General features: G+C 37.4%; 47 protein-coding genes (1 of these 47 only partly in view). 12 read left to right on the top strand and 35 right to left on the bottom strand.

What is annotated here, in order from left to right; all coding sequences use genetic code 11:
- The first annotated feature begins 21 nt into the window (after window positions 1-21).
- On the top strand, window positions 22-1,446 hold the full coding sequence (locus FFS26_RS04580; protein WP_137904413.1) for a DUF5689 domain-containing protein: 1,425 nt from the start codon (window positions 22-24) through the stop codon (window positions 1,444-1,446).
- A gap of 95 nt (window positions 1,447-1,541) precedes the next feature.
- Here FFS26_RS04580 and FFS26_RS04575 read toward each other — a convergent pair whose 3' ends face one another.
- From FFS26_RS04575 to FFS26_RS04550, 6 genes are all read right to left on the bottom strand, one after another.
- The gene (locus FFS26_RS04575; protein ID WP_137904412.1) at window positions 1,542-2,093 is read right to left on the bottom strand and encodes an inclusion body family protein; all 552 of its coding nucleotides are present in this window, start codon (window positions 2,091-2,093) and stop codon (window positions 1,542-1,544) included.
- Window positions 2,094-2,369: 276 nt separating this feature from the next.
- On the bottom strand, window positions 2,370-2,840 hold the full coding sequence (locus FFS26_RS04570) for a DUF6702 family protein (protein ID WP_227941116.1): 471 nt from the start codon (window positions 2,838-2,840) through the stop codon (window positions 2,370-2,372).
- Window positions 2,841-2,898: 58 nt separating this feature from the next.
- The gene (locus FFS26_RS04565) at window positions 2,899-3,651 is read right to left on the bottom strand and encodes a TIGR00730 family Rossman fold protein (protein WP_171006241.1); all 753 of its coding nucleotides are present in this window, start codon (window positions 3,649-3,651) and stop codon (window positions 2,899-2,901) included.
- 8 nt (window positions 3,652-3,659) lie between these two features.
- The gene (locus tag FFS26_RS04560; RefSeq protein WP_137904411.1) at window positions 3,660-4,373 is read right to left on the bottom strand and encodes an NDP-sugar synthase; all 714 of its coding nucleotides are present in this window, start codon (window positions 4,371-4,373) and stop codon (window positions 3,660-3,662) included.
- Between the two features lie 70 nt (window positions 4,374-4,443).
- Window positions 4,444-4,860 (bottom strand): RNase adapter RapZ, encoded by a 417-nt coding sequence (locus FFS26_RS04555; RefSeq protein WP_110008402.1) that lies wholly within the window; start codon window positions 4,858-4,860, stop codon window positions 4,444-4,446.
- 107 nt (window positions 4,861-4,967) lie between these two features.
- Window positions 4,968-5,987: an aminoglycoside phosphotransferase family protein gene (locus FFS26_RS04550; protein ID WP_137904410.1), complete on the bottom strand. Its 1,020-nt coding sequence runs from the start codon at window positions 5,985-5,987 to the stop codon at window positions 4,968-4,970.
- Window positions 5,988-6,214: 227 nt separating this feature from the next.
- Here FFS26_RS04550 and xrtF point away from each other — a divergent pair, with 227 nt between their 5' ends.
- Complete coding sequence (gene xrtF / locus FFS26_RS04545; protein WP_110008404.1) at window positions 6,215-6,745, top strand: exosortase family protein XrtF; 531 nt, start codon at window positions 6,215-6,217, stop codon at window positions 6,743-6,745.
- Window positions 6,732-7,178 carry an exosortase F system-associated membrane protein gene (locus FFS26_RS04540; RefSeq protein ID WP_110008405.1) on the top strand — a complete coding sequence of 149 codons (447 nt, stop codon included), beginning with the start codon at window positions 6,732-6,734 and terminating at the stop codon, window positions 7,176-7,178. The genes xrtF and FFS26_RS04540 overlap by 14 nt, the downstream gene beginning before the upstream one ends.
- 8 nt (window positions 7,179-7,186) lie before the next feature.
- Here FFS26_RS04540 and FFS26_RS04535 read toward each other — a convergent pair whose 3' ends face one another.
- The 19 genes from FFS26_RS04535 to FFS26_RS04445 form a co-directional block, all read right to left on the bottom strand.
- The gene (locus tag FFS26_RS04535; RefSeq protein ID WP_137904409.1) at window positions 7,187-8,194 is read right to left on the bottom strand and encodes a cation diffusion facilitator family transporter; all 1,008 of its coding nucleotides are present in this window, start codon (window positions 8,192-8,194) and stop codon (window positions 7,187-7,189) included.
- A 58-nt stretch (window positions 8,195-8,252) separates the two neighbouring features.
- Window positions 8,253-9,245, bottom strand: a complete 993-nt coding sequence (locus FFS26_RS04530) for an aspartate-semialdehyde dehydrogenase (protein ID WP_110008407.1) — start codon at window positions 9,243-9,245, stop codon at window positions 8,253-8,255.
- 67 nt (window positions 9,246-9,312) lie between these two features.
- Window positions 9,313-9,744, bottom strand: a complete 432-nt coding sequence (locus FFS26_RS04525) for a hypothetical protein (RefSeq protein ID WP_137904408.1) — start codon at window positions 9,742-9,744, stop codon at window positions 9,313-9,315.
- Between the two features lie 86 nt (window positions 9,745-9,830).
- Window positions 9,831-12,425, bottom strand: a complete 2,595-nt coding sequence (locus tag FFS26_RS04520; RefSeq protein WP_137904407.1) for a TonB-dependent receptor — start codon at window positions 12,423-12,425, stop codon at window positions 9,831-9,833.
- 208 nt (window positions 12,426-12,633) lie between these two features.
- The gene (gene nadC / locus FFS26_RS04515; RefSeq protein ID WP_110008410.1) at window positions 12,634-13,494 is read right to left on the bottom strand and encodes a carboxylating nicotinate-nucleotide diphosphorylase; all 861 of its coding nucleotides are present in this window, start codon (window positions 13,492-13,494) and stop codon (window positions 12,634-12,636) included.
- 13 nt (window positions 13,495-13,507) lie between these two features.
- The gene (gene nadB, locus FFS26_RS04510; RefSeq protein WP_137904406.1) at window positions 13,508-15,079 is read right to left on the bottom strand and encodes an L-aspartate oxidase; all 1,572 of its coding nucleotides are present in this window, start codon (window positions 15,077-15,079) and stop codon (window positions 13,508-13,510) included.
- Between the two features lie 31 nt (window positions 15,080-15,110).
- On the bottom strand, window positions 15,111-15,737 hold the full coding sequence (locus FFS26_RS04505) for an NAD(P)H-dependent oxidoreductase (RefSeq protein ID WP_110008412.1): 627 nt from the start codon (window positions 15,735-15,737) through the stop codon (window positions 15,111-15,113).
- A 121-nt stretch (window positions 15,738-15,858) separates the two neighbouring features.
- Window positions 15,859-18,117 carry a gliding motility-associated C-terminal domain-containing protein gene (locus tag FFS26_RS04500; protein ID WP_110008413.1) on the bottom strand — a complete coding sequence of 753 codons (2,259 nt, stop codon included), beginning with the start codon at window positions 18,115-18,117 and terminating at the stop codon, window positions 15,859-15,861.
- A gap of 154 nt (window positions 18,118-18,271) precedes the next feature.
- Entirely contained in the window at window positions 18,272-20,530 is a 2,259-nt protein-coding gene (locus FFS26_RS04495; protein ID WP_110008414.1) for a lectin-like domain-containing protein, read from the bottom strand.
- Between the two features lie 167 nt (window positions 20,531-20,697).
- A complete protein-coding gene (rnhA, locus tag FFS26_RS04490; RefSeq protein WP_110008415.1) occupies window positions 20,698-21,174 on the bottom strand; it encodes a ribonuclease HI in 477 nt (158 codons plus the stop codon).
- A 61-nt stretch (window positions 21,175-21,235) separates the two neighbouring features.
- Window positions 21,236-22,822 (bottom strand): replicative DNA helicase, encoded by a 1,587-nt coding sequence (dnaB, locus tag FFS26_RS04485; protein WP_110008416.1) that lies wholly within the window; start codon window positions 22,820-22,822, stop codon window positions 21,236-21,238.
- 155 nt (window positions 22,823-22,977) lie between these two features.
- A complete protein-coding gene (locus FFS26_RS04480) occupies window positions 22,978-25,125 on the bottom strand; it encodes a T9SS type B sorting domain-containing protein (RefSeq protein ID WP_110008417.1) in 2,148 nt (715 codons plus the stop codon).
- A 102-nt stretch (window positions 25,126-25,227) separates the two neighbouring features.
- The gene (locus FFS26_RS04475; RefSeq protein ID WP_137904405.1) at window positions 25,228-27,300 is read right to left on the bottom strand and encodes a T9SS type B sorting domain-containing protein; all 2,073 of its coding nucleotides are present in this window, start codon (window positions 27,298-27,300) and stop codon (window positions 25,228-25,230) included.
- A gap of 139 nt (window positions 27,301-27,439) precedes the next feature.
- Entirely contained in the window at window positions 27,440-28,045 is a 606-nt protein-coding gene (locus FFS26_RS04470; protein WP_137904404.1) for a tetratricopeptide repeat protein, read from the bottom strand.
- Between the two features lie 303 nt (window positions 28,046-28,348).
- Window positions 28,349-29,584 (bottom strand): MFS transporter, encoded by a 1,236-nt coding sequence (locus tag FFS26_RS04465; RefSeq protein ID WP_110008420.1) that lies wholly within the window; start codon window positions 29,582-29,584, stop codon window positions 28,349-28,351.
- A 92-nt stretch (window positions 29,585-29,676) separates the two neighbouring features.
- Window positions 29,677-30,039, bottom strand: a complete 363-nt coding sequence (locus tag FFS26_RS04460; protein WP_137904403.1) for a hypothetical protein — start codon at window positions 30,037-30,039, stop codon at window positions 29,677-29,679.
- Window positions 30,040-30,108: 69 nt separating this feature from the next.
- Window positions 30,109-31,608, bottom strand: coding sequence for a GH3 auxin-responsive promoter family protein (locus FFS26_RS04455; protein ID WP_137904402.1), 1,500 nt, complete (start codon window positions 31,606-31,608; stop codon window positions 30,109-30,111).
- Between the two features lie 134 nt (window positions 31,609-31,742).
- Entirely contained in the window at window positions 31,743-32,033 is a 291-nt protein-coding gene (locus FFS26_RS04450; RefSeq protein ID WP_110008423.1) for a hypothetical protein, read from the bottom strand.
- Window positions 32,034-32,214: 181 nt separating this feature from the next.
- Entirely contained in the window at window positions 32,215-32,610 is a 396-nt protein-coding gene (locus FFS26_RS04445; RefSeq protein ID WP_110008424.1) for a hypothetical protein, read from the bottom strand.
- 252 nt (window positions 32,611-32,862) lie between these two features.
- Here FFS26_RS04445 and mfd point away from each other — a divergent pair, with 252 nt between their 5' ends.
- From mfd to pth, 7 genes are all read left to right on the top strand, one after another.
- Window positions 32,863-36,231, top strand: coding sequence for a transcription-repair coupling factor (gene mfd, locus FFS26_RS04440; protein WP_110008425.1), 3,369 nt, complete (start codon window positions 32,863-32,865; stop codon window positions 36,229-36,231).
- A 373-nt stretch (window positions 36,232-36,604) separates the two neighbouring features.
- Window positions 36,605-37,426 (top strand): hypothetical protein, encoded by an 822-nt coding sequence (locus FFS26_RS04435; protein ID WP_110008426.1) that lies wholly within the window; start codon window positions 36,605-36,607, stop codon window positions 37,424-37,426.
- Window positions 37,426-38,253, top strand: a complete 828-nt coding sequence (locus FFS26_RS04430; protein ID WP_137904401.1) for a hypothetical protein — start codon at window positions 37,426-37,428, stop codon at window positions 38,251-38,253. Before FFS26_RS04435 ends, FFS26_RS04430 begins: the two co-directional genes overlap by 1 nt.
- An 8-nt stretch (window positions 38,254-38,261) precedes the next feature.
- Window positions 38,262-38,999 (top strand): hypothetical protein, encoded by a 738-nt coding sequence (locus FFS26_RS04425; RefSeq protein ID WP_137904400.1) that lies wholly within the window; start codon window positions 38,262-38,264, stop codon window positions 38,997-38,999.
- A 152-nt stretch (window positions 39,000-39,151) separates the two neighbouring features.
- Entirely contained in the window at window positions 39,152-40,027 is an 876-nt protein-coding gene (locus FFS26_RS04420; RefSeq protein WP_137904399.1) for a hypothetical protein, read from the top strand.
- 99 nt (window positions 40,028-40,126) lie between these two features.
- On the top strand, window positions 40,127-41,059 hold the full coding sequence (locus FFS26_RS04415) for a hypothetical protein (RefSeq protein ID WP_137904398.1): 933 nt from the start codon (window positions 40,127-40,129) through the stop codon (window positions 41,057-41,059).
- Between the two features lie 87 nt (window positions 41,060-41,146).
- Window positions 41,147-41,710: an aminoacyl-tRNA hydrolase gene (gene pth, locus FFS26_RS04410; protein ID WP_110008431.1), complete on the top strand. Its 564-nt coding sequence runs from the start codon at window positions 41,147-41,149 to the stop codon at window positions 41,708-41,710.
- Between the two features lie 110 nt (window positions 41,711-41,820).
- Here the strand turns inward: pth and FFS26_RS04405 are convergent, their stop codons facing one another.
- From FFS26_RS04405 to FFS26_RS04365, 9 genes are all read right to left on the bottom strand, one after another.
- A complete protein-coding gene (locus tag FFS26_RS04405) occupies window positions 41,821-42,420 on the bottom strand; it encodes a porin family protein (protein WP_110008432.1) in 600 nt (199 codons plus the stop codon).
- 200 nt (window positions 42,421-42,620) lie between these two features.
- A complete protein-coding gene (locus FFS26_RS04400) occupies window positions 42,621-43,220 on the bottom strand; it encodes a porin family protein (RefSeq protein WP_110008433.1) in 600 nt (199 codons plus the stop codon).
- Between the two features lie 50 nt (window positions 43,221-43,270).
- The gene (locus FFS26_RS04395; RefSeq protein ID WP_110008434.1) at window positions 43,271-43,699 is read right to left on the bottom strand and encodes a hypothetical protein; all 429 of its coding nucleotides are present in this window, start codon (window positions 43,697-43,699) and stop codon (window positions 43,271-43,273) included.
- Complete coding sequence (locus FFS26_RS04390; RefSeq protein ID WP_171006240.1) at window positions 43,700-50,326, bottom strand: RHS repeat-associated core domain-containing protein; 6,627 nt, start codon at window positions 50,324-50,326, stop codon at window positions 43,700-43,702.
- 5 nt (window positions 50,327-50,331) lie between these two features.
- Entirely contained in the window at window positions 50,332-50,787 is a 456-nt protein-coding gene (locus FFS26_RS04385) for a hypothetical protein (RefSeq protein WP_110008436.1), read from the bottom strand.
- Between the two features lie 672 nt (window positions 50,788-51,459).
- A complete protein-coding gene (locus FFS26_RS04380) occupies window positions 51,460-52,095 on the bottom strand; it encodes a carbonic anhydrase (RefSeq protein WP_110008437.1) in 636 nt (211 codons plus the stop codon).
- Between the two features lie 52 nt (window positions 52,096-52,147).
- A complete protein-coding gene (locus FFS26_RS04375; RefSeq protein WP_137904396.1) occupies window positions 52,148-53,740 on the bottom strand; it encodes a SulP family inorganic anion transporter in 1,593 nt (530 codons plus the stop codon).
- 147 nt (window positions 53,741-53,887) lie between these two features.
- Window positions 53,888-54,187 (bottom strand): hypothetical protein, encoded by a 300-nt coding sequence (locus FFS26_RS04370; RefSeq protein WP_076595975.1) that lies wholly within the window; start codon window positions 54,185-54,187, stop codon window positions 53,888-53,890.
- A gap of 21 nt (window positions 54,188-54,208) precedes the next feature.
- Window positions 54,209-54,877 (bottom strand): carbonic anhydrase, encoded by a 669-nt coding sequence (locus FFS26_RS04365; protein ID WP_110008439.1) that lies wholly within the window; start codon window positions 54,875-54,877, stop codon window positions 54,209-54,211.
- A gap of 366 nt (window positions 54,878-55,243) precedes the next feature.
- Here FFS26_RS04365 and FFS26_RS04360 point away from each other — a divergent pair, with 366 nt between their 5' ends.
- On the top strand, window positions 55,244-56,374 hold the full coding sequence (locus FFS26_RS04360; protein ID WP_110008440.1) for an AraC family transcriptional regulator: 1,131 nt from the start codon (window positions 55,244-55,246) through the stop codon (window positions 56,372-56,374).
- Window positions 56,375-56,499: 125 nt separating this feature from the next.
- Window positions 56,500-57,105: a DUF2306 domain-containing protein gene (locus tag FFS26_RS04355; protein WP_171006239.1), complete on the top strand. Its 606-nt coding sequence runs from the start codon at window positions 56,500-56,502 to the stop codon at window positions 57,103-57,105.
- A 192-nt stretch (window positions 57,106-57,297) separates the two neighbouring features.
- Here the strand turns inward: FFS26_RS04355 and FFS26_RS04350 are convergent, their stop codons facing one another.
- Window positions 57,298-57,671: the 3' portion of a serine O-acetyltransferase gene (locus tag FFS26_RS04350; protein WP_110008441.1), read on the bottom strand. Its footprint extends 181 nt past the window's final position; 374 of the gene's 555 nt are visible here — the last part of the coding sequence; the start codon falls outside the window, past its right edge; it ends in the stop codon at window positions 57,298-57,300.

The following is a 57,671-nucleotide window of genomic DNA, read 5'->3' as shown; positions in this document are numbered from 1 at the left end:
TAAAATTAAAAATCGAAAACAATGAAAAATATATATTTTAAAGCGGCGATCTTTAGTGCTATTTCAATGCTGGCATTCTCGTCTTGTGTAAAAACTGATGATTATGAGGTACCGGAAATCAAATGTACCAACAAATTTGCTGCAGCTAATCACCAGTTATCAGAAATTGTAACTATTGCAAAGGCAAAACCAGGTGAAGCCGATATCATTAAGGAAGATTTCATCGTAGAAGCTTATGTCTCTTCAAGTGATGAGTCTTCAAATCTTTACAAAATGATGTTCCTTCAGGATAAACCTGAAAACCCGACACAAGGGATTGAAATTGATATCGATGGGGGAAATCAGTATCTTGATTATCCTATTGGAGCTTTAGTAAGAATCAACCTGAAAGGATTGATCGTTCAGGGAGTTAATGGAAACATTAAAGTAGGTTCTTATGACCCTAACTATCCTATTGGAAGAATCAACCCTAATAAACTATCCAATTACATGGCAAGAGTTTGTGACGGACAAAAGCCTGTAGTAGCTGCAATGAAGCCATTAGAGTTTAACTCTATCTCTGATGCTTTGAAAAACGGTGCTCATATCAATCAGCTTGTAAAAATTAAAAATGTTCAGTTTGAAGAGCCTGAACTGACCAAAAATTTTGCTGACGAATCTGCAACAGGTGATCGTTATATTACGGATAAAAAAGCAGGTAGATTAGATCTTCGTTTCAGCAACTATTCAACGTTTGCGAAATCTCCTATCTCTCCTAAATATGAAAAAAGTGGTGATATCGTTCTTCTTCTGAGCCGTTTTACAAGCTCAAATAACACAACGGTTTTTACAGATCAAGCTTATATAAGAGATCTTAATGATATTAATTTCCCGAATGCCAGATTTACTCCAGGTCAGCCGGAACTTCCATCTGCTAATGCTGTCAATCTTTTCCCGAGCTCTGATTTTGAGAACTGGCCATCTTTCCTGTCAAGTTTAAATAGCTTTGGGCTTATCTCTTATGCCTCTCAGGGTATTGGTTTGGGATATAATGATACAAACTCCCTTCAGATTAAAGGTACACCTGCCAATAATGATTATGTATTTACAGCAAATGCTGCGTCAGGAATACCAGCAGCTCCAAAGAGAATTACAATGTATATTAAAGGGACTGCATCAGGAAAATCACTTTCTTTCAACGTATATAGAGCAACACCATTAGCTCCTAATACCTCTGCTTTCTATACATTCAATTTAGCAACATTTTCTACAGGTGCTACTTTAAGCCCGGAAAGCACGAATTCATATAACGGATCTATCAATACGAACGGACAATGGAGACTGATTGAGCTTACGCTTACAGGTCTTACCGATCTTAATACTACTGCTGGAAAACCAATGTTTGCCCTTAAAACAGGAAAAGACGGTGTGTATGATCTTCAGATTGATAATATCAAAATTGAGTAATACATTAGGATAAAATATATTCTAATACACACTTTATAAAAATCGGGCAGCTTGAAAGCTGCCCGATTTTTATTTATACGAGATTTTACTTGTGTTTATTTAACCGTAATTGTTGGATCCCAGTAAAAGTAACCGTACAGAATCTGTTTGTTACTGTCATTCGGATCTAGAATATAAAGTCCAAACTGTACATAGAAATTCTCTGTTCCTGTAGCTTTTACTTTAGAGTCGATACTCGCAAAAGTAATATCAGCGCTGGCAGCAGGAAGACCGTTTTGAGAGTTCAGATTAGGTACCGCAGCCTGTCTTCTTTCAACAGAATTGTACATAAAGCTGTTAAAAACCTGATCACCGGACCAGTATTTAATATTATAGATGATGACAGCATCATCAGAGTTTTGATAGATTGATGTTCCTCTGAAAGAAACTATATCTCCGGCTCTTGCACTGAAGTTCAGATCAGCTGTGCCCTGTCCGGAAATAGCGTTGGCATTTGAAACGATCATATGCTGGCTGTTATGATCAATTCCTGTAGGATTATTAGGATCCTTACTTGGATTTGGATAAGTAGATCTTACATAATCTGTGTCAATAACGATCAGGACATCAATTTCCTGACTGGATGATTTTAAGTCTGCATCTTCCATGATATTTAGTTTTTGTCTGGTGTTTCTTACTCGTCTGGCTTTTCAGATTCCGCCCCGTTATTTAAGTGAATCCGGCTTCACTTTCCTGGTTGTAATTACAATACAAATGTACATTGCTGAAAATGAAAATAGTAGAGTGGAAATGCTGAAATTTTTGATTAGGTATTTGTACTTAATTAATCTCTTTGTAGTGATTTTTTGTCAGCCCAAAAAAATACCCTGAAAAATTTGACTTTCCAGGGTACCCATTTTATAATGGTTAAATCTAATTTTCGTTTAAAAAGAAACCTCGTTCACTTCTTTTCCTCTCTGAAAATTCATTGTTTTCTGGCTGCCTTTATAGGCAATGTTGACAATGTTGATCTGCTTAGGAAAAGCGCTTAAAAGGATCGTATTTTTAATCTTTAAGGTATTGATATCCGAAACACCTCCGGTTTCAAAATATACCCATACAGTTTCTCCGCTGACCTGACTTCCTGTGAAGGTAATCGTTTTAGGAGAGCCATTGACAAATACATCAAAATTATTGTTCACATATTTTTTTACCTCTGCTTCAAATCCTGCCGTATTAGGGTTGATTTTAATAGCGTCAGAGATATGGCTTGTATTCATTTTTGTGGTAAACTTCAATGTCTTGCTTCCATCAATATAGTCCACTTTGGTCATTGAAGAGAAAAAGTCTACATACATAAAACTCATTAACACAAAAAATGTTAAAATTCCTGATATATATAAAAGTTTTTTCATCTTAATTAATAGATTTACAATCATAGTTGTTCGTTATAAGTCACAAATAATATGCCAATTAAAAATTTACATTCACAGAATACTTGTCATAAAATGCTTTAATATGTGCTACAGCCTCATCAGCAGTATCTACCACACGATAAAGTTCAAGATCATCTTCGGCAATCATTCCTTCTTTTAACAGAGTTGCCTTAAACCAATCCAGTAATCCTCCCCAGAATTCGCTTCCCACTAAAACGATTGGAAATTTTCCAATTTTATTGGTCTGAATCAGTGTCATCGCTTCCGTGAGTTCATCCAGCGTTCCGAATCCTCCAGGCATTACTACGAATCCCTGAGAGTATTTTACAAACATTACTTTTCTCACGAAAAAGTAATCAAAATTCATGGAATAAGATTTATTGATATAAGGGTTGAAATGCTGTTCAAAAGGCAGATCAATATTAAGTCCTATAGATTTTCCTTTGGCATTAAAAGCTCCTTTATTCCCCGCTTCCATGATCCCCGGGCCGCCTCCGGTAATGATTCCGAAACCTAGCTTGGTAATCTTTTCAGCAATATCTACAGCCATTTCATAATATTTGTTCTCCGGCTTTAGTCGGGCAGAACCAAATATAGAAACACACGGACCGATTTTAGCCAGTTTTTCATAGCCGTCTACAAATTCAGCCATGACCTTGAAGACCATCCAGCTGTCTTTGGTGATTGTTTCATCCCAGGTTTTCTGTCTGAAACTGTTGTGCAGTTTTGTTTCGTTAATATCAAGTTCTGGATTTATTAAGCTTTCATCCCTGGTTCCATCAATTTCCATTGCAAAATTTATTTAAAATGTTTTTCGGCCTCTAATACGGATGACGGTCTTCCGACGTCAATAAGAATACTGTCATGTACAAAACCATGTATGTGCTCGGTCTGCATCAGATCCAGATATTCTTCCATAACAGAGAATTTGCCTGTTCTTTTTATTTTTTCAAAGATGACAGGGTTGATACAATGAATTCCGCTGAAAGCAAGGGCTTTAAAACCTTTATTGAATTCAGCCAGTCTTTGTTCTCCGGTTTGCACATTCAGCCAGCCTCTCAAAACCATATCATCATTGAAAAGGAGTTTTCTCGAACTTTCTCTGTCCGAAACCGCTAAAGTAGCAAAATCTTTTATCTTTTTGTGGTATTCTACCAGTGCATTGATATTCAGGTCAGTTAGAATATCAGCGTTCATGATTAAAAAATCTTCTCCGTGATCAAGAAATTTTCTTGCAAATATCAAGCCGCCACCTGTTTCCAGCAGTTCGCTGGTCTCATCAGAGATTTCAATCCTGCACCCGAAATTATTGTTTTTATTCAGGAAATCAACAATTTGTTCTCCGAAATGATGAATGTTGATAACAAAATCCTTTATTCCGAAGCTTTTAAGGTAATTAATATTTCTTTCGAGAAGCGGAACTTCATTCACTTTTGCCAATGCTTTCGGATGGTAATCTGTAAAAGGTTTCAATCTGGTGCCTTTCCCTGCTGCGAAAATTAAAGCTTTCATAATAGTATAAGTAATGAGTGATGAATAATGAGTAGTAGATAATCGTAATAAGAAAATTGCTTATTACTCTTTACTGATTACTAATGTTCAGTTGCGGTTGTTCATCGTGTTGAAGGGTGACCTCAGTACCTTCAGGATATTTTTCTTTGATAAATTCTGCAATTTTTATAGCACAATATACTGATCTGTGCTGTCCGCCTGTACATCCGAAATTAATCTGCAGATGTTCAAAGCCTCTTTCCAAATAATTATCAATATTGATGGAAACGAGAGATTTTACCAGTTCTAAAAACTTTGGCATTTCCGTTTTTGTTTCCAGATATTCCTGAACTCCTATGTCATTTCCGGTCTGGATTTTATATTCTTCAACTCTTCCCGGATTTAAAATTCCACGGCAGTCAAAAGCGAACCCTCCGCCATTGCCTGAATTGTCTTTAGGGATTCCTCCTTTTTTGTATGAAAAACTGTGTATCTCGATGTGTAGCATATTCTTTCTTTTAAATTTTTAAACCATTGAGGCTTATTTAGTTATCTTAAAATTGCTTCGTATTTGCTCAGATATTTAGATCTGTCAGTCTGAGCGGAGCCGAAGACTTACTTATTTATTATTTCTTCAATTTTTTGCTTTGCCTTCTCTGATGTCAGTTGCTGAATTACTTTCTGCAGTTCGGGGTAATTTTTCATTTCTTCCCATGAGTCTGCAAATTGAGTAATATTCTGAATTCCTTGCTCCAGACTGGCCATAAAATGCTGTTTCCTCTGTATCATCCCCCGGAATCCGTAGGCTCCCAAAACTTGCAGAAATCGCATCATTTGTACAGGCATCACTGCATTTCTTAACTGAACCTTTGTTTCGGGATTTTCAAACTGCTCTATATAATAATCCAGCATTTCCAGTTTAAAATCTTCCGGGAAATTAGCCTTAGCCTGAAAAAGAAAAGAAATGACATCATACATTAATGGTCCTTTCATTGCCGATTGGTAATCGATGAAAGAGACCTCATTTCTTTCATTCACCATGATATTTCTTGCCTGAAAATCGCGGATCATAATTCCTTTAGGTTCAAGATTTTCAATAAGTACAGCAATTTTTTTGAACTCTTTAAGGAGAGTCGACTTGTTGTATTCAAGCTCCAGAAAATCGGCGACAAAATTTTTAAAGTAATACAAATCATGAATCACAGGAAGCTCATCATAATTTTCATATTCAAAGGTTCTGGAAAAGTCGATTTTACCTTGCGTCTGCATCTGCAGTTGGTAAAGCTTTTCCAGAGTCTGTTGTACCAAAGCTCGTACGGTGGGAGACAAATGTTCTTTTGCAATCACCTCAGAAAGGGTTTGCTGCCCCAAAAATTCCTGGATATACATCTTTCTGTCCTCTGAAACAGCAAGGATGGAAGGAGTATTAAGGCTCAGATCTGAGAATACCCGGGAATAGTAAAGAAAACTTTCATTTTCCGGAATGTTTTCATTGTACGTGATAATGTATTTCTCGGTACCGGCAGCGGCCAGAAAATTGACCCTCGCGGAGCCGCTTTGAGCTAATGTGACGAATTCGGAAGATTTTTTACCTACATGGTTTTCAAAAAATCGTTTTGCGTTTTCAGAAGTCATAATATGGAACAAATATACTAAATTAACGTGAGTTGGAAATTATAGTGTAAAGAAGTGATTAAGAAGGTGGAAGAGCATGAGAATGGTGGTGTAGAATTTTGATTTTATTCAATGTTTTTAAGAAAAATTTTAAGCCTTATAGGTCAAATCTGTTGTTTTTTACTTTTGGTTTTTAACTTTCTTTATTCAAATTCAGGATATTACAGGCTAATTTTTATCTTTGCAGTATGCTGAAAGACTTTAAACCTGTTTTAGGTATTTTATTGCGTTTTATTGTTATCTACCTGGTGTTGCTTTTTGCCTATCAGTTTTATCTGAATAGTGGGAAAGACTCCGGATTGGATTCTTTTTCAAGAATGATTGCCAATCAGGTAACTTCTCTGCAGAACGCGATAGGTTATCCTACAGAACTTTATGACGATGTAAAGAACGAACAGGTTTGGTTTTATGTTAAACAGAATTATGTGACGAGAATGGTGGAAGGGTGCAATGCCGTTTCTGTTATCATTTTATTTGTATCTTTTGTTTTTGCCTTTTATAAGGGAATGAAAACTTTTGTTTTTGTGGGAGCAGGACTAGTGTTATTATACATGATAAACCTTTTGAGAATAGTAGGGTTAAATATCGTGATGTCCGACCATAAGGAATATGGAAAGATGTTTCACGATTTTATTTTTCCTGCTATTATTTATGGAAGTGTAGTTGTCCTTTGGCTGATCTGGATTAAATTTTTTGCCTTAAAACATGAAAATTCTTAGCTGGTTTCTGGTGATCGCTGGCGTATGCGGATTGATAGGAGTAAGAGCTTTGGAAGGAACTCTTTTTTATGACCCTTTTTTAGACTACTTTCACGAAGCCAATAAACATATTGAATTCCCTGCCTTCGAATGGGGAAGACTGATTGCTGGTCATGTTTTCAGATTTATTTTAAATCTTTTTTTTTCCTGTCTGATTATTTACGGTTTATTCAGAAATAAAGACTGGACAATACAGGGAGCAGTGATGATGATTGTCGTCTTTGTCATTACATTACCGATTTATCTGTATTGCATTCATAGTAAATTTGAAATAGGATATCTTTTTTCCTTTTATATGAGGAGATTCGTGATTCAGCCATTAATTATACTGCTGATTGTTCCGATGTTTTATTACAGAAAGCAGATGATCATTAAAGAAAGCAGGAAAAGCTAATCTGAATTTTATTCTTCCTCAATAATTGTGTGTTTATCTACACTCGTTACATTTTCCGGAGTCCATTCTACACGTTTGACGAAATCTTTTTCGCGGACAGGACAGTTCTTGATCTGGCATACCGGGCATGAAATCGGTTTACAGTCGTCCATATGAAAATTGAATTCAATCGTACGCTTAATGTTTTTGGCAAGGAGAATAATGACTTTTTCCATTTCATCATGAGCATCACGAAGGTCATAATACCACGGCAGGGTAATATGAGCATCAATATGCAGGGAAGACCCGAATTGCTGTATTTTCATATTGTGTATATCAATCCATTCAACATGTCTGTTTTCTTCAAGGATTTTAATGATCTGATTGAGAATTTCAGGATCCTGCTCATCCATAATGCCACTCAGAGATTTTCGAACGATTTTATAGCCTACAAATATGATGTAAAGTCCAAAACTTAATGCTACTACAGAATCCAGCCAATAGATTTTGGTGAAGTAAACAATAATTAAACTGGCAACTACTCCGAGAGTTGTAATGGTATCGGACTGAAGATGCTTTCCGGATGAAATAAGAACCAGAGAATTTTCTCTTTCTCCTTTTTTAATAGAGATATATCCCAGCAGATAATTAATAACTGCTGTGGCAGCAATAATCCAGATCCCAAGATCAATTTTGCTTAGCGTTTTCCCTACAATAAGACTGTGAACACCTTCATAGATGATCATAACACCGGCTATGGCAATCAAAGCTCCTTCAATACCGGAAGTTACGAATTCTACTTTTCCATGGCCATACGGATGGTCATCATCTTTAGGTTTGGCTGCAAGATGGAGAGAATAGAGCCCCATGAATGCACTGATGACATTGACGATACTTTCCATAGCATCAGAAAACACAGCATCAGAATTGGTTAGCTTCCATGCAATAATTTTTCCGACAAAAAGGATGATTCCGAACGTAGCGATGAGCTTCTGAAATCCTATTTTCTCTTTATGGGCATTTTTCTGGGTGTTCATAATTGTGTTTGATAAAAAAAAGAATCTCAATTCTGAGACTCTTTTTTATTTTGTTAGTTTATACTAAGTTGTTTGCTACAAGGTATTCTGCGATTTGTACAGCGTTGGTTGCTGCTCCTTTCCTCAGATTGTCTGCAACGATCCAGAGGTTGAGCGTTTTAGGCTGAGACAGATCCCTTCTGATTCTTCCAACGAAAACTTCGTCTTTTCCTTCTGAATATAACGGCATCGGGTAGTGGTTGTTTTTCACATCATCCATTACAATGACACCAGGAGTTTCAGATAAGATTTTTCTTACTTCATCCAGTTCGAATTCATTTTCGAATTCAATGTTTACACTTTCAGAATGTCCTCCCTGAACCGGAACTCTTACCGCAGTTGCTGTTAAATTAAAGGTATCGTCTCCTAAAATCTTCTTAGGCTCCTTCATCAGTTTGATCTCTTCTTTTGTGTAATCATCATCAGCAAATACATCACAGTGTGGTAATGCATTTTTGAAGATCTGATAAGGATATACTTTTTCAGTAGATTCATCTCCGCTGATTTCACCGTTTAACTGGTCTACAGCAGCTTTACCTGTTCCTGTTACAGACTGGTAAGTAGAAACGATTACTCTTTTTAAATCATATTTTTTGTTCAATGGCCCAAGGACCATTACCAACTGAATGGTAGAACAATTCGGATTTGCAATGATTTTATCTTCTTTTGTTAAAACATCAGCATTGATTTCAGGAACGACTAATTTTTTGTCAGGATCCATTCTCCAGGCAGAAGAATTATCAATTACTGTTGTTCCTGCTTCTGCAAACAGAGGAGCGAATTCAAGCGAAGTAGATCCACCTGCAGAGAAGATTGCAATATCCGGTTTGGCAGCTATAGCGTCCTTCATGCTTACGATGGTAAATTCCTTCTGTTTATACTTCACCTTCTTGCCTACAGATCTTTCGGATGCTACCGGGATTAATTCTGTTACAGGGAAGTTTCTCTCCTCCAAAACTTTAAGCATAACTTGTCCAACCATTCCTGTTGAACCTACTACAGCTACTTTCATTGATTTAATTAAAAATTTAAGATTAAACTATTTATAAATTATAACGCATATAATTTTTTTGTCTTTTTTAAGCCCCGAAAACTCTTGTCCAAGGGAATGCAAATGCAAATAAACCTACTGCAATCAGTCCCATAATTACTACTCCTAAAGAAATAGTATCATTGGATTTTACTTTTTTGTTGACAATCGTCATCAAAACTGCCGCAATAAGCATAGAGAATGGATGTTCAACATACTGGAATCTCAATGCCGAATTTTTCATTACTTCTCCCATATTTAATCCTTTGCTGAACGTGGTGATCAACATAATGATTCCCAATAAAAACTGAACGTGGAAGAAAATCATTGTGAAAAGCGTTGTTTTCTTCAAAAATTTGTTCACTTTTCCACTGAAACCGAACATGGTAGCCAAAAGTGCAATGACAAATAATGTTACCAAAAGAATTTCAAGATACCCGAATCCTTTGTGGGCATTAAGTAAAATGTTGTAAAAATCCATAATCCTATTTTTTTGTACACAAAGATAACAAAAATCCCGGCTCAAAGCCGGGATTGATATTGAGAAAATCTAATATTTTGATATTATTAGAAGTTGAATGATAATGTTGCTGCCCAGGTAGTTCCGAAACCGAAATAAGCACGGTTACCAGTTGCTAGACCTTTGTACATCATACCAAGTTGTTCGTAAGTCTGATTTTGTGAATTAAGTGTTTTTCCATCAGCCAGATATTTTGGTTTATCATCAGCAAATACACTTGTAGCAGAATCAGAAATATATACAGTATCAAATAGGTTGTAAACGTTAGCTCCGATTGTGAAGTACTGAGCTTCGTTTTGTAATCTGATTTTGTAAGAGAAACCTACATCGAATAAGTTGAAGTCAGGTAATTTCAATACTCCTCTATCCTGTGCAGAAACGTTAGTAAATGTTCCTGCATCAATAGTAGAATAAAGTTTACCTACATATCTCCATGTTCCGAAGATATTAAGATCTTTTACCGGTTTTACAGTAAGTCCTAATGATGCAGTCATCTGAGGGATACTGTTATTGCTTGAACCTCCTACTTTTACTTTATCTAGGTATAGCTCGTTACCTGCTGAACCAGCTAAAGTAACAGGATTGTTGTTATCATCGAAAGAAGCTACACTAGCATTTCCTTTATAATAGTAATCTCCCCAAGAGAACATCCCCTGAACTTCCAAGAAACGGTTAGGTCTGTATACTCCATCAAATTCTACTCCTTGGTGAACTTCAGTAATTCCATTGATTTCAGAGTAACCTGTAGTAGTCGAACCGTCTGCTAAAGTGAAGGTCTGACCTGTTTTTCTCAACCATCTGTCTTTCCACTGTGTTCTGTATACGTTAACATTTGCAGTGAATTTTGCAGATCTGAATCCATATCCAACTTCAGCAGAAGAAATTTTCTCGTTAGTCAGATAAGGATTAATAAGTTGTTGGTTACTTGGATAAACTGTGTTAAGGAAAGGTTGCTTGCTGTAATATCCTAGGTTAGCAAAAACGTTATGTTGTTCATTAATGTTATAGTTAGCTCCCCCTTTAATGTTATATCCGAAAAGGTTTTTAAATCCTGTTTTCGTGTTTACAGTCTGACCTTTCACTGTACTTCCATCTACTACAAAGTTATCAATTCTCTGGTAACCTTGATTAGATACGGAACCTTGTAAGAATGCAGATAGATTGTCTTTAGTATATTCTACCTGTGCAAATCCACTATACCAAAGAACTTCTCCGTCATTGCTATATCCAATCTGGTCTTCAGATGGAGCTAGTTTACCTCCAAAAGGATTCCAGCTAAGTTTTTTATAATCATAAGTATTGCTTACGATTCTTGGAGCAAAATTTTGGTTTGCCTTGTCTTTATATCCTGCTGCTCCATAAAGATCACTAATAACCTGATAATGGTAACCATAATAATATCTGTCATCTGTTCCTATCGAGAAATTCCAGTTGTCATTGATTTTATGTTGAAAGTTTGCTAAGATACCATACCAGTTGTGAGAGTTGATACTTGATCTACGAATTAAAGTACTTCCAGCACCCGCAGTATTTAAGTTAACAGCTGCGTTAGCTGCGAAAATAGCATCGTAGTTAAAGTGACCAGCCGTATCGTAGAAATCAGTCATTCCTTTTCCTCCTACTTTACCTAAATCACCTGTTCCACCACCTCTACCGTTAGACATGTATAAAACAGTACTTAATTTAGACTTTTCACTCATTGTCCAGTCCCAGTTTAACATCATTACTGGTTTAGAGTAATAGTTAGATCTGTTTGCTAAAGCAACTTTATTTCCTGAAGCATCAGTGTAGTAACCGAAGTCAGAGTTATATCTTCTGTAAGGACTTTTTCCATCATATTCAGGATTATAGTTGATATAATTTTGAATTGTTGGAGCAAAAGTTCGTTGATCGTGCCACTGAGGAGCAGATGTTATGGTAAACTGTAAGTTATGCTTTTTGTTGATTTCATAACCTAATGCAAAGAAATATGCATAAGATTCATAATCTGTATTTTCAATATAAGTACCTCCGGCTTGTCTGCTCATTAAGAATGATGCTGAAACACCATCTTTAGATTTTCCTGTATTGTAAGAAAATGAAGTTTTTAAATAGTCGTTGTTACCAACACCTAATCTGATTACCCCTCCTTTTTTCATATCAGCAGAACGGGTAAGGAAGTTTACTGTTCCCCCTACAGAAGCAATAGCTAATTTAGAAGACCCTAAACCTCTCTGAACCTGTAATGTACTTGTTACATCAGATAATCCGGTCCAGTTTGAGAAATAAACAGTACCACCCTCCATATCGTTAACTGGCATACCGTTTACCATTACAGCGATGTTTCTTGATTCGAAACCTCTGATTGTAAGACCTCCATCACCAAAACCACCTCCGGATTTTGTAGCGTAAACAGATGGAGTAGTGTTCAAAATCTCAGGTAATTCTTGGTTACCTAATCTTTCTGCAAGTTGTGCCGCTTTAATTGTAGATGCAGCAACAGGTGTTTTTCTATCTTTAGCGATATCCGTAACACCTCTTAAGATTACCTCCTCAATATCTTTGGACTTTTGTACTGTGTCCTGAACTTGTTGAGCGTAATAAACACTAGCTGTAGATAAAGTAATTACTGCAGTTAGTATCGATTTGTTGATTAATTTCATAATCGTTAGTAATAATTAGATTTAATTTTCTGCAAAATTCGCAAAATTAAATTTAACTATTATTAACTCAATGTTAATTTTTACTCAGTCTTAATAATGTTAAAGTGTTAAAAATCAGTATTGTGGCTAAAAATTGAATTTTTGTATGAAAAAAGTCATGTTATTGAATTTTTAACAAACCGGGGGTGTTTTTGTTAAAAATTCAACGCTATTTCACTGCTTTGAGACTCAAATCTATATTCTCAGCAGAGTGGGTTAGGGCTCCTACAGAGATATAGGTAACACCTGTGGATGCAATTTCTTTCAGCATATCGCGGGTAATTCCTCCTGATGCTTCAGATTCACAAGAACCGTTGATCATTTTTACAGCCTCCTTCATCGTTTTTACATCCATATTATCTAACATGATTCTGTCAACTTTAGCATTGATAGCTTCCTGTACCTCTTCAAGATTTCTTGTTTCAACCTCTATTTTTAACTTTTTCTTATTCTTTTTAACGTAATCCTTTGCCATTGCTACTGCATTGGTAATGCTTCCGTTGTAATCAATATGATTGTCCTTCAGCATGATCATGTCATAAAGACCATACCTGTGATTGGTTCCTCCGCCAATAGCCACTGCCCATTTTTCACACATTCTGAAATTGGGAGTCGTTTTTCTTGTATCTAAAAGTTTAGTTTTGGTCCCTACCAATCGAGAATCCCATTCATGGGTAAGGGTAGCGATACCGCTCATTCTCTGCATGCAGTTGAGCACAAATCTTTCAGTAGAAAGGATAGATCTTGCACTTCCCGTAACTATAAGCGCTACATCTCCGAATTTACATGGAGTTCCATCTTTAATGAAAACCTCTACTTTTAAATTCTTATCAAATGTTTTAAAGATGATTTCTGCCAGCTCAACGCCTGCAAGAATACAGTCCTGTTTTACCAAAAGTTTAGCACTTTGTACAAGATCCTGTGGAATAGTAGATAGGGTAGAGTGATCCCCATCCTGAATATCTTCTTCAAGAGCGTTTTTTATAAATGTCTTTAATGCTTTATCTGTTACGTATGCTGGTCTTTTCATTGTGTGATTTCTGTTAGGCTAAGTCTTTATTATAAAATGCTCCTTTATTCTCCGTCATTTCCATGGATTGGGTAATGATGAGATGGGCAACGGTTGTAAGGTTTCGTAATTCCGATAATTGTGGAGAAAGAATAGAGTAGTGGTATATTTCATCAACTGCGGCAGCAATTTCCTGATGCTTTTGCAGTGCCATATTCAGACGTCTGTTGCTTCTGACGATTCCGACCAGATCACTCATCATTTCCTGAAGCTGCTTTCTGAGGTAGCTTACGATGACCATTTCGTCCATGATTTTCATTCCTTCTTCATTCCATTCCGGAACGGCTTTCAGGTCATCAAAGTTGAAACTGTTTTCATTCAGAAGCTCTACTGTTTTCATCGCGGCATTATGCCCGAAAACCAAACCTTCAAGAAGGGAGTTTGAAGCAAGCCTGTTGGCACCGTGTAGTCCTGAGTTGGTACATTCACCCACAGCAAAAAGATTTCTGATGGAGGATTGTCCGTCTCTGTCTACTTCGATACCTCCCATTAAATAGTGGCAGGCAGGTACAACAGGAATCAGCTGAGTGAAAGGATCAATTCCTTCATCTTTACATTTTTTATAAATATTCGGGAAATGTTCCAGGAATTTTTCATGGTTCATTTCCTTGCAATCCAAGCCGACAAATTCGTCTCCGGTAATTTTCATTTCGGCATCAATGGCTCTTGCAACGATATCTCTTGAGGCTAATTCTTCACGTTCATCATATTTATGCATGAATTTTTCGCCCCTTTTGGTTCTTAATTTTGCTCCGTCTCCACGAACGGCTTCTGAAATCAAAAACAACATTCCATCCATTTTGCTGTACAGAGCTGTCGGGTGAAACTGGTAATACTGCATATTGGAAACCTTTCCTTTGGCACGGGCAACAAAAGCAATTCCGTCCCCTGTTGCAATCGTAGGATTGGTGGTGTTTTTGTAAACATGTCCTGCGCCTCCTGTGGCAGCAAGCGTTATTTTAGAAGTAATTTTTTTGATGGTTTTGGATTTCTCATCCAGAATGTAAGCACCGTAGCAGTGGATGTCTCCTTCATTAAGTTCCTTTCCGGGAACATGGTGCTGTGTAATGATATCAATAACGTAATGATGATCCAGGATTTCGATATTCGGGCTGTTATTGGCAGTTTCCAATAAAGCTCTTTCGATTTCAAAACCTGTAATATCTTTATGATGTACGATCCTGTTTTCAGTATGGCCTCCTTCTCTCCCTAAAGCAAATTTACCGTTCTTCATATCGAACTGTGCTCCCCATTCTACAATTTCATTGAATCTCGCAGGAGCTTCTCTTACCACCATTTCTACGACATCACGTTTGTTTTCACCGTCGCCGGCACGCATGGTATCGTCTATATGTTTCTGGAAATTGTCATTCTGAAAATCTGTAACGACGGCGAGACCGCCTTGTGCATACTTGGTATTGCTTTCGTCTTCATCAGACTTGGTTACAATAATGATTTTGGCATCAGGGTGCTGTTCAGAAACTTTAATGGCATAGGAAAGTCCGGAAATGCCGGAACCGATTACTAATACATCCGCTTTTATCATATGCTGGCTTTAGGTACAATCGTTTAAAATATTAAATAAATTTAAACAATTTTTCGTTTGGTTTTCTTACTTTTTTCATGTGCTGGAAGTGATCTTCTTCGGAGCGGTAACCTAAAGCGAGGGTAACGGTTACTTTTTCTGTTTCAGGATTGACCTTCAGAATATCTTCTATAAGATCCTGGCGGAAACCTTCCATAGGACAGGAGTCTATATTTTCAATAGCTGCGGCATACATAAGATTGGCCAATACTATATAAGACTGTTTTTCTGCCCAGTTGAAAATTTCATCATGTGTTTTCTGGTTAATATGCTGATTAATGCTGTTTCTGAAAGGATCAAGTTTTTCCATTGGAGTATCCCTTACTTCAGAAATATGATTAAAATAGCCCCGGATATAGTTCTCTTCTATGATCTTTTTTGAGATAATAACAATAAGATGGGAGCAGGTGGAAATCTGAGATGGATTATAAAAAGCAGGAATTAATTTCTGTTTCATCTCCTCGCTTTCAACAATCACAATTTTATAGGGCTGAAGTCCCAGCGAACTGGCCGACAGCTTTCCTGACTCAAGAATGTTGTGAAGGGTTTCCTGAGGAATAATCTGATGATTGAATTTTTTCACAGAATATCTTCTGCTTAAAGCTTCCAAATAATTCATAGGACAAATTTAAGCATTGAATATGAATAAAGAGTCTTTAAAATGAAATATCTCCTTCTTGTTAATACAAAAAATCACCCCGGCCGGCGGGGTGATTCTTTTGATGTGTCGGAAAGTGTAATTATTCTCTGTTTTTTACAACAATCCAGCCTGAGAATTTTATCGGAGTACTGTTTTTATTATTTTCATTCCATGAAACAGAATACCAATAGTTTCCTGTAGGAACTTTTTTACTTCCATTGGTAGTTCCTGCCCATTTGTAACCGTTAGTTTTATCGGCCTGGAACATTTTGTAACCATACCTGTCGAAGATGGCTATTTCCAGGTTTTGTTTATTGGCCAAAGCTGAATAATCTATAAAATCATTCTTACCGTCATCGTTAGGTGTAATGATATTGATAAGGTTAGGTACTGTAATATTGACTTCAACAGGAACGCAATTATAACCGTCCCTTACATATACTTTAGCTTCTCCTCTGGCAATATTGGTAAACACATTGGAATCCTGCCAGTTGATATTGTCCATAGAATACTGATAAGGAGGAGTTCCGCCATTGGCATATACTGTTACCGTGCTTCCCGAAATGTCAACCGTTGTAATAACCGGATTATCGGAAGGGTATACTGTTACTTTCTGTGTTACAACACAATCTCCGGTTTTAAGTTTTACCCAGTAAGTTCCTACCCCTACATTTTTGATAGATTGAGTAGTAGCTCCTGTGCTCCATTCGTAGCTTTTGAAACCTGCTCCTGCATCTAAAGTAGTTGTATTTTCTATACAAATTGTCTTGTCTAGCAAAGTTCTTGAATAAACAGGAGGGATGACAGTTAATGTAACTTTAGCAATAGAATAACATCCATTTGAACTAAATACTTTAATATAAACTACACCGTTAGGAGCAATGTATGCTGCCGGAGTAGATATTGCATTGGTTCCACTGATAGCATCTGTCAGCGATGGATAGTATTCTTTTGTAAGTCCGCCCTGAGAAACGACAGCTCCTGTAAGATTAAAGGATGCCATAGACGGGTTGGTCTCAATAAAGCAGGATTTTATTTCCACATCATTCACAACCACAACAGGGTAAATATTCAATGTAATTTTAGAAGTACTCACACATCCCTGAGGAGTCGTTACTTTTACATATATTGTTGCTGCTGCAGAAGCATAGGCAGAAGGATTTGTTATCTGGTTCGTACCGTTATTCAGGTCGTATAAAGTAGGATAGAATTCTTTGGTAACTCCGGCAACAGTTGTTACAGCAGCTGTGTTGAGATCAAATGTTGCTGTCCCTGCATTGTTGTTATTACATCCGGTCAGACTGGCATCTGTTGCTGCAAATGGTGTAGGATTAAGCTGGATAACACCGTCGCCATTATCGCAGAGAGTGGAAGTAGGGTCCTTGACTACCACTTTGATCGTCGTATTTCCTGAATATTGAAAACTTGATGGATTGGCGATAGGCGTTGAGCTTCCCAATACATAATATGTGAAAATATAATTTCCGGGATTATTTACAAATTGGGAATTATAAGAAGTAAGGTCTACTGTACCATTTCCTGTAGCGGGATTTGTACAAACGAATGGAGTTATGGTATTGCTTAGGATAGGAACTTTATCTACAAATACCTTAACATTCTTAATAGAATGTCTTGCACTGGCCCCTCCGGTTGCTGCAGAGAAACCAAAATATCCCTGCGACATTCCTACGGCACCTCCGGAAGGAGCAAAAGACTGATCTACAATAAGAACACCGTTTATTCTCACTTTGATAATCCAGTTTGTAGGGTTGGTAAGATCTGTTTCTCCATTTACCTCAACATGTCTGTAAGCGTCTCCTACAAACGGATTGGTGGCAATAAGATCCGGAGAGTGAAAAGTACTTCCCGGAGTCGTGTTGAACTCAATATTGTTACCGGCTGTATTATTGGTGCCATAAAGAATGTGAACTTTACTCATCTGGCCTTCAGTGGTATTGTTGAAGATATCAAAACCAACCATGAGCCCGGAAGCATTGGCCGGAATTCCCAGACCTCCTCCTGATACAAAACCTGTTGGTGGATTAGCAAGATACCAGAAGGTAAAACCGTCTCCTTTTCCAAACTGAGTGGTTCCGTTTCCATCAATTCTGAAATCGAATTCCACTTTCCACTTATCACAATAGCTCAGAGTGATAGGAGTGGATAATTTTACAGCCCCATATCTGCTGGTCTGATCGGTTGTCAGTCTTACAAAGTCTCCGCTTACTACAGCATCAGAGACAAGATCCCAGCCCGTTGTATTTACAGGGTTTCCGGTAAGTTGATAGGTTTGCGAAAGAAATCTTCCCGGCAGGCATAATAAGATAGTCAGTAAAAAAATGAGTATATCTTTTTTCATAGTGGATGGATTATGATGTTATTGTTTTTTGATATAAAATTGTTTTGGTGTTTACATTATTGATGATAAGCATTGTCCGGCCTCAATCTGGTTGGGCAAATCCTGTTTTTTAATACTGAAACTACCCCAAATGAGGTAGTTTCTGATAGTAATTTTATTCTCTGTTTTTAACCAATACCCAGCCTGAGTATTTTGTTTCGGTATTGTCTTTATTGTTTTCGTTCCATGAAATGGTGTACCAGTAAGTTCCTGTAAGAACCTTTTTACCGGAAGCTGTGCCGTCCCAGGTGAAATTTCTCATTTTTCCGGCTTCATACAATTTATTGCCATATCGGTCGTAAACGATGAATACAAGATTCTTTTTGTAAGCCAGCGCTGAATAGTCAATAACATCATTTACGTTGTCCCCGTTTGGAGTGATAGCGTTAATCAGGTTAGGAACGGTAATCTGAACTTCAACAGGGGTGCAGTTGTAAAAATCTTTTACATACACTCTTACTTCGCCTCTTGCTAAACCTGTGAATATATTGCCAGGCTGCCAGTTCACTCCATCCAGAGAAAACTGATATGGAGGTGTTCCTCCTGCTGCATTTACTGTTATGGTGTTGTTGTCAATATCGATGCTGGAAATCACAGGATTTGCAGATGCTTTTACATTAACAGTCTGCGTAGTGATGCAGTTGCCGGTTTTCAATTTTACCCAGTAAGTTCCCACGCCCACATCTTTAATCGATGAAGTTGTTGCTCCGGTACTCCATTCATAGCCGTCAAATCCAGGTCCTGCATCCAGATCTGTTTTTTCTCCGATACAGATGGTTTTGTCTTTCAGGACAGAAGACGTTACAGGAGGTAATACAATAAGATTGATTTTAGCAATATTAAAACAGCCGTTGGCATCGGTTACTTTTGCATACACTGCGGTAGTTGTCGATAAATACTGAAGAGGATTCATGATTTCATTGACTCCGTCCAGAGCATTTGCTATAGAGGTGTAATATTTTTTGGCAGCACCAGTACCTAAACTAGTAACATCTGCGGTAGTGAGATTAAAAATAGCACTGGTAATGATATTTTCAATAAAACATGATCTTAGGGTAGCTTCCTGCACAGGAGTGTCGGGGTAAAAGGCCAGTGTGATTTTTGCTGTACCTGTACATCCCTGAGGGGTTGTTACTTTTACATATACTTCTCCGGGAGCAGAGAAGTAGTTGCCGGGATTTTGAATTTCATTCGTATCTGCATTAAGATCTGCTAACGTTTTGTAGTATTTTTTAACAGCACCGGGAACACCTGTAACATTTGCTGTATTCAGGTTGAAAGTGGCTGTTCCTGCTTTGTTATTGTTACATACCGTAATCGTTTTGTCTTCCGCTTTGAAAGGAGCAAGAACCAATAAAATTTTGCCATCCGGGTTATCACAAAGCAGTCCTGCATTATCTTTAATAACCACTGTAACCGTTGTGTTGGCATTGAACTGGTAATTGGCAGGATTGGCAATTGGTGTAGAGCTCCCCAGTGGGTAATAGGTAAACGTATAATTGGAAGGATTGCTGACAAATTGTGAGTTGAAAGTAGTAAGGTTTACAGATCCATATCCGGTTGTCGGGTTAGGGCAGAATGACTGTGTTGCTGAATCCTGTAAAATAGGAACTTTATCCGTATAAATTTTTACATTTTTAATGGAATGTCTTGATCTTGCTCCTCCTGTAGATGCTGAAAAGCCAAAATATCCTACTGTCATTGCAGCAGCAGTGCCTGAAGGCGCAAAAGACTGATTACAAATTACGTTACCGTCTATTGTTATCTTTATGATCCAGCTGGTAGGAGCTGCGGGATCTACCTGTGCTGTCACTTCCACATGTTTAAAAGTGGTTCCCTGAAACGGTTGTGTAGTATTCAGATCCGGTGAATGGAATGAACTTCCGGGAACATTAAAGAACTCAACGTTATTGGTGTCTGTTGTATTTTGAACCTGCCCGTAAGCCACGTGAACCTTGCTCATGGTAGCAGTTGTGGTATTGTTGTAAGTGTCAAGCCCTACCACAAGACCCACTGCATTTTGAGATACGCCAAGTCCGGATCCTAATACGCTGGCAACAGGAGGGTTAGCGAGATACCAGAAGGCAATTCCATCACCGTTGGAGATTTGGTTGGAATCCATTCTGAAGTCAAATTCCACTCTCCATTTGTCGCAATATTTTAAATTGATGGGGTCATTCAGCCTGATAGAACCGGACTGGTTGTTGGTATCCGGTGTAAGCTGAATAAAATCTGTGTTTACCTGGGTGGGAGAAACCATGGTCCATCCGGTAGTTGTTACCGGGTTTCCGATAAGCTGGTAAGTCTGGGCAAAGGACTTCCCGGCTATACAGAGTAAAAAAACAGATAAATACAATAATAGATTTTTATTCATTTATAATGGGACTTAGATTAAATATGTAAAGATATTAAATCCCAGTTAAATAATGTGTATTTAATGTTAATTTCGCTTAAATTTTAATAATATTTTAAAAAAAACACTGCTAATTATGAGATAATGGTGAATATTGTAGTATCTATTAAGTGTTTACATTAATTAAATTAAAACAATGAATTGTTGCCCAAATCTTCAAAATAAGTATCGATTTCAAGATCGGGAGAGCTCGCTGCAGCAACGGCCAATTTGTCGCAAAGCTCGTTTTCAAAGTGCCCGGCATGACCTTTTACCCAATGCATTTTTGGGGAGTGTTTGTTATACAGTTCTACAAATTTTTTCCATAGATCTGGATTTTTTACGTTTTTCCAGCCTCTTTTGATCCATCCGGCAATCCAGTTCTGGTTGATCGCATCAGATACATATTTGCTGTCTGTGTAAACGTGGATATCGTTTTCTGTAGATTTCAGTTTTTCCAATGCTGTAATGACCGCCAGAAGTTCCATTCTGTTGTTGGTCGTTTTCCGAAAACCTTTGGAAAATGTTTTCTGGTAATTTTTTTCAGGAACACGCATGAGAATTCCATATCCGCCTTTTCCCGGATTTCCGCTGCAAGCCCCGTCGGTATAAATTTCGATTCTCAAACCTGTTTTTTAAAAATGGATGTATTGACTACAATTAAACTGATCTAAACTTTAGTCTTTCTTAAAACGGGAAATCATCATCGTCATCAAAATCATTCATTGAAGAACCGGAAAGTTTTGAGTTGTCTGGAAGATCAAATGCTGCTCCTGGCTGAATCGTTGTTTTAATCTTGTCAAAGCCGCTTGGTTCTCCGAAGTTGGAAGGATATCCTCCTCCGGCACCCCCATCAAATGCAGCTTCAATGTCACCGAATTTGGCAAAATGTTTTAAGAAAGATAATCTGACATCTGCTGTAGCACCATTTCTATGTTTTGCAATGATAAGTTCGGCCTGGTTTTCAGTAGAAGTTTCCTGTCCTTCTTCATCATTATCCCAAACGGTAATTTTATAATACTCCGGTCTGAAGATGAAAGATACGATATCCGCATCCTGCTCAATTGCTCCGGATTCCCTCAGATCTGAAAGCTGAGGTCTTTTTCCGGGACGGGCTTCCACACTTCTTGAAAGCTGGGAAAGAGCAATTACCGGTACGTTAAGTTCTTTTGCAATCGCTTTTAATGAACGTGAAATCATGGAGATCTCCTGTTCACGGTTTCCAACTCCTTTTCCACCGCCACCGGCTGTCATCAGCTGAAGGTAGTCAACCATGATAAGTCTTACTCCATGCTGCATCACCAATCTTCGGCATTTTGCACGGAAGTCGAATATGGAAAGGGAAGGTGTTTCATCAATATATAAAGGAGCGTTTTCCAGTTCAGATACATTGGAAAATAGTCTCTGCCATTCTTCATCATCCAGGGTTCCTTTTCTTAGTTTCTCTGAGGAAATTCTTGTTTCAGAAGCAATCATTCTGGTGATAAGCTGTACTGAGGCCATCTCGAGAGAGAACAGAGCCATAGGAATTTTGTGGCCTACTGCAATATTTCTTGCCATGGAAAGAAGAAAGGCTGTTTTACCCATCGCCGGACGGGCGGCAATAATGATGAGGTCAGAATTCTGCCATCCTCCGGTTTCCTTATCCACATCTCTGAATCCTGAAGGAACTCCGGAAAGTCCCTGCTTATCTTTTAACGATTTAATCGTGTCAATAGCTTGTTTTACCAATGAGTTGGCAGTATCGAATCCTTTCTTTATAGTTCCGTTGGTAATCTCAAAGAAAGACTGTTCTGCCTTGTCCAGAAGTTCAAAAACATCTGTAGATTCTTTGTAGGAAGAATCAATTACGTTAGCAGAAACATTGATAAGGCTTCTTAAAATATACTTTTCAAGAATAACACGTACGTGATATTCGATATGGGCGGATGAGCTTACTCCCATGGTGAGGTCAATAATGTAATGATCACCACCTGCCTGGCTCAGCTTGTCTTCTTTTTTTAAATCCTGAATGATGGTCATTAAGTCTACCGGGTGGTTGCCTTCATACAATTTTAGAATAGTAGAAAAAATGACCTGATGTCTGGGGTCATAAAATACCTCCGGGGTAAGAAGGTCAATGGAATGGTCAAGACCTTTTTTGTCAATCAAAAAAGTTCCGATAACCAGTCTTTCAAAGTCCACTGCATTGGGAGGCATTTTTCCATCCGCAATAGACAATTCTTTTGCAAAGTTTCCGTGTGTCAGGGATGATAATGTTTCTTTCTGCGCCATGGTGCAAAGATAGTTTATTTAAAAAATAATCAAAAAATAGTATTCAACAAATTATTAGCAGTCTTTCGTAAAATGCTGTAAACAGGAGGTTGGTCTTGTTGATAAAAAAAATCACCCCGGTCTGAGGTGATTTTTCAAAAAAGATGAAGTAGAACTTATTCTTTATTCTTTACCAATACCCATCCTGAATATTTAGTTTCGGTATTGTTTTTATTGTTTTCATTCCATGAGATCGTATACCAGTACGTTCCGGTTGGGATTTTCTTACCAAAGGCAGTTCCGTCCCATGTAAAGTTATTAAATTTCTTAGCTTCATGAAGTTTATTCCCATATCTGTCATATACAATGAAGATAAGGTTTTTCTTGTAAGCTAACGCTGAATAGTCGATAACATCATTTACGTTATCTCCGTTCGGAGTGATGGCGTTAATAAGATTAGGAACTGTTATCGTTACCTGGATAGGTGTACAGTTATAAGTATCTTTTACATATACCGTATTTTCTCCTCTTGGAAGTCCAGTGAATGTATTGGAATCCTGCCAGTTAACACCGTCTACAGAATATTGGTAAGGAGGAACTCCTCCTGTAGCTGTTACAGTAATATTGTTGTTGGTAATTTCGATTCCTGATACCACCGGCTGAAGGCTTGCATGTACACGTACTTCCTGAAGTGTGAAACATTTTCCGGTCTGAAGTTTCACCCAATAAACACCAACACCTACATTGCTGATAGATTGTGTAGTTTCACCTGTGCTCCATTCGTAGCTTACAAATCCTGGACCTGCATCCAGGGTAGTTTTGGCTTCAGCACAAATTGTTTTATCTTTTAATACCGCTGATTTTACAGGAGGTAATACTACCAGGTCTATTTTAGCAATTGAATAACACTGTTTGTCATTATCCACTCTTGCATATACTGTTTTGCTTTCTGAAAGATAGTTTAATGCTGCTATAATAGGATTTGTCTGTGCTTTCGCATCTGCTACTGTTGTGTAATACTTAATAATAGTTCCGGTAGGGGTTGGAACAGGTACACCAATATCTGCTTTGGAAAGATCAAATGTCGAACGCGTCACATCATTATCGATGTAACAGTTTTGGAGTACAGCATCTTTCAGTACAACTGATGGGTAGAATAATAATCTGATCGTAGTAGTTGCGATACATCCGAAAGAAGAAATTACTTTTACATAGATGGTAGATTCAGCAGAAACATAGTTGGCAGGATCTGTAATTTCATTAATATCTGCATTCATATCTGCCGCCGTTTCATAATACTTGATCGTTGCTCCGGTTCCTCCAAATACATTGGCTGTTGTTAAGTTATATTTTGCAGTACCCGCTCCGTTGTTGTTACAGGAGTATAAAGTAGCCGAATTGGCAGAAATACCCACATTCACAAACTTGAATTTTCCGGTTATGAAACATCCGTTGATAGGATTATCCGGATTGGTGGGATCCTGATACACAATTCTGTAATAATATGTTGTAACTCCGTCTACAGTAGTTACTGTAAGAGGATTCTGTCCTGTAAGGGCATCGTTGGTTGTTTTGTGGTAAGTAACCTTGAAGTTCGGGCTGTTACCATTAATGATAGCTGCCGATAATGTTGTAAAATCAAACTGGGCAGGCAGCGCACAAACCATTACCTGATTAGGATCATTAGGAGCTGCTCCCGGAATACCAGGCGCGATAAATGGGTTAGGCGAAAGAACAGGATCGTTAAATGCGGAACTTAAGCTTGCTGTTCCTGTCCATTCTAAAGAAAAACCATTAACGGATCTACTGAAGTTGTCAATAACCAGATAATAAGTCTGGCCAACCAATACATCCATATAAGGACTCCATTTACCATTGTTCATACTCGATGTAACACCTGGTGGATTGGTAGGGAATACGGCTGGTGGAGCAAGAGTCAGATCGAGACCTGTATCTCCTGAAGTACCGCTATAGTTACATCTTATGGGTTGTATGAAAACGTGATCTGCATTCTGTAACGAAGCACAGCCGTTAGCTGTTGGTCCGTAAACTGCAAAATCATAATCATCATCCTGATCGTTAGGTTTTATTGTAAATGCCAGTGTTCCTGGTGTGGATACTGTGAAAGTGTACCAAACTGTATATCTTTCATTGGTACTGAGGCATCCGCCGTTTTGGTTAAGAATTTCTATTATATTCCCCGGGCCCGAAGGGGTGTATGAAATGTCAGAATTACCACAGATGGGAATTGCTGTGACACAATCTGACTGTGAAAAGGCCATTTGCGTTATCAATAAAATAAAAAGGAGTAATATTTTTTTCATTGTTAAAACTTTTTTTGTTAAACAAACTTGAAATCAATAAATTTTTATCACTATTTGTAAAAGAAAAAGCCGCCAAAGCGGCTTTTTGTATTCTGAGGTGTTTTATTCTCTGTTTTTTACAACAATCCAACCTGAAAACTTGAAAGGAGTGTTCTTCTTGTCATTCTCGTTCCATGTTACAGAATACCAGTAGGTGCCTGTTGGGATATTCTTGCCGCCAATTCGGCCATCCCATTTGTAACCATTGGATTTGTCTCCCTGGTGGATTTTTGTTCCGTATCTGTCAAAGATACTCAAAATAAGATTCTGTTTGTCTGCCATCGCAGAATAATCTACAACATCATTGATACCATCTCCGTTTGGAGTAATCATATTGATAAGATTAGGAACAACTACCGTAACTTCAATAGGCTCGCAGTCATAAGCATCCTTTACATACACTTTGTAAGTTCCTCTTGCTACATTAGAGAATGTATTGGAAGCCTGCCATAAAATTTTATCCATAGAGTACTGGTAATCCGGAGTTCCTCCAATAACATTGATCGTTAATGTAGTGTTGGAAATATCAACATTTGTTACTACCGGCTGTTCAGAAGGATATACCGTTACTTTTTGAGTGGCAACACATTCCCCTGTTTTTAATTTTACCCAGTAAACTCCTACACCTACATCTTTGATAGACTGTGTTGTAGCTCCAGTACTCCATTCATAGCTTTTAAATCCAGGTCCCGCATCCAAAGTGGTAGTGTCTTCCATACAGATGATTTTGTCTTTCAATACACTGGATGTTACCGGGGCAATTACAGTTAAACCAATCTTTACTACTACATAACAACCTCTGGTGTCAGACACTCTTACGTATACTAAACCGCTTGGTGCAATATAATTAGCATTTAAAATCTCATTGGTTCCGTCAATTGCATCTGTTAGTGAAGGAAAGTATTTTTTAGTGATACCTGCCTGTGGCGTGATAACAGCAGCATTATCAAGGTTGAATAAGGCTGTGGAAGGATTCGCTTCAATAAAGCATGATCTTAATTCTGCATCTTTCGCAATGATTTGCGGATAGAACTTAAGGGTAATTTCTGCAATATCACTACATCCGAATACCGAAGTTACTTTTACATATATTTTACCCTCTGCAGAAACAAACTGATAGATGTTGGTAATCTCATTAATTGAGTTATTCAGGTCGTATAAAGTATAATAATATTTCTTGGTTGCGGTAGGATCAGGGAAAACATCTGCAGTCGTAAGGTCATAAGTTGCCGTACCTGCATTATTATTGTTACAGCTTGTTAATGTTACATCTGTTGCCTTGATGGTACCATCTTTGAATTTAAATTTACCCGTCTGTCTACACTTATTAATAGGGCTGTTAGGGTTCGTCGGGTCAGTATAATTGATACTGTAGAAATAAACACCAACAGGAGTAACCGTTTGAGGACCAACAAGAGGGTTGTTGCCGGTTAAGGCATCATTTTGACTTGTATGATAGCTGATACTGAAATTTGGATTGCCGTTAAGAATTCCTGCTGATAACGATGCGAAATCAAAAGTGGCCGGATTAGAACATATGATGACTTCTCTTGGGTCATTAGGGTTAGCCCCTGGAATTCCCGGAGGTACAAATGGGTGAGGCTGTATATTTGGATCGGTGAACGGAGACGATAAAGTAGCCGTTCCGCCCCATGATAATTTGAATCCGTTAGCTGTTTCTCTGTGGTTATTCACAATGATATAGTAAGTCTGACCCGGCAATACATCCATGTATTTTACCCATTTGTCTCCTCCGGCGCCCTCACTAAGATCTGTAGAGGTCATGTTAAGACCTGTATTCCCACTTAGTCCGGAATAGGAACAACGTATCGGGGTACCAAGGTTTGAGCAGGATTTGTCAGGTCCATAAACACCAAAGTCATAATCGTCACTCTGGTCGTTAGGGATAATTTCAAAGGTAAGGGTTCCGCCTGTAGCTATCGTAAAAGAATACCATACCGAATACTTTTCGTCAGAAGTTAAACATCCGCCCAGATCTTCCGCAATGTCTCCGTGTCCGCCTGGTGTATATGAAATGTCAGAGTTACCGCAGACCGCCATTGCAGTACCACAATCTGACTGGGCAAATAAAAAATGTGAAAATATGATTAAGAAAACAAGTAATGTTTTTTTCATGAGAATTAATTTTTAAAAACAAATATTAAAACTGTTTAATTACTAAAAATGCTCTTTTTATCTGATAATTTCGAAATCTTTTATAATAAAAAAACTGATCGTCCCAATTAGCTCAGGAGATCATGCATTTTACTTATTGTTAGTTTGTTCCGATCAGTTGTTTTCCCCAGTTGGGTGAACTGGATGCAGTGGCTGATGTTTCAAATTCTTTGGCTGCTTTTTGATAAAACTTTATAGCTTCAGTCTTGTTTCCCTGCTTTTCAGCAATTTCAGCTTTTAGAAAGGAAAGTCTTGGATTGTTCTTTAAAGTTGTTTCTGCCTTATTCATGAAACCTGTCACAGTCTTTAATTCCTTTTGAGGATCTGCCGCTGTTTTTATTCTGATTTTCTGAAAATGAATAAGCGCAAGAAGAAGGTTTACTTCTCCATTGTTCTTTTCAGAAGCAAGGGATTGCATGGCCAGTTTTCTTGCAGTCTCATTAGGCTCTCCAAGAGGGCTGTTCGGACTGTTATTTAAAAGGAAATTCGTTTTAAGATATAATGCTGCTGCTGCATAATAATTAGCCTGCCATTTATCTGAAGTTTTAGCTTCTGAAAACCTGGAAAATAGCATATCGTAATCGTTTTCTGTTTTAGCGTTATCGAATTGTAAAACAGCTTGTTGTAAGGTTTGATCTGAAAAAAATTGAGCATTCATCAGAGAACCTGTCACGAGAAAACTCAAAATTAGTAAAAGTTTAGTCATAGGGGGATATTTTATGAAGCAAATATAAAAAATTATTAACGTTAAATTAAAGATTTTGAGATATATTTAACGAAAGTAATACATTGGTTTTAAATGTGGTATTTTATTTTTGGGATTCAATAATGCATGGATCATAAATATATTAGTTGTTTTAATAAATATTTGAGATAAAATTCTTTAATAATTTTAAAAAAAACGGGTATAAAGCAAAAATCAGAATAGAAAACATTCTATTCTGATTTTAAGTATTTCGGATTTTGATTTTTTTAATATCCGATTTTAAATAGACTGGTAAACAATAAGTTAATATTGCATCTTTCTCAATTTAGGATTGGTGCTTCCTACAAGCAGTGCAACTAAAACAGTCATACAGCCGCCAAATACAACAGAGCGCACTACTCCCAGTAATTTGGCCATAAGCCCGCTTTCGAACTGTCCCATTTCATTGCTGGACATAATGAAAATTGAATTCACACTCAGAACACGTCCTCTGATATGATCAGGCGTTTTTAACTGAACAATTGTACCGCGGATAACAACAGAAATCCCATCCAGCATTCCGCTCATCACCAGAAACATAAAAGACAGCCAGTATAGTTTTGATAACCCGAATCCAATAATGCATAACCCGAATCCGGTAACAACCGCAAGAAGTATTTTCCCTTGATTTTTCCGAAGAGGAACAATAGACAAAATAGTAATAATACACATGGAGCCAATATCTGAAGCAGCGTTCAGTAAGCCGAAACCTTCAGCTCCCGAATGTAAGATATCAGTCGCAAATACAGGGATCATAGCTACAGCACCACCGAAAAGTACGGCAAACATATCAAGGCACAGCGCTCCGAGAATCTCTTTGGTTTTAAAAATATACGAAATCCCTTCACGCATACTTTCCACTACATTTACTGTTTCCTTTTTATATTCGGAATGCTGTTTGTGAAGCTGCCAGAAGAATAACGATGCAACAAATATTAATGTTAAAATAGCAACCAGGGTCCATTTTACCCCGATAAACCCAATAAGAACACCACCGATAGCATGGCCGCAAACAGAAGATATCAGGAACGTTGCCTGATTTAAGGTTACTGCATTTGGAAGGTTTTCTTTCTTTACAATTTTAGGAATCATGGAAGGAACAATAGGGCCGATAAAGGCTCTTGCTATCCCTGTGAAAAAAATAACTCCATAAATATAATAGGTAATCTGATGACCGGTAAAGTGCATTTCCACATTAAAGAATGCGGGAATCAGCAGAAGCCCAATCAGAAAAATATATGCATAATTACAAATAAGGAGCAGCCTCTTTTTTTCATTCATGTCAATAACATGTCCGGCATACAGCGCACAGCTTACAGCAGGAATCACCTCTGAAAGTCCGATAAGGCCTATTGAAAAAGGATCTTTTGTTAATTGATACACCCACCATCCTAATAAAGTGGCAAGCATTCTGAAAGCTAAAACAATAAAAAATCTCCCGGTGAGAAGATTTCTGAATTCAACATTTTGTAATGTTTGTAACGGGGTAAAGGAAATCATGAACAAAAATAGCCCTAAAAATTTATTTAGGGCCATTTATATGTCAGTTTTTGAAAGATATATTAAATAAGTCTCAAAAGATAATATCTATTTTAGTCTGCTCTTGTAGAACTTAGTACGATAGCGGCAACACCTGCTGCGCCAATGATGGTAGCCCCTGCAGCAATTCTTGCCTTTCTTCTGTCTTTTACAGCAGCCACATTGGCTTTAGGAATAATTACTTCTGTACTGTCTTTTTTACCGGCTGTACCCACCAGATTTTCACCAACAACGTTTCTGAATAAGATGGTCTGCTTTGGTGAGCCATCTCTCATCGTTACTTTATATATTTTTCCGGCTTCAAGATTAGAGTAGTTGTTTTTTGAAATATCTTCGCTATATTTTGTAGTAGCACAAGATGTAATAATAAATAAAGATGTTAGTAAAGATGATTTCAACAGTACAGATGCTTTCATTATTTTCTTTTAGTTTTTCAAATTTATAATTTTTTTTGAATATACGTTTTTGGAATTGAAAAAATATGATTAAAATTTGTAAATTCCCAATAAATCTGCAATCTTTCTGTCATTAGCCAATCTTGGCGTCTTATTCTGGCCACCTAATTTTCCCTGGGATTTGGCATATTCATGAAATGCTCCTTTCTTAAGTCTCGTAATCTGCAATTTCTGTAATATATTCCCTGAAATCAAATCATCATAGTAAGTATTTCTTTTACGAAGCTGCAGATCAAGTTCGTCCCTGAATGCTTCCAGGTTTTCAGGTTCTTTTTCAAATTCAATTAGCCATTCATGATAGGGAAGTCCTTCAGCCGGATTTACCTGCGGAGCCAGATGAAATTCTGTAATCTGTGCCGGATATTTTTCAAGGGTAGCCTTCATTGCTTCCTCTACCTCAAAAGCAATCACGTGCTCTCCAAATGCAGAAGTAAAATGTTTTGTTCTTCCGCTTACCAAAACCCTGTACGGATCTTTGCTGATAAATCTTACAACATCTCCTATAGAATAGGCCCACAAACCGGAATTGGTCGTAAGAATTAATGCGTAATCTTTATGAAGCTCAACTTCTCTTAAAGTTAATCGCCTTGCTCCGGGCTTACCGTATTCTTCCAAAGGAATAAATTCATAGAAAATCCCGTGATTGGTTAATAATAAAAGTCCTTCTTTGGTATAATCATCCTGGAAAGCAAAAAAACCCTCAGAAGCAGGGAAGGTCTGAACAATATCTACCTTTCCTCCCAATAATTCTTCCATTTTATCCCGATATGGCTCGTAATTAACGCCTCCGGTGACAATAAGCTGAAGATTGGGGAAAAGCTGTTTGATTTTTTTACCGTGTTTCTCTGTCAGTTTCTCAAAATACATGATCAGCCACGGCGGAATTCCGGAAATCAGAGTCATATTTTCATGTTCCGTTTCCTCAATGATTTTATCTACCTTAGACTCCCAGTCTTCCATGATATTGGTTTCCCAGCTTGGCAGGCGGTTTTTCTGAAGGTAATTAGGAATGTGATGCGCTACAATACCTGATAGCCTTCCCGTTTTTATTCCGAATACTTCTTCCAGCTCCGGGCTGCCCTGAAGAAAAATCATTTTCCCATTTACGAAATCAGCATTGTTTTTTCTGCTGATATAATGAAATAAGGCGCTTTGAGCTCCGGCAATCTGAAACGGCATTCCTTCTTTGGAAATCGGAATGTACTTAGAGCCGGAAGTGGTTCCTGAAGTTTTGGCAAAATACTCCGGAGTTTCTGTCCATAGAATATTAGCCTGTCCTTTTTTTACCCTTTCAATATAAGGTTTCAGATCTTCATAATCAGCTACAGGAACTCTGTCCTGAAATTCTTTTACAGAATGAATATTTTCAAAATCATGTTCCCGCCCGAAAAGTGTTTTTTGAGCAGTATTCACCAGAGAAAGGAGTAAGTCTTCCTGGTTTTTCTCAGCATTTTTTTTGAAATCCTCTGCTTTTTGGACGTGTTTTTTTGCCCAGATCAGCGCTGCATTTTTCTTGAAGAAGTTTAACATGGGTCAAATTTATAAATAAGTAGAGAATCTGAAGTCATTTTTATGAAGCTTCACATAAAAAAGCCGATGGAACAGGTTCCATCGGCTTTTCGAAATTTGATTATGAAAATAACAACTATATGTTGATGTTATGCTTATTTGTTTGCTTTGTACCTTTTATCAGGGGTGCCGTCTTTTTTCAGGTGTTTGTTTTCTTTATATCTCTTATCCGGAGTACCGTCCTTTTTCATTTTGGCAGCCGGTTGTGCAGGCTTAGCTGCTTTTGCATCCATTGCCGGTTGGGCAGCTTTCACTTCAGCTGGTTTTGCAGCTGCCGTTGCTTTTACAGGCGGGTGCGCTGGAGCACTTTTAGCGGGAGCAGTCTGCTGAGCAGTGGCAAGTCCTAATCCAAGGATCAAAGACATTGCAGATAAGAATTTTTTCATAAGAATTATTGTTTGTTTTTTGTTGAATAAAGATATACAAAAAGCAGGCAAAAAAACGGGGATTCTCAAACTTAACTAAAGTTTATTACAGCTTAAAAAAAAATTAAAACACTTCATTTACAATGAAAAAGCCTGTCTCCATTTCCGGAGACAGGCTTGCATAATATATAAATAGACATGGCTAGCGCGTACAGTTGGCTGTCCACGTTTTACCATCCTTTGCGTATAGGATTTTTAAGACATTATTGTCAATTCTGATGTAAGAGGTAGCTGTAGAACCAATCATAACAAGGGTATGATCTCCTTCCTGATTAAACTCTATTCCGTTAAGATCCGGAATGCTGTTGGAGAAAGCAAAATTATATTTGGTACCACTGGCAATCTTTGTTACAAATACACTTCCGTTATCTGTGCTGATATTGGTGGATCCTCCGTCATTATAAGAAACTTTTCCTTTATAAGTTCCTGCGAAAAATTCATTGTTTACCGGATCATCATCTTTACTGCACGACGAAAAAGATAATGCTGTAAATACCAACAGCATCATAACTCCTAAGATTTTAATTGCTTTTTTCATAATATTATTCTTAAATGTTTGGTTATAGCTTAAAAGCCAAACTCTATGCCACGAAGAAATAGTTGAATTTTTTTAACAGGTTATTAAATAAAATTGTAAAAAATTAAGAATTGTGAGGCTAAGTCCTTCATTTTAAAACCATCAGTCTTTTCGTTTTTTAGAGGAAGATAAAAAATATGCGTACCTTTGTATATCATAAACGGTTTCGGAAAACTCCCGAAATCGCTTTGTCGTTTATACCATTACTTATTTATGCAGTTAAAATCCATCAATGAAAAGTTCCTTCCAGACCTTATGCAGAAAGAGTTTGGAAAAGAAATTTTTACCCGCTTAGAAAACAATCAGCATATTGCCGTAAAAGGAAGTGCCGGATCTTCAGTTTCTATTTTTGTGGCGGAGCTATTTTTGGTCCAGAAGAAAAATATTCTTTATCTGGTAGATGATAAGGAGGATGCATTGTATGCCAATACGGAGATGGAGGATCTTTTGGGTAAGGATAAAGTTCTGTATTTCCCGGCAACTCATCTGGAGCCTTACCAGGTGGAAAAGACTCAGAATGCCAACCTGGTTTTAAGAACGGAGGTCCTCAATAAAATAAATTCCGGAAGATCTCCGAAAGTTATTGTGGCTTATGCCGGAGCTTTATCTGAAAAGGTATTGAAAAAGGAAGATTTTAAAGCAATTTCTCATCATATAAAAGTTGGGGATCAGCTTGATTTTGATTTTGTGGATGAACTGCTTAATCATTATCATTTCCAGCAGGCTGATTTCGTTTCAGAACCGGGAGAATTTTCTGTAAGAGGAGGAATTGTAGATGTCTTTTCCTATTCACATGAAAAACCGTACAGAATTACTTTCTTCGGTAATGAAGTGGAAAGTATTAAAACCTTTGATATCGAAACCCAGCTTTCGGTAGATAAAGTAAAAGATTTTCAGCTGGTGTCCAATATGAACTTTTCAGTGACGGGAACCAGAGTTTCTTTGCTGCAGTTATTGCCTGCGGAAAGTTTTGTAATTTCCAGAAACGGAATGGTAGGAATGCAGAAGATAAGAACGTTCTACGAAAAGTCTCTGGAAAAATATGATAGTTTAAGTAAAGATATTGCTCACAGGACTCCGCAGGAACTTTTTATTTCTGATCAGGAGTTTTTGTTCGATTATAAAAAATTCAAAACGGTTGATTTTGGAGGAATCATCATTGAAGGATTGAAAGAAGTAACCGAAGTAAAAATGGAGCAGCTTCCACAGCCTTCTTTTCATAAAAACTTTGAACTGCTGATCGAAGATATCGAAGAAAAGCAGAATGACGGATTTGATACCTGGATTTCCTTTTCAACAGAAAAGCAGAAAGAAAGGCTGGAGTCTATTTTTGAAGAACTTGAGCATGAGCTCCCATTTAAAAGCTTTAAGTCTGAACTGCACGAAGGATTTGTCGATAATGGGCACAAACTGCTGGTTTATACGGATCATCAGATCTTTGACCGTTACCAGAGATATAAAGCGAAAAATACTTTTGCAAAATCTGAACAGCTTACCCTGAAAGACCTGATGTCTCTGAAAATCGGGGATTATATTGCCCATATCGATCATGGAATCGGGAAGTTTATGGGATTGGTGAAAGTGAACAATGACGGAAAGATTCAGGAATGTTTCAAACTGACCTATAAAAACGGAGACTTATTATATGTAAGTATTCACTCTTTACATAAGATCTCAAAATATAATGGGCCGGATGGAAAAGAAATCGTTCTGAGTAAACTGGGATCTCCGACCTGGAAATCTTTAAAACAGAAAACAAAAGCGAAGGTAAAGCAGATTGCTTTTGACCTTATTCAGTTATATGCCCAGAGAAAAACGGCAAAAGGGTTTGCGTATACTCCGGATTCCTACCTGCAGAATGAGCTGGAAGCCAGCTTTATTTATGAAGATACTCCGGATCAGGAAAAGGCTACCGTAGATGTAAAGAGAGATATGGAAGCTGATACGGTAATGGACAGGCTTGTGTGCGGAGATGTAGGTTTCGGTAAAACGGAAGTTGCAATCAGGGCGGCATTTAAAGCGGCTACGGATGGAAAACAGGTTGCAGTATTAGTGCCTACAACCATTCTTGCTTTTCAGCATTACAGAAGTTTTAAAGAGAGGCTAAAAGATTTTCCGGTAAATGTTGCTTATGTCAACAGATTCAGGACAGCCAAGCAGAAGTCAGAGACTTTAGAGGCTTTAAAGAACGGAAAAGTAGATATCATTATCGGAACGCATCAGTTGGTAAGCAGTTCTGTGAAATTTAAAGATCTTGGTTTATTGATTATTGATGAAGAACATAAATTTGGAGTTTCAGTAAAAGATAAATTGAAAACGCTGAAGAATAATGTTGATACCCTTACACTTACAGCCACTCCTATTCCGAGGACATTACAGTTCTCATTGATGGCGGCGAGGGATTTATCCGTTATCAAAACACCACCGCCGAACAGGCAGCCTGTAGATACACAGTTAATAGGATTCAATGAAGAAACGCTTCGTGATGCGGTTTCTTACGAGCTGCAGAGAGACGGCCAGGTATATTTTATCAATAACAGAATCGAAAACCTGAAAGATATTGCAGGGCTTATTCAAAGGCTGGTTCCGGATGCGAGAGTAATTACGGGACATGGGCAGATGGAAGGAAAACAGCTTGAAAAGAATGTTCTGGATTTTATGGAAGGTAAGTATGATGTTCTTGTATCCACTACCATTGTAGAAAGTGGAGTAGATGTGCCGAATGCCAATACTATTTTTATCAATGATGCGCATCGGTTTGGGATGGCGGATCTGCATCAGATGAGAGGAAGGGTAGGGCGAAGCAACAGAAAAGCATTCTGTTATCTGATCACTCCTCCTTATGATATGATGACCTCTGATGCCAGAAAACGTCTGGAAGCTATTGAACAGTTTTCAGATCTGGGAAGTGGTTTCCAGATTGCGATGAAAGATCTGGAAATCCGTGGTGCCGGTGATCTTCTGGGTGCCGAACAGAGCGGGTTCATCAATGAAATGGGATTCGAAACTTATCAGAAGCTAATGCAGGAAGCTTTGGAAGAGCTGAAAGATGATGCTGATTTTGAAAGTCTTTTTGAAAATGAAGAAGACAGACAAAAGCTTTTCAAATCTGTGAAGGATGTCAATATTGATACTGATTTAGAGTTGATGCTGCCGGACTCCTATATTTCCAATACTGAAGAAAGGCTGTTGCTGTATCAGAAAATTGCTGAAATTACCAACGAAGCAGATCTTCATCAGTTTGAACTGGAGCTGATTGACCGTTTTGGAGCTTTGCCGAAAGAAGCTGTCAATCTCTTAAAAAGTGTTTCCCTGAAATGGCTTGCTGCTGACATTGGCTTTGAAAAGATTGTCATGAAAAACGGAGTATTTTTAGGCTACTTCCCGGGAAATCCACAGGATAAGTTTTATCAGACAGACAGATTCAGGCATATTATTAATTATCTGACCCGGAATCCGGCTGAGGCCCAGCTTAAAGAAAAGTCCGGAAAAGAAGGTAATCAGTTGATGATGAGAAAAGAAAGAGTTAAAAATGTAGATGAGGTTAATCTTTTGTTGAAAGCAATTATTGAACATAATTAAATTTTAATTCCTGGTTACTGGAAATAATATTATAAAAATTCTTAGAAACGTGTAAAAAACTTAATTTTTTACACGTTTTTTTGTGATTCTTATCATGTTTTTATATTGTAATATTCCTGTTAAAGAGAATTAAGGCTGTTTTTGAGCATTTAAAATCACTTTTCAATGATTAAAAGAATTCTGTAAATCCCCGTACAGTAAGGGTTTGAGACGTTATATGATTTTTTTGAGATGTTAAAAGTAGAGTTATGTAGAAATAATTCTACTTTTATGTGTGATTAATTCTATTCTGTAATGTGTTTATTTCTATAAGTTTATAGATGTATAACTGGAATTTTTTGGACTTCGTTGTGTAACTTTGCAGTCCTTAATTATGAAAACAATAATACATTGCTGCGTGGCTGGACTTCTTTCAATCTATGCCAACGCACAGGTGGGAATCGGTACTGCAAAACCTAAATCCGTTCTTGACGTGAACGGAAAAACCACCTTAAGAAAAGAACTTAGAGTAGGAGGTACTTCAACTCAGGCTGGAGAGGCCGGGTTAAACGGCCAGGTTTTGGTTTCTCAGGGCGAGGGTTTGCCTCCTGTGTGGAAATCTTTGAATGTTTCCTTTATGGAAGAGGGACAGTATAAGCTGATTAATTCTTATCTGTCGTCGGATCAAACGGGTATTATTTCACTTACGGACGGTGTTGCCGGTGATGGTATCTACACCAACAAAGTTGGGGATAACATTTCTGATATCACAAAAGGGAATTGGAAAAAAATAGATGGACTTAGCAATACTTTTACCATCAAAAACGGAAGGAACAGGCTTACTTACCAGTTCCAGACCGGAATTGAAATGAAGGCTTCCACAGCTACTACAATACAAAGCGTCAGATTTACCTGCGGTGTTTTCAGAAACGGAGCACTGGTAGCCGTACGCCCGGATAGAATCGCTTCCAATAACAACAGCGGAAAAGCCGGACTTCAGGATTATATATTTACGCTTAACTATACTGAGCAGAACGTTCCTGTAGGCGTTCATAATATTGACATTGCATGCAGAAAGATTGATACTTCAAGCACTGCTTCGCAATTTGCGATCGGACGTAATGTACAGTCTTCAAATGGAGCTTCCAGTGCATTTACTCTGGAATCTACCATGAAAATGGATGTTATCGAATACGTGAGCTATAAAAACAACTAATGATGAAAAAACTATTATCGACACTGCTTTTTAGCATAAGTCTTTTGGCAACAGCTCAGGTAGGAATAAAAACAGAGTCCCCAAAAGCAAAACTTGACGTAAACGGAGATGTGAATTTCAGAAATAAAATCGGGGTTTTTAATTCTGCTGATAATTCTGTTTTTCATGGAAATAATGACCAGATACTGGTTTCTCAGGGTGAAGGTTTTCCACCGATGTGGAAATCACTTCGGATTCCTGAATACGAACCTAATAAATTTTACCTGATTTATAACAACTCATTCTCGGATAATACAGGAATTACCTTTACCTCTTCTGAAAACTCTTCGGTAAGCATGACTTCGAGAGGAGGAACATTTACACAAGGAAAACAATATAGTACTCTTACCAACTTCAAGAAAATAGACGGGCTTTCACATGTAATCAGTGTATTCAGTACCCAAAGTAAAGCTTATTTTCAGTTTGAAACTGTTGTACAGGCAGATTTTGGGGCGGCAGGAAGTACAGACAACTCTATAGACTATGCTTGCGGAATTTTTGTGGATGACAAACTGGTCAACCTGAGACAGCGAAATTTGAAAGCTATTACTACGTCATATCCTTTCCTTACTCATACTCAGATCGGGATTGTAGACAATCTTTCCAAAGGAGACCATACGGTAAGTGTTGCATGTACAAGACTAGGTTCCTATGGTGCTTCAGGTACAGGAAATAAACTTACCATTGGAACTAATGTGTATAGCAATATCAACAGCTTTATTTCACAGTCTTCCCTTAAAATAGATGTGTATGAAGTTCCGGAAGTATTTAACACGATTATAAATTAAGAAGGATTATGAAAAAAATATTATTTGTTACATCTCTTTTGTTAGCAGCTGCAACAAGCGCCCAGGTGGGTATTAATACTCCTAATCCGACTAATATGCTGGATGTGAACGGAGATCTTAACGTAGGAAAAGAATTAAGAACCGGAGGTACTGATTTACTGAAAGGTTCTGCCGGTACAGCTGGTGATATATTTCACAATAATGCGGATTTAGGTACAAATGACTGGAAAGCTATTAAAATTGCTGACGGGCAGGGAAGTATGTCTCTTTTTTCTATCAACACCGTTGCGGATAAAACCGGAATCAGCTTTTCTGGTGCCAGTGGTGCTACCAGCCCCTATGGTAATGGAGATCCTCTGACGGGAGGCTGGACTGTAATCCCAGGAACAGTAGATACATTTTCTGTTACCAACGGTACAAACAAAGCTACTTTTTCATTTCAGACCACTGTTCAGAAGACAGGTACAAATTCTGCAAGTTTTGCCTGTGGTATTTTTATAAATGATGCCCTTAGAGCAGTGAGAACGGACGTATTATTGGGGGACAGCGGTGCTTATAAGATTTTTAACCTTAATGCTACTCTTACCAATCTTACTCCCCAAAATCAGTATTCCGTTAAAGTAGCCTGTATAAAAAGGGCTATTGCAGGAACAGTACTTGGAATAGGAACAGCGGTTGATACTGCTTTTCTCAACAGTGATATGTCGCAGTCTGTTTTGACGACATCCATATTGCAGCCTTATTAATTTTCATGATCATACAATAATAGGAAATCTAAAAACGTTATGTTTTTAGATTTTTTTTGTTTATTAACTCTATTTCTTGTGAATTTGTTCGGATAAAGTAAAGTGTATTATCAAAAATTGAATTATATTTGGACAAGCTAAAAAAATTCTATATGGTAAAAAACTATTTTTTTAAAATGTTTGCCGGTATTGCTTTTCTTGGGCTGCTGACAGCATGTACTACTACCTCTGATCCTACAGAATCCATTCCGAATCCGGATGACGGGCCACCTCCTAAAAAGATTTTATCGAAGGTTAGTTCGAATAATGTTACTCAGGAAGAATATGCTACTACAGCGGTAACCGGAGATCTGCAGACTGCAGTATCCAAAGATGAGTCTTTTAGCGGAAGTGCTTATTATACAGCAACGGTAACATACACCAATAAAAATATCACTAAAGTTAAATATGTAAGTTCAGCTGCATCCAGCCTCACTTATGAATTTAATATTGTTCCTGATGCTACAGGTAAAAAGATTTATAATGCTACTTCTACAGCCACCGGAGCAACGCCGTCTGTATCTGTTGTAAGTGACTATGCATTTACCTATAGTGCGACCACCAATAAGCTTACCAAAATTCTTGAGAAGAGAAAAGAAGGTGGAATCAGTGCCTATAACAGATTTATTGACTACAGTTTTGTGTACAATGGTGATAATGTTATTCAGGTTGTTTGTTCCAAAGGTCTGCTGGATATCAACGGAAACCCGAATATGAGTACGGCCGTAATAAGCAAGTATAGTTTCCAGAACTATGATAGTCAGAAAAGCCCGTATTCTACCTTGCCATCAGTTTATTTCATCACCCGAAGTCTGATCAATCCGGCACAATTCTACAAAATATCTCCGAACAATCCCACCTCTATGTTTATAGAATTACCATCACCGGCTGCGCCTGTTAATACGGCTCAAAGCTATTCTTATGATAATCAGGGGTATGTGGTTGTTGAGAAAAATCAGAATACAATTTTTACCTATAAAAATTTATAGTAGAAATATAGCTATTAATCTTACCAGAATATAAATAATATTACAAGTTTTAGGCAAAAAAAAATTATATTTGTCAAAAAAATAATCAATTACAAGGAAATGAAGCAAATTTTCTATTTTATTTTACTGATCGCAGGTTTCTCCTCAGTACATTCCTGCAAGGATATGCTGGATGAGGATGGAAATCCTTTGCTGGATCTTAACGAAACAGGAGGGTTAAGCGGTCCAAGAGCATTATACAGAGAAATTACAGATAAAGATACCATCGCAGAATATCGTTATAGCGGGCTTCTAGTGACTAAAGTAATCACAGACAGTGCTTCTATCACTGATATTATGTACAGTGGCGATAAAATCAGCCAGATTAATTTTAACGGTTTCCTTGATCTAGACGGAAACGGGAAACTGGATAAAGACAGTGTATCCTACACCCAATTATTCTCTTACGGAAACAACAGCAAACTTCAGACGATTTCTGAAAACCGTTCTATTTTCAGAAGAACTCCGCCTGTAATACCTGGAGATCCTCCGGGACCACAGACTTTGTTGAGAAAAGAGAAAACATCTTATCAGGTTAAGTATAGCACTGCCACAGGAAAACTGGATTCAATCATTATGAGAAACGGTCCGGATGTTCCCGGAGCCCCACTTAATTTCACCGATTATTCTAAGACAGCTTATACTTACGTAGGAGATAATGTTTCTAAAGTAGTAAGACACTACGGAACAATGACAGGAGGTGCATTTGGTGCTGTTACCGGTAAATACAGCTACGAATACTATGCATATGATGAGCAGGTAAGCCCATTCACGTTGTTGCCGCATGTATATAAAATCTCAAGATTATTATCTACGATAATCAATGATAAAGAAAGTCTTATCTTGTCTCCGAACAACCCTAAGAGATGGTCGGTAACAGATCTTACACCGCCAATTCCAACACCGGTTGTGAAGAGTACCAATTACGTTTATGATCCTCAGACTTACATGACAAAAGGATATGGCGTTAATTACATCTATAAACCACAATAGAAGAATTTTTTTAACAATATTCAAACTCAATCTTTCCTAAGATTGAGTTTTTTATTTTTTATACCTTAATTTTGCAAAAAATTTCTGATGAAATATTTAATTGTCGGGCTTGGTAACAAAGGCTCTGAATATGAAAATACACGACATAATATAGGATTTAAAGTAGCCGATAAAATAGCGGAAACCCTTGAAGTATCATTCAATACATCGAATTTCGGATGGCTGGCAGAAGGAAAACATAAAGGAAGAAAAGTTTTTGTCCTTAAACCTGATACTTATATGAATCTTTCGGGAAATGCTGTGAAGTACTGGATGCAGAAAGAAAACATTCCTTTGGAGAATGTGCTCATTGTTACCGATGACCTTGCCCTTCCTTTCGGAACTTTAAGATTGAAAGGAAAAGGATCTGATGCGGGTCATAACGGACTTAAAAATATCAATGAAGTATTGCAGACTCAAAATTATGCAAGGCTTCGCTTCGGAATCTCTGCAGATTTTGCTGCCGGAAGACAGGTAGACTATGTATTAGGAACGTGGAATGAGGAAGAAGCTGAAAAGCTTACGGAAAGAATTGAAACCTTTTCCAAAGCCGCTCTTTCTTTCGTTTTTGCCGGACTGAATAATACGATGTCCACTTTTAACGGGAAATAATTTCAGAAGGGAAAAAACTGTAATGACCATATAGTTTATAGAATAAATGACTGCCTTAAAAACAAGGCAGTCATTCAATTTTATATGCTTAAGAAGATTTCTTATTTTTTTTAAAAATAATAATTTACACCAAGCTGGAAATTAGTGTTTTTTGAAGTTTCTCCAAGCCCAAACTTTAAGGTGTCAGTTAAACCAGCAATATAACGGATATTGACTCCTATATTCGGAGTAAACCTGTATCCCAGCCCAATTCCTGCTCCAAAATTAAAGGTTCTGAATGAATCTTTATTATTGCCCTTATAAGTTTGTCCATCAATATCCCCTTTTGCCTGCGCATTGACAAGAAATCCAAACTCAGGACCGGCTTCCAGATAAAATTCCGGAGTGGCATTGTATTGAAGCATTACAGGAACATTGATATAACTAAAGTTTTGCTGCATATTCTTTATTGTATAAGTGCCCATGTCATAATCACCTTTTACTTTTGCCCCCTGCTGGCTGTAAACAATCTCCGGCTGAAGATTGAATGCATCAGAAACAGGGATATTAACAAATGCTCCGGTATAAAAGCCGACTTTAGATTTCATCTCGCTTCCAGATATACCAGAAAGGTTCCCTCCTGCTTTAATACCTAATTTGGGTCCGTCTGTAGATTGTGCAAATGCCATAGTTCCTGCAACTATGCATAAGCTAAGTAATTGTTTTTTCATTAATATGTTTTTAAAAAATTATAGAGTATTATAATCAGATATTGCTGTTCACGGTATCCTTGTGAAGCTAATGTTTTTTTTCTTCAGTAAGGATGACGGTTATCACAGATACAAATTTGTACAAATGAGGTCGTTTTCACGAGTTGTGAGACGACCTCGTTTCTTTTGTGTATTTAAGAATATTCTCTTTTTTTCGCTATTTAGAAATAGTAATTCACACCTAGCTGCAAATTAGTATTTTTGGAAGATTCTTCAGCGTCATCTTTGACAATTTTAGTTAAACCGGCAATATAACGGACATTGACTCCCAGATTGGGAATGAATTTATATCCGAGGCCAATCCCTAATCCAAAATTAAACGTGTTTAATAAGCTTTTATTATCCCAGCTAAGTGATTCGCCGAGAAAATATTCTTTAGCCTTTGCATTTATAAGGAAGCCAAATTCAGGTCCTGCTTCCAGATAAAATTTAGAAGTGGCATTGTACTGAATCATTACAGGAACATTGATATAGTTAAGGATTTGCTTTATATCCTTTACAGGGATAGCTCCCAAAAGATATTTATCTTTTGCTTTTGCCCCCTGTTGGCTGTACACAACCTCCGGCTGAATAGTGAATACTTCAGAAATGGGAACATTTACAAATGCTCCGGCATAAAATCCAATTTTAGATTTAGAATCACTTCCTGTAAAGCTTGAAAGGTTCCCTCCTGCTTTAACACCAAATTTAGGTCCACTTGTTGATTGAGCAAATGCCATAGTTCCTATAACTATACATACGCTTAGTAATTGTTTTTTCATAATTATGTTTTAAAAAATGTATATTTTGATTGTGAAGCAGAGTAACTTATTTAATTATCTATAACTACATTTTTCCAATTATTTCTGCAGCTATCTTTCCATGCGTCAGGAAAGTTATTGTCATCCACTACACTTTTAGGTATTAATACATACTTCAATTTTTTATTTTTTTCCCCTTGTCTTGAAACATAGAAAAAAGGAGAATTTTTTTGCTTAAACAAGTTATCTCCAATTTGTACACTATCCATAGCTTCTCCCAAAAAAATTAAAGTATCATTTTTATGAGCTCGCTCAATGAGTACATGAGTTAAAAGATTTTTTCTTACAGCAACTTTTCTTTTTATTTTTCCTTCTATATTAGTATTGATATCATCAATAATAAATTTATCTTCCTTTTTTGGTGAATAAATCAATGAAAATAACATGAATCCTGCCAATGCTAATGCGAAAAATAAGTATAATAAATCTTTTATTTTCATTTAAAATAATTGTTTTAATAATGTATAATCTGACCAAAATACCTTTCCTCCTACATTTACCCCATGTCCAATTCCAGTAGCAATATTGATCCAGGTAGTTTTGCTTTTTTGCCCAGGCCATAATTCTCCATCATTTGTTCTATTTCCCCAAGATTTTGAGTATCCCCAGACTCCTACTCCAAAAGCATGTCCTGAAGATTTGCCAGCATATCCCAACGCATTAAAGTTTTTCTTATCATTATCAACGTACATTGAATAAAATTTGCTGGCACCTATTGATCCCTCTAATCCAGTATTTCCTCCTTTATAGCCATAAATAAATCCATTTCCGGCATCACCACCAGCTATAAAATAAACAAATGCAAGTCCTCCATTAGGTCCTCCACCCATTGTGGCGCTATAATCTAAACTAAAACCAACAGCATGAGCTCCCATTTTTTCATATTTTTTCAAATTAATAGTTATTGGAGTTCCTAATTCAAAATCTGTATCTAAGCTTACATCTTTATTGATTGTCTTAGATATAATGCGATATAAAATTTGTTTTTTATTGTTTCTAATAATTATATCTTCTTCACCATAAATATCTTGAGGTGAAATAATATATTTATATCCTGTATAAATTATCTCTGTAGAAGTAACTTTATTGGTAAATAAATTACCAGAATAAGATATTCCTCCAACTGCACCGCCTAAGAAATTACCTCCGGTAAACGCAGAGTTCAGCCCTCCCGAAACAATACTCGGCAGCACAAACTTAATAGCTCCAGGGTTACTTGCAATAGTACCCAGTGTTCCCGAAATGGCCATACCACCAATAACACCTCCCAATACCGCACTCCATGACTTTTGCCAATCCCACTTGCCCGGATTCCAGTTTCCACCATTGGCAGCAACACCGTTTAGGTATCCTCCAATAAATGCACCTGCAAGCATCATCCAGAATTCTCCATCAGGGTCATTATATATCAGAGGGTTATTCATCACATACCCGTACTTATTATAGTTCTGAGTATTTGTAGGATCCTGTATATTTTCATCCGCATTTAAGAATTTTCTAAGAAGAGGATCATACAATCTTCCATTCATGTGGATAATGCCTACGCTCATAAAATGCTCGTGTCCTGTATACCCACGGTTAATAAGAAGATCCTTCGACAGGCTCAGGATGACATCTCTAGTAGTATTAATCGCGCCGTTTCCGATCTTCAGGTGGGTAAGATTACCCCAGGCATCATAGTGCCTTTGTTCCAGTTTGTTTCCAGCCTGGTCCGATATCGCGAGGATACTGCCTATATAATCTTTGTGCAAAAATTTATAAGAACCGCTGCTCTCTTCAAAGTTTTTCAAATATACAATATCAGACTCATACGGTGTACCTTCCACATATAAAATATGCTTTTCTTTTCCGCTTATAAGATCTGTTACAACTTCGAAGCTGCCATCTTCATTATAAAATTTTGTAAACGTACTTTGCCATGTATAGGTAGGTTTGGGTCCAGGTACCGGAGACTGTTTTAATTCTATAATGTCTACACGTTGCCTCATGCTGCTTAATCCATAATCAAAGCTTATACGAGCCTTTTCTCCATCTATTTGTACAGGGTCATTATTCTCATTGTAAACAACGGTCTGGATAAGATCATCATTATAATTTTGTGTTCCTGCAGCATTCAGAGTCATTCCGGTAGTCTGATAAATTTTAGTGGAATTTTCAAATTTCATTGTACCCACCTGATCATTCTCCATTATTCTGCCTTTAATGTCGTAAATATTTCTATTTGCAGGAGACTTGATTCCTGTAACCGGATTGCTCCAGTTGATAAGACGGTTATTATCGTCATAATCAAAATTTTCAGAAATGCTGAAATCTCCTCCGGTGGTTCTGCTTTTAAGTTCATTTTTAATAGCATCAAACGAATAAGACAATTGCAGAATGGAAGGCTTTACCGCTGATGAATGATTGGTACTGGCCAGAAAGCCATTTGCATCATATGTATTGGTAATATTCGCAGCTCCCAGCTTCGAGGTCAGTACTTGCCCCATCGCATTGGTGGTCTGCAGCTCCCAGAGAACTTTTCCGGTCGTTTTATCCTTTATTTGAGATAGTTCCCCATTCCAGGTATTGTAAATATTTTCAATGGCAACTAAAGTAGTGATCCCGGATTGCAGTTCTTTTTCATAGGATACTACCCTGTTTTTATTGTCATAAATAATATTTTTATGTTTATAATATCTGCTGTTGCTGTTTTCTGTAGAAGATGACAGCCTTCCTTGCGGATCATATGTAAGACTGGTACTGAACGAATTGCCTTTAGAAACTCCGGATTTTGAAATAAGCATTCCTTTGTTGTTATAGGCAAAAGAAATTGTTTTGTTTGTTGCCTGGCCACCATCTGTAGTTGAAAGTTCTTTCTGGGAAACCAGCTGGCCCAGATTATTGTAGGTGTATTCTTTCGTTCCTTTCGGGCTTATCACTTTCTTAGTTTGTCCCAACCCGTCATACTCATATTTGTACAGCCCGTTGGAAGGATCGTTGAATTCAGCTTTCCTGCCCCATACATCATACAGTGTGGTAACCGTATTTTCGGCATACTGGGCTTTTACCTGCTCTCCGGCTGCGTTATACGAAAATTTTATCGTTCCTCCTTTATCGGTGGAAGAAATTACATTTCCTAAAGCATCAGCCGTTCTGGTAGTCGTTCTTCCATAATCTGCAGTATTGGATTCCTTTACAGAAGTTGTCAATCCGGAAACCGTGGTTTCTGTCTGCTTGCCTGTAAATGCTGTAGCCGTTACCTTCGCCGGATATACAGAATCATCATAACCAATAGTATTCCATTTGCTAGCGCTTTGCCCTTCGAAATACGGTTCGGATTCCTTGACTTTTCTTCCGAAAACATCGTACTGCGTTTCCCTCGAAACATATTGTCCCGATCCAAAAGCCTTAGTCGTTGTTTTATATACCTGCCCAAGTTTATTGGTCAATGTTTTGGAGATATTACCATCCGGTTCGTTTCTTGTTACCGTTACATTGTCGTTAGAATCTCTATCATAAAGATAGGCAGTAATACCTTGAAGGCTGCTCTCGGAGATAAGAATCTTTCCCCAATTATCATAAGTACTTAGAATAACATTTCCCAATGGGTCCGTCTGGCTTGTCACCTGTCCCCAGTCATTATACTTAAACACATTTTCCAGTCCTAAATGATCTGTTGTTTTTTCAACAAATCTTCCGGTAGGATCATACTTTGAGGTGGTTGTAAGGGTCTGGGAATCTATGCTGTTGGAAAGTGTTTTCCCGGTAATGTTTCCAAAACCGTCATAAGTGTAGGTTTCAAGGATATAACCCGTATTATTCCTGTTCCATTTTTTCAGCGTTTTTACTCGGTTATTTTCATAGGTATATTCCTCTTTGCCGGATTGTGTATCTCCGTAGGCCTGCTGCGTTACTGTCTTGGATTTCAGACGTCCTATAAAATAGGCTGCTGCAGTTCCTGAAGGGTTATGATCATACGCAAATACAGAAGTTGTAATTCCATAGGTGTCATTAACCTTGGAATCTATTTTCAGTGGAAGGTAATATTGTTCATAGATGATATTGTCTTCTTTAACCGTTCCGGTTAAGAAATCCTTTGCTCTGGTTCTTGCCGGTAAAATAGCAGTCACCACCTTTGGCTTGTCTGCATCGGAAACAGAGGTTACCTGCTGCCCGTTCAATAGGTTAATAGTCTGGTAAACGGTAGATTTTAAACTCAGAAGCTGGGTGTTATTTTCTGAGAGATCATCAGGAAAAACCATTGATTCGTCACCAGTATATTTTACCGTCCACTCTTTTAATGGAATACCATCATTCAAAGGATCAGTTTCTACTCCTGACCAGATGATGGTACTCGGAAGTCGCCAATTGTACCAGGAAGATCTCGCCATTTTCTTAAAACCAACCATTCCTTTCCCTAAAATATTGGCTGTAAGTCCTCTGTATCTGAAAACCCGTCTCAACTTCACCTTTTCAGGGTCAGAAAAGGACTGTTCGGGTCTTATTGGGGTTTGGGTCATTTCAGAAACTACATATATGCCGTAAGACTGGTTAATTTCAACATAAGGATAGTTTTCAGTTTTGATTGGCTTATACAGTTCACTATTGTTTCCCAGAAACTTATAAAAAACTTCTGTGGTTATTCCTCCCTGCTCGATCGTTTTGATATGAGTTTCTCGTCCCATGTCTATATAATAGCTGGAGGCAACCTCCTGCTCATTGTTAAAACCATAATTTTCTCCATTCATAGAAACCAGCATGACGCTTTTGAGCATTCCTCCGGTCCACTGGTCTACAGCAAGCCCTACAACATCCCTGCGGGTTGGTTGTAATTCAGCGGTTGTATAATATTGACCGTTGAGATATACGGCTTCATTCCAGGTACCATAAACATTGGTCATAGGAGGAAGTTCCCCGGCATAAGCAGAAAGTATTTTTACACTTGCTGTGTAATTTCTCCTATATTTAACACCTGGTGCGGCACCGTCCTGGACAGGATCGTAAAGATAGCTTCGGCCTCCTTCCAGCATCACAAGCTCGGTTTTCCCGTCATTGTTAATATCATAAGCCACAAAAGTCCTTGGATTAGCCACAAAAATATTATTAGTTTGAGGGTCAGTTGTAACCCTTCGGGTGGGCTCTGGGCGGTAGAAAACTTTGCCCTCTTCCTTAAAGCCATTGCCTTTGGATGTATAGAGGTACCAAATAGCCGAAGTTGCAGTGCCCGGCATCATAAGATCACTAAGACCATCCCCGTTATAATCTCCCACAACAGTATTTTGCCAGTAACCCTTGATCGTTTCATCATTGGCGAGTTTAAAAGGAGCTATAAAGGACTCGTACTGCCCCGAAGAATTTTTCTGGAAAGTGATCAAAACGGGCTTTAAGTCCTGGCTGAGCTTCATGAGGTCAAAAACTCCATCACCATTGAAATCTCCTGACCAGTATTGTTTCAATACATCCTGACCAAGCTTATCATAATCAGGATAAAGTTCAAGTGGATAATACCATCCATTGCCCTGGATAGATTCATCAGGATCAGCCACAAAATACCGCATTGTAGTGGTACAGTCCTGGGGAAGCCTGGATGCCGGATCAATACTTATCGGATGGCATTCCCTGTCACTTAACGAGATAACCAGTTCATTCAGACCATCACCGTTAAAATCAACGCTTCTCATAGCGGTAACGGTAGTTTTTACCCCATTACTGATGGTTCCTGTTGAAAAATCATAATCGGCGCCAGGAATGGTCTTCGTATAGTCCAGGACCAACTGGTTATTCTCAGAAAGTCCATAGAATGAAAGTACAAGGTCTGTTTTAGAAGTAGAAGTATTTAGTACTTGTTTCTTAAGCACGAATCCCTGTCGGTTGCGGATAAGATTTCCCTTTCTAAGATTAACAACGGCAGCATTGCTGACTCCTGTTACGATATTGCCTACATATGTTATGGCAGCTCCATTGTCAGAGGCATGTTTCAAATAATTATTATAAAGATAGAGTCCTACCTGTGGTATATTGCTTGAGGTCTGGGAGTGATACCTTAATACATCAAGATATCCATCACCATTAAAATCTCCCACTACATCATTGGCATCAGGTCTTATCGTATACGAATTGCTCCAATTTTCATTTTTAAAAATGGATTCTTCATAGGTGAACTTTACAGGATTAGCCTCTTCATTATTACTGTTTGATACGGAGATCTTATCAATTAACTTATATTGACTGTCACTATGGTTCCTGTAAGCAATATTGTATTTCTTATATTGCTTGATATTGGATAAGACCACAATAGACTGAAGAATTTTCGACTGGGAAAAAAGATTTCCCTTGATGTAGGCAGTTTCCGGATATGGCCTTGTTGTAAAATTAAAATTAATTTTATTGATATGGTTTGTACCCATGTTTTCATTTCCTCCCCACTCAATACTACTGATTACAGAAACATTATCCTCGGAAGTATAATTATAGGTAATATAATTTCCATCCGTATCCCTTGTTTTCACTATATTATAGTCAATCGGTGTTCTGGCCTGGCTGTTTCCCGAAGCTGTAGCTCCGTACCAGGTTTGTGAACCGTCAGGAGAGGTCACCTCCCAATATTCCGGTCCCTGCCAGCTTTGTCCGGTAATGCTTCCTATAGATTTAATTCTTAGGTTAGAATATTTCTCTGTAACATACTCTGCGCCTTCTTTCCCATATTCTCCGAACTTCAATATTAACCGCTGACCGTTAAAGCTGTAGTAATCTGAAAAATCCAATTGTACGCCTTTGGTAATACCATCCTTTTCAAGTGTTTTCCCTACTCTTGATATTGAGCTAAGCCCCGTAATATTCCAACCATAGCCTGCCAGACCATTTCCACCACCACTTACATAGACCAAACTGATACCAGGAGCTGCATTTTTGACTCCCGGAGGAAGATCAATAGGAAGCGTATACTGGAGCTGCCCTGCCCCTGTAACATCTGCATTCCCTTTGGTGTCATGAAATTTCGGAGTCGTTGTCTGCGAAAAACAGAATACATATATAAAAGATAATACGAGCGATGAAAATAGCTGTATTTTGTTATTGTACTTTTTCATAGCCATTACCTTTTAGTGATGTTTTTACTGAAAATTCTTCCATCTTTCAGGGTAAAGCGCAGTACATACACGCCCCAATCATATCCTGACATATTAATTTTTAGCTGCCTGTTAAGACCAGGAATATTCTGCTGCTGGAATTTCCAATGAATCGTGCTATGCTGATAGAGAGAAACAGATTCTATAAGTTTGTCTGTTTCCTCTGTCCAATCGATAGTAAAAAAATCATTTACTGGAACTGGGTACAAACGAATCTGTTTCCAGAAGTCTTTCTCATCTAATAATACCTGGGTGTTAGTTGATGGAGCTGCTTTACGCTGTATTGCTGTTTTAACAAAATTATCGGGTCCCCGATAGCGTTGATTGCCCGCTTCGTCATATTTAAAATAAACTTCGATTTGTTGGGCATAGGACATGCCTATCCCTGTGCATAATAATGCACTTAAATATATTTTCTTCATGGGTGATTTTTATAAGATTTAATGATTAGTATTTATTCCAAATGAGGAATATCCCCAGTACTTTGGGATTACAGGATCTTGCTATCCTGACAGAAAGAATGTTTTCATAGCTTGTGTTTTTAGCGTATAATACTATAATCCGGCTACAAAGAAGGATATCGCAATACAATAGTCTTTATGGGACACTAAGGCTAAAGCCCTGCACAAACAATTAGAGAGATATCCTTGATTGTTGTGCATACAAGAAATTAATTAGAGGAATATAATTTCTTTTTCTCTTGTTAATTTTTAATACACATTAATTTAAATTACTAAAAAGTAAAACTGCAGTGTTTGAGGTATGTTTTATAATAAAAATTTCAGGTTATAGTCATTTTTTTTGAGATATAAGTTTTAGTTTTTTTAGTTTCAAAGCTATAGCTTATAATAGCTACAAATCATGTCGTATCTTTTTTCTTTAAAAAGAAACGAAACTGCAATATATAATTAATCTTCAATAATTAAAATTAAATCTCTTTGAAATGAAATATATTGCTGTTTAAGCCAATTTATTGACAAGATAGGTTTATAATTATCTTATTTTATGATGATATACGATAAAAAATAAATGCCACCGGAATTCCGGTGACATTTTCTGTAAATTATAATTGAATTTTAAAAAAATATTACTTTTTACAACCAGGTTACTGCACCTGTTTCAACGTCATAATTGGCTCCCACGATTTTAATTTTACCCTCAGTTTCAAGATTTTTAAGTGTTGAACTTTGCTTACGGATATCTTCAATCGCACTTCTTACGTTTTGCTGATTAAGCCTTTCAAGAAGCGAGCTGTTTTTTGATGAACGTTCTTCGTTTTCTTCAATGATTTCATTGATAATCGGGTTGAAATGGTTGATAAGGTGGTTTAGGTTATCCATTCCCAGTCCTTCAATTTGTGCGGCATCAAGGCCTCCTTTCAACGCCCCGCATTTGGTGTGTCCTAATACTACAATAAGCTTGGAACCGGCAACATTACAACCAAATTCCATGGATCCCAGAATGTCCTGATTCACAAAGTTACCGGCAATTCTGATACTAAAGATGTCTCCCAATCCCTGGTCGAAGATAAGTTCTGCAGAAGTACGGCTGTCTATACAGCTTAAAACTACTGCAAATGGCCACTGCCCCTCACGTGTTGCATTCACTTGTTCAAGAAGGTCTCTGTTTGCTTTAAGGTTGTTTACAAATCTCTGGTTTCCTTCTTTTAAGAATTCCAATGCTTTCTCAGGGGTAATAGTAGACTGGGTTTCGTATGTATGCGCTTTCATATTTTTTATTGTTTTCAAATTTAAAGTTAAAAAAATTAATTAATTATTGAGATTACATGGCTCTTTTGTGAGTCACAAGAATATGGGAATCCTCACTTCTTTCGTAATCTCTGTATGAAGTTTTAAAGCCTATCAGTTCTACATTGATGTCTTGTTCCTTTGCGCGGATATTGGCAAAATCCTGGATCATTTCCAGTACATCGGTGGCAATATAGGATGTACTTCTTGCATCAATGATTACTGTAGAATTGGGTTTTATATTTTTAAGAGTTTTTTTGATGGCTGCCTTATTTAAAAATGATACTTCTTCAGCAAGCTTGATATTGATTCCATCAGCGTCATCCAATCTTTCTCTGCTTAAATAATAAGCTCTTTTCATATTTCCCTGAAGAATATAGAAAACGGAGATGGCAAGACCAATTCCTACTCCTTTTAGCAGATCTGTTGCCACTACAGCTACAACTGTTGCTACAAACGGAATAAACTGGAATTTTCCTAAGTGCCAGAAATGTTTGAACGTAGCCGGCTTTGCCAGTTTATATCCTACTAAAATTAATACCGCAGCCAGTGTAGCTAATGGAATTAAATTGAGAACAACAGGAATAGAAAGAACACAGATCAATAAGAAGACTCCATGAATGATTGCCGAGATTTTTGAGGTGGCCCCTGCATTGGCATTCGCAGAACTTCTTACCACAACAGAAGTCATTGGAAGTCCGCCAATAAAAGAACTTACAAGGTTCCCGATTCCCTGGGCCTTAAGCTCAAGATTGGTATCTGTAATTCTTCTCTGTCTGTCTAACCGGTCTGAGGCTTCAATACAAAGTAACGTTTCAATAGAGGCCACAATCGCAATTGTTGCTCCTACGATCCATACTTTTGGATTAGTAAAACCATTAAAGTCCGGAGTCGTGATCAGATTTTTAAAATCATCAAAAGACTGTGGAACCGGAAGGGAAACCAAATGCTGGGTTTCGATAGCCAGAGAGCTTCCGGACATCTTAAAGAGTTGATTCAAAAGAATACTTATAATTACGGCAACCAACGCTCCCGGAAGCATTTTCATTCTTTTCAGTACGTGGATTTTGTCCCATGCGATAAGGATTGCTACAGAAACCAGTGTAATTACAATGGCTCCCGGATGGATCGCTCCCAATAATTCTGTAAAATATCCGAAGTTTAAACCGTTATCAAAAATAGATTCATGGCCTTCATAATCTTTATCGAATCCTAAAGCATGCGGAATCTGTTTTAAAATAATAATGATTCCTATGGCTGCCAGCATTCCTTCAATAACATTATTCGGGAAATAGTTGGAAATACTTCCGGCTCTTACAAACCCTAAAACCAATTGAATAAGTCCTGCAATGATCCCTGCACAAAGGAAAAGTTCAAATGCGCCAAGATCTGTAATTGCTGTTAAAACGATAGCTGTCAGACCTGCAGCGGGCCCGGAAACTGAAATATTTGAATTACTGATTGTTCCTACTACCAGGCCGCCTACGATACCGGCAATAATACCGGATAATGGTGGCGCACCTGATGCTAAAGCAATTCCTAAACACAACGGAAGTGCTACTAAAAATACCACGAGTCCTGAAGGAAAATTTTCCTTGATTCCTCCTATTAATGATGTCTTTTTCATAATGTGAAGCTGTAAGGTATAGCCGGCTTATTTGTTTTTAAATAAGTCAGTTATAAAAAGTTGAGAAAAAATAATTTTTAATGTACATGAATCTCCGATATCAAAAAATGATATGGAAATGGTATCAAAAAAATCTAACTATAGGAGTTACGCTTCCGGAGGGGGAGAAAATATAGTAAGTAAAGGTGAAAGATGAAAAGAATCATCAATCAGAACAAAAGACATACCCTGAACATCAGGTTCTGAAAACTTCAGATAATCGAACACATCTAAAGGTTTCGGAATGGTCTTTTCGTAAACAATGAATGAGGATGGGTGAGAATGAGGCTCTTCTTCATTGATTATTACATTCGTTCTTGCAATATCCCAGCCCGCCACCGCAGCAATGCCCGGCAGCGCTGTAAAATTCAGAAAAAACGTTAATACAATAATACTCCAGAATTTCATTTTACCTTCTTTTTAGAAAAACTATTTAGTCTTTCTGCTCATTACCCAATCTGAACCTGTAAGATTATAGATCTTTTGGATATCTTTTAAGATTTTCTCAAAATCAATCTCCAGATCAATGATTTTACCTGTTCTAAGGTCAAATACCCAGCCGTGAACAATAGGATACTCTTCTAAAATGTATCTTTCCTGTACACAGGCCATTTTGATCACATTGATGCACTGCTCCTGAACATTAAGTTCTACAAGTCTGTCATAACGTTTGCCTTCGTCCTCAATAGAATCCAGTTCTGCCTGATGAAGTCTGTACACATCACGAATGGTTCTCAGCCATGGATTCAATAATCCCAGATCCTGAGGTGTCATCGCTGCTTTTACACCGCCACAGTTGTAATGTCCGCAGACAATAATATGTTTTACTTTCAGATGTTCTACAGCGTATTGAATAACTGCTGTGGAACTCATATCTAAAGTATTAACAACATTGGCGATGTTTCTGTAAACAAAAACTTCTCCGGGTTTTGCTCCCATCAACTCTTCTGCGGTAGCCCTGCTATCCGAACATCCGATATACAGATAATCAGGATGCTGAGTTTTGGCAAGTTCATGGAAGAAATCCGGATCTTCAGCTACTTTGGACTCTACCCATTTTTTATTGTTTTCGAAAATAACCTCGTACGATTGAGACATAATTTTAAAATATATAATTATTTATTTCGTTTAAATTATTTCCAAAATCAATAGACTAAATCAATAATTATGCAAAAATATAATTTTTGTTAAATAATAAATCACTTTTAACAAAGTTTAATATTAAAATATGCTTAAAATCATATTCACTATTCCAATATTATTTGTAGTACAGCTATTGAGGAAATCCAAACGTTTAAAAGCAGGATAAAATTACGAAGTATAATTTAAAATTTGTGATTTATGAATTAAAATATTCTTAATTCTTGAGGCAATATGAATTATTTTTGCTGAAATAGTTAATAAAAAGACTTTGTATATGTCAAAAAATAAATAATTTAAAGCTCTGATTAATTTATCTATCTAATGTCTGATTTTGGTCTGCAGTCTTTACCATCTGCTTTTTATCTGGCAGGAGTATTCATTGCCTGTTTCTCTTCATTTCTGATTGCAGGGAAACGTAAGAAGATAATGGCTGATTATATTCTGGCAGCATGGTTTCTGATTATAGGAATACATCTTATCTTATTTTTGTTATTTTTTTCCGGCAGCTATATAAAGTTTCCTTATTTTCTGGGCTATGAAGTTATCTTTCCCTTTATTCATGGCCCAATGTTATATATGTATGTTTTGTGTGTTACAGGAAAAGCACCGGGCAAAAAGATCTGGCTTCTGCACTTTGTTCCCGTTTTGATTGTCCTGGTGATGCTGTTCAAATTATTGATTTTGTCTCCATGGGACAGGCTTGCCATTTATCAAAGCGGAAGCAGCCAATACAAAATGATAAGCAGTATTCTCAAATATATGATGATACTATCCGGAATAGTATATATTGCATTAAGTTTTTTTGCCGTCAGAAGGTATACAAGAGAGATTACTGACCAATTTTCAAATACAGAGAAAATTAATCTAAAATGGCTGTATTATCTTATTACCGGATTAGCTTTGATATGGATTGCCGTGATGACCAGAAATGATATTCTTATTTTTTTCATCGTTGTTCTGTTTATCGTTGCCGCCGCATATTTTGGGATCAGCCGTGTTGGAATTCTGAACTTACCTTTAATAGAAGTCAATGTAAATGGAGTAGAGATGGATGATGAAGCGGTAAAGTATCAGAAGAATTCTCCGGGAGAGGAGGTGATCATAGCTGTTTATGAAAAGCTTGTTTATCAAATGGAGAAAGAAAGGCTTTATAAAGATCCTGAGCTGAATCTGAATCATACTGCCGAATTACTGAAAGTTCATCCTAATATACTCTCTCAGGCAATTAATTCGATTGAAAATAAAAATTTTTATGATTATATCAATCGTCAGAGGATTGAAGAATTTAAAAGGATAGCAGTACTTCCTGAAAACAGAAAATATACCATTCTTTCATTAGCATTTGAGAGTGGATTTAATTCTAAAACGTCGTTTAACCGGAATTTTAAAAAGTATATGAACTGTTCGCCCAGAGATTTTTTAAAGAGCCAAAGCATAGAGATTGAGATGTGATGATTGGTCTGATGATAAGATATATCGTTTAATCATAATGGTTTACAAATATGTTCCACCTTTCATTTTGGGACAATCGATGCTTTTATATTCCTCATTTTTACAGAAAAAAGAAATCAGGTATTATGAAAAAATTATTATTTGTAGTGATGGGTGTACTGGCTTTGCTGATCGGAGCCTATCCTCTTATTTATGCTTTCGTTGAATCTAAAAATACTTTTCTGGGTTCAAAATCTCCCGAATTATTCCACAGCATGATTTGGACAACAGCATTTTTTGCCCACATTACCTTTGGAGGACTTGCTCTTTTTATAGGCTGGCGTCAGTTTGGAAGTTCATTCCGGAATAAATACCTGAAGATTCATCGGATCATTGGTACTTTTTATGTAATTGCTGTGATGATAAGTTCTGTCTCAGCTGTTTATATGGGATTTTATGCCAATGGAGGTCTGGTTTCAGCAATTGGGTTTATATGTTTGGGATTGATCTGGTTCATAACAACTCTCGCTGCCTTGGTAGAAATCAGAAAAGGTGATATCATCAGACATCAGCAATTGATGACTTACAGTTATGCCTGTACCTTTGCTGCTGTAACGTTGAGGTTGTGGTTTCCTTTGCTGAAAAATATTACAGGAAATCCTACAGATTCCTATATTGCTGTAGCGTGGTTGTGCTGGGTTCCTAATGTATTAATTGCTTATCTTATTAACAGAAAAGTAGCTGTTGCCTAAGTTGAGCGTTGATAAGGAATTTGATCTGTTTGATTTCAAGTATTGTGTGGAACCGTCATAACGGCTCAGTTCTTTGAATTTCAATCAGATAGAATCTGTTGCTAGGTTCGGGTGGCTTCCATGATGTGAAGAACTACAAATTTACTCTCTTTTCAAATGTATTCGGAATTTTTACAATAAGTAGTGTGTTTACTACACCTTACGGTTGATATAATCCTTTGTTGCATCTGCTGTAGGGATTATTTTTGCAGGATTTCCAATGACAACAGAACCGGAGGGAACATCAAAATTGACATAAGAATTGGGAACAATCAATACATCATTTCCGATCGTGATATTTCCTACAATGACAGCATTGGTACCAATCCAGACTTCATCTCCAATAACCGGATATCCTTCATTTTTTCCGCGGTTTTGCTGGCCTATAGTGACTCCATGGGCGATATTGCAGTTTTTCCCGATCACTGTTTTCGGGTTGATAACAAGGCTTCCAAAATGTCCTAAATAAAAACCTTCACCAATCTGCGTTTCAGGATAAATCTGAAAACCGTATTTGATCTGGTAAT

This window comes from Chryseobacterium sp. 2VB (assembly GCF_005503635.1).
Lineage (GTDB): Bacteria > Bacteroidota > Bacteroidia > Flavobacteriales > Weeksellaceae > Chryseobacterium > Chryseobacterium cupriresistens.
Note: the sequence above shows the minus strand (reverse complement) of the source record. Positions and strands in the feature narration are given on the sequence as shown.

Coding starts and splice junctions, on each gene's coding strand:
- FFS26_RS04400 (WP_110008433.1), bottom strand. CDS start 43,220: ATGAAAAAACAATTACTAAGCGTATGTATAGTTATAGGAACTATGGCA.
- dnaB (WP_110008416.1), bottom strand. CDS start 22,822: ATGGCGCAGAAAGAAACATTATCATCCCTGACACACGGAAACTTTGCA.
- FFS26_RS04525 (WP_137904408.1), bottom strand. CDS start 9,744: ATGGATTTTTACAACATTTTACTTAATGCCCACAAAGGATTCGGGTAT.
- FFS26_RS04540 (WP_110008405.1), top strand. CDS start 6,732: ATGAAAATTCTTAGCTGGTTTCTGGTGATCGCTGGCGTATGCGGATTG.
- FFS26_RS04385 (WP_110008436.1), bottom strand. CDS start 50,787: ATGAAGAAAATATATTTAAGTGCATTATTATGCACAGGGATAGGCATG.
- FFS26_RS04365 (WP_110008439.1), bottom strand. CDS start 54,877: ATGTCTCAATCGTACGAGGTTATTTTCGAAAACAATAAAAAATGGGTA.
- FFS26_RS04370 (WP_076595975.1), bottom strand. CDS start 54,187: ATGAAATTCTGGAGTATTATTGTATTAACGTTTTTTCTGAATTTTACA.
- FFS26_RS04380 (WP_110008437.1), bottom strand. CDS start 52,095: ATGAAAGCGCATACATACGAAACCCAGTCTACTATTACCCCTGAGAAA.
- FFS26_RS04465 (WP_110008420.1), bottom strand. CDS start 29,584: ATGATTTCCTTTACCCCGTTACAAACATTACAAAATGTTGAATTCAGA.
- FFS26_RS04355 (WP_171006239.1), top strand. CDS start 56,500: ATGAAAAAATTATTATTTGTAGTGATGGGTGTACTGGCTTTGCTGATC.
- nadC (WP_110008410.1), bottom strand. CDS start 13,494: ATGAAAAGACCAGCATACGTAACAGATAAAGCATTAAAGACATTTATA.
- FFS26_RS04445 (WP_110008424.1), bottom strand. CDS start 32,610: ATGAAAAAAGCAATTAAAATCTTAGGAGTTATGATGCTGTTGGTATTT.
- FFS26_RS04555 (WP_110008402.1), bottom strand. CDS start 4,860: ATGCTACACATCGAGATACACAGTTTTTCATACAAAAAAGGAGGAATC.
- FFS26_RS04505 (WP_110008412.1), bottom strand. CDS start 15,737: ATGAATTATTTGGAAGCTTTAAGCAGAAGATATTCTGTGAAAAAATTC.
- FFS26_RS04360 (WP_110008440.1), top strand. CDS start 55,244: ATGTCTGATTTTGGTCTGCAGTCTTTACCATCTGCTTTTTATCTGGCA.
- FFS26_RS04560 (WP_137904411.1), bottom strand. CDS start 4,373: ATGAAAGCTTTAATTTTCGCAGCAGGGAAAGGCACCAGATTGAAACCT.
- FFS26_RS04500 (WP_110008413.1), bottom strand. CDS start 18,117: ATGAAAAAAGATATACTCATTTTTTTACTGACTATCTTATTATGCCTG.
- FFS26_RS04415 (WP_137904398.1), top strand. CDS start 40,127: ATGAAGCAAATTTTCTATTTTATTTTACTGATCGCAGGTTTCTCCTCA.
- FFS26_RS04375 (WP_137904396.1), bottom strand. CDS start 53,740: ATGAAAAAGACATCATTAATAGGAGGAATCAAGGAAAATTTTCCTTCA.
- FFS26_RS04425 (WP_137904400.1), top strand. CDS start 38,262: ATGAAAAAAATATTATTTGTTACATCTCTTTTGTTAGCAGCTGCAACA.
- pth (WP_110008431.1), top strand. CDS start 41,147: ATGAAATATTTAATTGTCGGGCTTGGTAACAAAGGCTCTGAATATGAA.
- FFS26_RS04430 (WP_137904401.1), top strand. CDS start 37,426: ATGATGAAAAAACTATTATCGACACTGCTTTTTAGCATAAGTCTTTTG.
- FFS26_RS04570 (WP_227941116.1), bottom strand. CDS start 2,840: ATGAAAAAACTTTTATATATATCAGGAATTTTAACATTTTTTGTGTTA.
- FFS26_RS04575 (WP_137904412.1), bottom strand. CDS start 2,093: ATGGAAGATGCAGACTTAAAATCATCCAGTCAGGAAATTGATGTCCTG.
- FFS26_RS04520 (WP_137904407.1), bottom strand. CDS start 12,425: ATGAAATTAATCAACAAATCGATACTAACTGCAGTAATTACTTTATCT.
- nadB (WP_137904406.1), bottom strand. CDS start 15,079: ATGATAAAAGCGGATGTATTAGTAATCGGTTCCGGCATTTCCGGACTT.
- FFS26_RS04550 (WP_137904410.1), bottom strand. CDS start 5,987: ATGACTTCTGAAAACGCAAAACGATTTTTTGAAAACCATGTAGGTAAA.
- FFS26_RS04565 (WP_171006241.1), bottom strand. CDS start 3,651: ATGGAAATTGATGGAACCAGGGATGAAAGCTTAATAAATCCAGAACTT.
- FFS26_RS04460 (WP_137904403.1), bottom strand. CDS start 30,039: ATGAAAGCATCTGTACTGTTGAAATCATCTTTACTAACATCTTTATTT.
- FFS26_RS04470 (WP_137904404.1), bottom strand. CDS start 28,045: ATGACTAAACTTTTACTAATTTTGAGTTTTCTCGTGACAGGTTCTCTG.
- mfd (WP_110008425.1), top strand. CDS start 32,863: ATGCAGTTAAAATCCATCAATGAAAAGTTCCTTCCAGACCTTATGCAG.
- FFS26_RS04535 (WP_137904409.1), bottom strand. CDS start 8,194: ATGAACACCCAGAAAAATGCCCATAAAGAGAAAATAGGATTTCAGAAG.
- FFS26_RS04405 (WP_110008432.1), bottom strand. CDS start 42,420: ATGAAAAAACAATTACTTAGCTTATGCATAGTTGCAGGAACTATGGCA.
- FFS26_RS04580 (WP_137904413.1), top strand. CDS start 22: ATGAAAAATATATATTTTAAAGCGGCGATCTTTAGTGCTATTTCAATG.
- FFS26_RS04480 (WP_110008417.1), bottom strand. CDS start 25,125: ATGAAAAAAATATTACTCCTTTTTATTTTATTGATAACGCAAATGGCC.
- FFS26_RS04495 (WP_110008414.1), bottom strand. CDS start 20,530: ATGAATAAAAATCTATTATTGTATTTATCTGTTTTTTTACTCTGTATA.
- FFS26_RS04395 (WP_110008434.1), bottom strand. CDS start 43,699: ATGAAAATAAAAGATTTATTATACTTATTTTTCGCATTAGCATTGGCA.
- FFS26_RS04450 (WP_110008423.1), bottom strand. CDS start 32,033: ATGAAAAAATTCTTATCTGCAATGTCTTTGATCCTTGGATTAGGACTT.
- FFS26_RS04420 (WP_137904399.1), top strand. CDS start 39,152: ATGGTAAAAAACTATTTTTTTAAAATGTTTGCCGGTATTGCTTTTCTT.
- FFS26_RS04475 (WP_137904405.1), bottom strand. CDS start 27,300: ATGAAAAAAACATTACTTGTTTTCTTAATCATATTTTCACATTTTTTA.
- FFS26_RS04390 (WP_171006240.1), bottom strand. CDS start 50,326: ATGAAAAAGTACAATAACAAAATACAGCTATTTTCATCGCTCGTATTA.
- xrtF (WP_110008404.1), top strand. CDS start 6,215: ATGCTGAAAGACTTTAAACCTGTTTTAGGTATTTTATTGCGTTTTATT.
- FFS26_RS04435 (WP_110008426.1), top strand. CDS start 36,605: ATGAAAACAATAATACATTGCTGCGTGGCTGGACTTCTTTCAATCTAT.
- FFS26_RS04455 (WP_137904402.1), bottom strand. CDS start 31,608: ATGTTAAACTTCTTCAAGAAAAATGCAGCGCTGATCTGGGCAAAAAAA.
- FFS26_RS04530 (WP_110008407.1), bottom strand. CDS start 9,245: ATGAAAGTAGCTGTAGTAGGTTCAACAGGAATGGTTGGACAAGTTATG.